The 56,245-nt window shown below is 71.5% G+C and carries 53 protein-coding genes and 2 pseudogenes (2 of these 55 only partly in view); 13 read left to right on the top strand and 42 right to left on the bottom strand.

Features of this window, described 5'->3' with window-relative positions; all coding sequences use genetic code 11:
- The 5 genes from QIY60_RS23960 to infC all read right to left on the bottom strand — a co-directional run.
- On the bottom strand, window positions 1–132 hold the beginning of the coding sequence (locus QIY60_RS23960; RefSeq protein WP_283144262.1) for an ATP-binding protein. Its footprint begins 993 nt before the window's first position; 132 of the gene's 1,125 nt are visible here — the first part of the coding sequence; it begins with the start codon at window positions 130–132; its stop codon lies beyond the left edge, outside the window.
- 82 nt (window positions 133–214) lie between these two features.
- Window positions 215–1,051 (bottom strand): RNA methyltransferase, encoded by an 837-nt coding sequence (locus tag QIY60_RS23955; RefSeq protein WP_283144261.1) that lies wholly within the window; start codon window positions 1,049–1,051, stop codon window positions 215–217.
- A gap of 220 nt (window positions 1,052–1,271) precedes the next feature.
- Window positions 1,272–1,658 (bottom strand): 50S ribosomal protein L20, encoded by a 387-nt coding sequence (rplT, locus tag QIY60_RS23950; protein ID WP_283144260.1) that lies wholly within the window; start codon window positions 1,656–1,658, stop codon window positions 1,272–1,274.
- Between the two features lie 105 nt (window positions 1,659–1,763).
- Window positions 1,764–1,958: a 50S ribosomal protein L35 gene (gene rpmI, locus QIY60_RS23945; protein ID WP_030754426.1), complete on the bottom strand. Its 195-nt coding sequence runs from the start codon at window positions 1,956–1,958 to the stop codon at window positions 1,764–1,766.
- A gap of 100 nt (window positions 1,959–2,058) precedes the next feature.
- Entirely contained in the window at window positions 2,059–2,730 is a 672-nt protein-coding gene (gene infC / locus QIY60_RS23940) for a translation initiation factor IF-3 (RefSeq protein ID WP_283146052.1), read from the bottom strand.
- A 341-nt stretch (window positions 2,731–3,071) separates the two neighbouring features.
- Here infC and QIY60_RS23935 point away from each other — a divergent pair, with 341 nt between their 5' ends.
- On the top strand, window positions 3,072–3,437 hold the full coding sequence (locus tag QIY60_RS23935; protein WP_101387473.1) for a DUF1844 domain-containing protein: 366 nt from the start codon (window positions 3,072–3,074) through the stop codon (window positions 3,435–3,437).
- 81 nt (window positions 3,438–3,518) lie between these two features.
- On the opposite strand, the gene QIY60_RS23930 is transcribed toward QIY60_RS23935, so the two are convergent.
- A complete protein-coding gene (locus QIY60_RS23930) occupies window positions 3,519–4,256 on the bottom strand; it encodes an SseB family protein (protein WP_190089619.1) in 738 nt (245 codons plus the stop codon).
- Between the two features lie 95 nt (window positions 4,257–4,351).
- Between QIY60_RS23930 and QIY60_RS23925 the strand changes: the two are divergent.
- Window positions 4,352–4,543 (top strand): annotated as a pseudogene (locus QIY60_RS23925) (hypothetical protein); the annotation flags it as partial.
- A 484-nt stretch (window positions 4,544–5,027) separates the two neighbouring features.
- On the opposite strand, the gene mycP reads toward QIY60_RS23925, so the two are convergent.
- Both mycP and QIY60_RS23915 read right to left on the bottom strand, forming a co-directional pair.
- The gene (mycP, locus tag QIY60_RS23920; protein WP_283144259.1) at window positions 5,028–6,212 is read right to left on the bottom strand and encodes a type VII secretion-associated serine protease mycosin; all 1,185 of its coding nucleotides are present in this window, start codon (window positions 6,210–6,212) and stop codon (window positions 5,028–5,030) included.
- The gene (locus QIY60_RS23915) at window positions 6,209–7,495 is read right to left on the bottom strand and encodes a hypothetical protein (RefSeq protein WP_283144258.1); all 1,287 of its coding nucleotides are present in this window, start codon (window positions 7,493–7,495) and stop codon (window positions 6,209–6,211) included. The genes mycP and QIY60_RS23915 overlap by 4 nt, the downstream gene beginning before the upstream one ends.
- A gap of 254 nt (window positions 7,496–7,749) precedes the next feature.
- On the opposite strand from QIY60_RS23915, the gene QIY60_RS23910 reads away from it, so the two are divergent.
- Window positions 7,750–8,952, top strand: a complete 1,203-nt coding sequence (locus QIY60_RS23910) for an amino acid deaminase/aldolase (protein ID WP_283144257.1) — start codon at window positions 7,750–7,752, stop codon at window positions 8,950–8,952.
- A gap of 15 nt (window positions 8,953–8,967) precedes the next feature.
- Here QIY60_RS23910 and QIY60_RS23905 read toward each other — a convergent pair whose 3' ends face one another.
- From QIY60_RS23905 to QIY60_RS23885, 5 genes are all read right to left on the bottom strand, one after another.
- Entirely contained in the window at window positions 8,968–9,909 is a 942-nt protein-coding gene (locus QIY60_RS23905; RefSeq protein ID WP_283144256.1) for a DUF2510 domain-containing protein, read from the bottom strand.
- Window positions 9,910–9,937: 28 nt separating this feature from the next.
- Window positions 9,938–11,212 (bottom strand): haloacid dehalogenase-like hydrolase, encoded by a 1,275-nt coding sequence (locus tag QIY60_RS23900; protein WP_283144255.1) that lies wholly within the window; start codon window positions 11,210–11,212, stop codon window positions 9,938–9,940.
- A gap of 102 nt (window positions 11,213–11,314) precedes the next feature.
- Window positions 11,315–12,100, bottom strand: a complete 786-nt coding sequence (locus QIY60_RS23895) for a 3-oxoacyl-ACP reductase (RefSeq protein WP_283144254.1) — start codon at window positions 12,098–12,100, stop codon at window positions 11,315–11,317.
- 6 nt (window positions 12,101–12,106) lie between these two features.
- A complete protein-coding gene (locus QIY60_RS23890) occupies window positions 12,107–13,486 on the bottom strand; it encodes an aldehyde dehydrogenase family protein (protein ID WP_283144253.1) in 1,380 nt (459 codons plus the stop codon).
- Between the two features lie 8 nt (window positions 13,487–13,494).
- Window positions 13,495–14,859, bottom strand: a complete 1,365-nt coding sequence (locus QIY60_RS23885; RefSeq protein WP_283144252.1) for a glutamine synthetase family protein — start codon at window positions 14,857–14,859, stop codon at window positions 13,495–13,497.
- Window positions 14,860–14,937: 78 nt separating this feature from the next.
- Between QIY60_RS23885 and QIY60_RS23880 the strand changes: the two genes are divergently transcribed.
- The 3 genes from QIY60_RS23880 to QIY60_RS23870 all read left to right on the top strand — a co-directional run bounded on the left by QIY60_RS23880 (window position 14,938) and on the right by QIY60_RS23870 (window position 18,051).
- Window positions 14,938–15,663, top strand: a complete 726-nt coding sequence (locus tag QIY60_RS23880) for an FCD domain-containing protein (protein ID WP_283144251.1) — start codon at window positions 14,938–14,940, stop codon at window positions 15,661–15,663.
- 197 nt (window positions 15,664–15,860) lie between these two features.
- Entirely contained in the window at window positions 15,861–17,315 is a 1,455-nt protein-coding gene (gene eat, locus QIY60_RS23875; protein ID WP_283144250.1) for an ethanolamine permease, read from the top strand.
- Window positions 17,316–17,346: 31 nt separating this feature from the next.
- On the top strand, window positions 17,347–18,051 hold the full coding sequence (locus tag QIY60_RS23870; RefSeq protein ID WP_283144249.1) for a gamma-glutamyl-gamma-aminobutyrate hydrolase family protein: 705 nt from the start codon (window positions 17,347–17,349) through the stop codon (window positions 18,049–18,051).
- Between the two features lie 78 nt (window positions 18,052–18,129).
- On the opposite strand, the gene QIY60_RS23865 is transcribed toward QIY60_RS23870, so the two are convergent.
- Window positions 18,130–19,071 (bottom strand): LysR family transcriptional regulator, encoded by a 942-nt coding sequence (locus tag QIY60_RS23865; protein WP_283144248.1) that lies wholly within the window; start codon window positions 19,069–19,071, stop codon window positions 18,130–18,132.
- A gap of 70 nt (window positions 19,072–19,141) precedes the next feature.
- Between QIY60_RS23865 and QIY60_RS23860 the strand changes: the two genes are divergently transcribed.
- Window positions 19,142–20,239: a TDT family transporter gene (locus QIY60_RS23860; protein WP_283144247.1), complete on the top strand. Its 1,098-nt coding sequence runs from the start codon at window positions 19,142–19,144 to the stop codon at window positions 20,237–20,239.
- Here QIY60_RS23860 and QIY60_RS23855 read toward each other — a convergent pair.
- The 4 genes from QIY60_RS23855 to QIY60_RS23840 form a co-directional block, all read right to left on the bottom strand.
- Window positions 20,208–20,948, bottom strand: a complete 741-nt coding sequence (locus QIY60_RS23855) for a helical backbone metal receptor (protein WP_283144246.1) — start codon at window positions 20,946–20,948, stop codon at window positions 20,208–20,210. The genes QIY60_RS23860 and QIY60_RS23855 overlap by 32 nt on opposite strands.
- On the bottom strand, window positions 20,948–21,499 hold the full coding sequence (locus tag QIY60_RS23850) for a helix-turn-helix transcriptional regulator (RefSeq protein ID WP_283144245.1): 552 nt from the start codon (window positions 21,497–21,499) through the stop codon (window positions 20,948–20,950). Before QIY60_RS23850 ends, QIY60_RS23855 begins: the two co-directional genes overlap by 1 nt.
- 213 nt (window positions 21,500–21,712) lie before the next feature.
- Entirely contained in the window at window positions 21,713–23,509 is a 1,797-nt protein-coding gene (locus QIY60_RS23845) for an ABC transporter permease/substrate binding protein (protein ID WP_283144244.1), read from the bottom strand.
- A complete protein-coding gene (locus tag QIY60_RS23840; protein WP_283144243.1) occupies window positions 23,502–24,602 on the bottom strand; it encodes a betaine/proline/choline family ABC transporter ATP-binding protein in 1,101 nt (366 codons plus the stop codon). Before QIY60_RS23840 ends, QIY60_RS23845 begins: the two co-directional genes overlap by 8 nt.
- Window positions 24,603–24,843: 241 nt before the next feature.
- Here QIY60_RS23840 and QIY60_RS23835 point away from each other — a divergent pair, with 241 nt between their 5' ends.
- A complete protein-coding gene (locus QIY60_RS23835; protein ID WP_283146051.1) occupies window positions 24,844–25,752 on the top strand; it encodes a 5'-3' exonuclease in 909 nt (302 codons plus the stop codon).
- A 144-nt stretch (window positions 25,753–25,896) separates the two neighbouring features.
- Window positions 25,897–26,739, top strand: a complete 843-nt coding sequence (locus QIY60_RS23830; protein WP_283144242.1) for a siderophore-interacting protein — start codon at window positions 25,897–25,899, stop codon at window positions 26,737–26,739.
- Between the two features lie 298 nt (window positions 26,740–27,037).
- Here QIY60_RS23830 and QIY60_RS23825 read toward each other — a convergent pair whose 3' ends face one another.
- From QIY60_RS23825 to QIY60_RS23775, 11 genes are all read right to left on the bottom strand, one after another.
- Window positions 27,038–29,872 (bottom strand): DEAD/DEAH box helicase, encoded by a 2,835-nt coding sequence (locus QIY60_RS23825; protein ID WP_283144241.1) that lies wholly within the window; start codon window positions 29,870–29,872, stop codon window positions 27,038–27,040.
- A gap of 145 nt (window positions 29,873–30,017) precedes the next feature.
- The gene (gene tatC, locus QIY60_RS23820) at window positions 30,018–30,968 is read right to left on the bottom strand and encodes a twin-arginine translocase subunit TatC (protein WP_283144240.1); all 951 of its coding nucleotides are present in this window, start codon (window positions 30,966–30,968) and stop codon (window positions 30,018–30,020) included.
- 62 nt (window positions 30,969–31,030) lie between these two features.
- Window positions 31,031–31,312, bottom strand: coding sequence for a Sec-independent protein translocase subunit TatA (tatA, locus tag QIY60_RS23815; RefSeq protein WP_101387495.1), 282 nt, complete (start codon window positions 31,310–31,312; stop codon window positions 31,031–31,033).
- A 210-nt stretch (window positions 31,313–31,522) separates the two neighbouring features.
- Window positions 31,523–31,720 carry a hypothetical protein gene (locus tag QIY60_RS23810; RefSeq protein WP_283144239.1) on the bottom strand — a complete coding sequence of 66 codons (198 nt, stop codon included), beginning with the start codon at window positions 31,718–31,720 and terminating at the stop codon, window positions 31,523–31,525.
- Between the two features lie 9 nt (window positions 31,721–31,729).
- Window positions 31,730–32,002: a hypothetical protein gene (locus tag QIY60_RS23805; protein WP_067154877.1), complete on the bottom strand. Its 273-nt coding sequence runs from the start codon at window positions 32,000–32,002 to the stop codon at window positions 31,730–31,732.
- Between the two features lie 6 nt (window positions 32,003–32,008).
- Window positions 32,009–32,995, bottom strand: coding sequence for a WYL domain-containing protein (locus QIY60_RS23800; protein ID WP_283144238.1), 987 nt, complete (start codon window positions 32,993–32,995; stop codon window positions 32,009–32,011).
- Between the two features lie 15 nt (window positions 32,996–33,010).
- Complete coding sequence (locus tag QIY60_RS23795; protein ID WP_283144237.1) at window positions 33,011–33,961, bottom strand: WYL domain-containing protein; 951 nt, start codon at window positions 33,959–33,961, stop codon at window positions 33,011–33,013.
- 137 nt (window positions 33,962–34,098) lie between these two features.
- A complete protein-coding gene (locus tag QIY60_RS23790) occupies window positions 34,099–34,470 on the bottom strand; it encodes an FKBP-type peptidyl-prolyl cis-trans isomerase (RefSeq protein ID WP_283144236.1) in 372 nt (123 codons plus the stop codon).
- 57 nt (window positions 34,471–34,527) lie between these two features.
- Window positions 34,528–35,478 carry an FKBP-type peptidyl-prolyl cis-trans isomerase gene (locus tag QIY60_RS23785; protein ID WP_283144235.1) on the bottom strand — a complete coding sequence of 317 codons (951 nt, stop codon included), beginning with the start codon at window positions 35,476–35,478 and terminating at the stop codon, window positions 34,528–34,530.
- Between the two features lie 126 nt (window positions 35,479–35,604).
- Window positions 35,605–36,966: a Pup--protein ligase gene (gene pafA / locus QIY60_RS23780; RefSeq protein WP_101387501.1), complete on the bottom strand. Its 1,362-nt coding sequence runs from the start codon at window positions 36,964–36,966 to the stop codon at window positions 35,605–35,607.
- A gap of 24 nt (window positions 36,967–36,990) precedes the next feature.
- Entirely contained in the window at window positions 36,991–38,235 is a 1,245-nt protein-coding gene (locus QIY60_RS23775; RefSeq protein WP_283144234.1) for an MFS transporter, read from the bottom strand.
- A gap of 121 nt (window positions 38,236–38,356) precedes the next feature.
- Between QIY60_RS23775 and QIY60_RS23770 the strand changes: the two genes are divergently transcribed.
- A complete protein-coding gene (locus QIY60_RS23770; protein ID WP_283144233.1) occupies window positions 38,357–39,361 on the top strand; it encodes a LacI family DNA-binding transcriptional regulator in 1,005 nt (334 codons plus the stop codon).
- Between the two features lie 82 nt (window positions 39,362–39,443).
- Here the strand turns inward: QIY60_RS23770 and prcA are convergent, their stop codons facing one another.
- The 6 genes and pseudogenes from prcA to arc form a co-directional block, all read right to left on the bottom strand.
- Window positions 39,444–40,193 (bottom strand): proteasome subunit alpha, encoded by a 750-nt coding sequence (gene prcA, locus QIY60_RS23765; RefSeq protein WP_283144232.1) that lies wholly within the window; start codon window positions 40,191–40,193, stop codon window positions 39,444–39,446.
- 57 nt (window positions 40,194–40,250) lie between these two features.
- The gene (gene prcB / locus QIY60_RS23760) at window positions 40,251–41,096 is read right to left on the bottom strand and encodes a proteasome subunit beta (RefSeq protein ID WP_190089644.1); all 846 of its coding nucleotides are present in this window, start codon (window positions 41,094–41,096) and stop codon (window positions 40,251–40,253) included.
- Window positions 41,048–41,233: pseudogene (locus tag QIY60_RS23755) on the bottom strand (endonuclease VII domain-containing protein); the annotation flags it as partial. The gene prcB and the pseudogene QIY60_RS23755, both read right to left, overlap by 49 nt.
- A gap of 95 nt (window positions 41,234–41,328) precedes the next feature.
- Window positions 41,329–41,547, bottom strand: a complete 219-nt coding sequence (locus QIY60_RS23750; protein ID WP_030608326.1) for a ubiquitin-like protein Pup — start codon at window positions 41,545–41,547, stop codon at window positions 41,329–41,331.
- Window positions 41,548–41,678: 131 nt separating this feature from the next.
- Window positions 41,679–43,190 carry a depupylase/deamidase Dop gene (gene dop, locus QIY60_RS23745; protein ID WP_349253944.1) on the bottom strand — a complete coding sequence of 504 codons (1,512 nt, stop codon included), beginning with the start codon at window positions 43,188–43,190 and terminating at the stop codon, window positions 41,679–41,681.
- A 246-nt stretch (window positions 43,191–43,436) separates the two neighbouring features.
- Window positions 43,437–45,203: a proteasome ATPase gene (gene arc / locus QIY60_RS23740; protein WP_101387506.1), complete on the bottom strand. Its 1,767-nt coding sequence runs from the start codon at window positions 45,201–45,203 to the stop codon at window positions 43,437–43,439.
- Window positions 45,204–45,480: 277 nt separating this feature from the next.
- Between arc and QIY60_RS23735 the strand changes: the two genes are divergently transcribed.
- On the top strand, window positions 45,481–45,759 hold the full coding sequence (locus QIY60_RS23735) for a ferredoxin (RefSeq protein WP_101387507.1): 279 nt from the start codon (window positions 45,481–45,483) through the stop codon (window positions 45,757–45,759).
- A gap of 37 nt (window positions 45,760–45,796) precedes the next feature.
- Here QIY60_RS23735 and QIY60_RS23730 read toward each other — a convergent pair whose 3' ends face one another.
- From QIY60_RS23730 to QIY60_RS23720, 3 genes are all read right to left on the bottom strand, one after another.
- Window positions 45,797–46,369 carry a hypothetical protein gene (locus QIY60_RS23730; RefSeq protein WP_283144231.1) on the bottom strand — a complete coding sequence of 191 codons (573 nt, stop codon included), beginning with the start codon at window positions 46,367–46,369 and terminating at the stop codon, window positions 45,797–45,799.
- Window positions 46,370–46,601: 232 nt separating this feature from the next.
- A complete protein-coding gene (locus QIY60_RS23725) occupies window positions 46,602–47,489 on the bottom strand; it encodes a tRNA (adenine-N1)-methyltransferase (RefSeq protein ID WP_067156039.1) in 888 nt (295 codons plus the stop codon).
- 68 nt (window positions 47,490–47,557) lie between these two features.
- Entirely contained in the window at window positions 47,558–48,808 is a 1,251-nt protein-coding gene (locus tag QIY60_RS23720) for a site-2 protease family protein (protein WP_283144230.1), read from the bottom strand.
- Window positions 48,809–48,911: 103 nt separating this feature from the next.
- Between QIY60_RS23720 and QIY60_RS23715 the strand changes: the two genes are divergently transcribed.
- Together QIY60_RS23715 and QIY60_RS23710 are read left to right on the top strand one after the other, a co-directional pair.
- Complete coding sequence (locus QIY60_RS23715; RefSeq protein ID WP_283144229.1) at window positions 48,912–49,769, top strand: RecB family exonuclease; 858 nt, start codon at window positions 48,912–48,914, stop codon at window positions 49,767–49,769.
- 317 nt (window positions 49,770–50,086) lie between these two features.
- Entirely contained in the window at window positions 50,087–50,758 is a 672-nt protein-coding gene (locus tag QIY60_RS23710; protein WP_053723497.1) for a response regulator transcription factor, read from the top strand.
- A 69-nt stretch (window positions 50,759–50,827) separates the two neighbouring features.
- Here QIY60_RS23710 and QIY60_RS23705 read toward each other — a convergent pair whose 3' ends face one another.
- The 4 genes from QIY60_RS23705 to metH all read right to left on the bottom strand — a co-directional run.
- Window positions 50,828–52,414 (bottom strand): ABC transporter substrate-binding protein, encoded by a 1,587-nt coding sequence (locus tag QIY60_RS23705; RefSeq protein ID WP_283144228.1) that lies wholly within the window; start codon window positions 52,412–52,414, stop codon window positions 50,828–50,830.
- A gap of 110 nt (window positions 52,415–52,524) precedes the next feature.
- The gene (locus QIY60_RS23700; RefSeq protein WP_283144227.1) at window positions 52,525–54,126 is read right to left on the bottom strand and encodes an ABC transporter substrate-binding protein; all 1,602 of its coding nucleotides are present in this window, start codon (window positions 54,124–54,126) and stop codon (window positions 52,525–52,527) included.
- Window positions 54,127–54,640: 514 nt separating this feature from the next.
- Window positions 54,641–55,342 carry an HAD family phosphatase gene (locus tag QIY60_RS23695; RefSeq protein ID WP_283144226.1) on the bottom strand — a complete coding sequence of 234 codons (702 nt, stop codon included), beginning with the start codon at window positions 55,340–55,342 and terminating at the stop codon, window positions 54,641–54,643.
- A 125-nt stretch (window positions 55,343–55,467) separates the two neighbouring features.
- Window positions 55,468–56,245, bottom strand: partial view of a methionine synthase gene (gene metH / locus QIY60_RS23690; protein WP_283144225.1) — the 3' portion only. 2,735 nt of this gene lie beyond the right edge of the window; 778 of the gene's 3,513 nt are visible here — the last part of the coding sequence; its start codon lies off the right edge, out of view; the stop codon is at window positions 55,468–55,470.

Genomic DNA, 56,245 nt, shown 5'->3' with positions numbered 1-56,245 from the left:
GATGACCCGGCCCTTCTCGTCGGCGACGACGAGACCGTCGGGCAGGTCCTCGGGGTCTATCCCCAGGGCGCCTGGGCCACCGGAAGGGCGCACCAGGGCATTCTCACCGATGGTCCTCACGCCGACAGCCATCCCCGTATCCCACCTCTCCGAAGCGCACAGTGGGCCCCCGAGCCCGTCACACTACTAGCTGGAGGTGACGGTGCGGACCCCCTCAGCGAGGAGTACGGGTGCGCTGGGCCCGCGCCGAGGCGTACAGGCACACCGCGGCGGCGGTCGCCAGGTTGAGGCTCTCGGCCTTGCCGTGGATCGGAACGCGCACCACGGCGTCCGCGAGCGCCCGGGTCTCCTCCGGCAGGCCCCAGGCCTCGTTGCCGAAGATCCAGGCGGTGGGGCCGCCCATGGTGCCCGCGTCGAGCTCGTCGTCGAGGTCGTCCTCACCGGCGCCGTCGGCGGCGAGGATGCGCACACCGGCGTCCCGCAGCCCCTGCACGGCCTGCTCCACCGGCACGCCGACGGCGACCGGCAGATGGAAGAGCGAACCGACCGAGGCGCGCACCGACTTGGGGTTGTACAGGTCGACGGAGGCGTCGGTCAGGACGACCGCGTCGGCTCCGGCGGCGTCCGCGCAGCGCAGTACGGTGCCGGCGTTGCCGGGGTCGCGGACGTGCGCGAGCACGGCGACGAGCTTGGGCCGCGCCTTGAGGATCTCCTCGAACGGCGAGTCCAGGAACCGGCAGACCCCGACGAGCCCCTGCGGGGTCACGGTCTGCGAGACCTCGGCGAGCACCTCGTCGTCCGCGTAGTGCACCCGGGCCCCGGCGTCGCGGGCGGCGGCCACGATGTCCGCGTACCGCTCCGCGGCCTCGGCGGTGGTGAACAGCTCGACGAGCGTCGCCTCCCCGCCGACCCGGTGCTCCACGGCCTCCCGCACGGCCTGCGGCCCCTCGGCGATGAACCGCCGCTCCTTCCCCCGGAAGTTACGCCGCGCGAGCCGCCTGGCGGCGGCGACGCGGGGGGAGCGCGGGGAGATCAGCTCGGGCGTGGACATGTGCGGTCTCTCTACGAGGGGGCGGGGCCAGGGGGCCGTGTGTGGGCTGATGGCGCAGTTCCCCGCGCCCCTGACCACCTAGGGGCGCGGGGAACTGCGCGAGCAACCCAGCAACGGTCCGCAGCCAAAAGCGGGGCCCGGGGGCCAAGGCCACCGGAACGCACGGACCCGCAGGCCATCGGCCTGCGGGTCCGGTCCGGCTCAACAAGCCGTCAGGCGCTTACGCGACAGCCTTCGGCGCGTTGACGTCGCTCGGCAGAGCCTTCTGCGCGACCTCGACGAGCGCGGCGAACGCGTTGGCGTCGTTGACCGCGAGCTCGGCCAGGATCTTGCGGTCCACCTCGATGTTGGCGGCCTTCAGACCCTGGATGAGGCGGTTGTACGTCATGCCGTTCTGGCGGGCAGCGGCGTTGATGCGCTGGATCCACAGCTGACGGAAGTCGCCCTTGCGCTTCTTGCGGTCGTTGTAGTTGTAGACCAGCGAGTGGGTGACCTGCTCCTTGGCCTTGCGGTACAGGCGCGAACGCTGACCGCGGTAGCCGGAGGCCGCCTCGAGGATCGCCCGGCGCTTCTTGTGGGCGTTGACTGCCCGCTTGACGCGTGCCACTTGTTAACTCCTTGTAGCGGGGCCGTGGTGCGTATTCACACGGCCCGAATTCGAATAGGTCCCGGTCTCGACGTCCCGCCTCCGGTCACCGGAGGCGGAGGGACGTCACTTGCCGAGAAGCTTCTTGATCTTCTTGGCGTCGCCCGGGGCCATCTCGGCGTTGCCGGTGAGGCGACGCGTCAGCTTGGACGACTTGTGCTCGAGCAGGTGGCGCTTGCCGGCACGCTCACGGAGCACCTTGCCGGAGCCGGTGATCTTGAAGCGCTTGCTGGCACCGCTGTGCGACTTGTTCTTCGGCATAGCGCCGTTATCTCCTCGTCAGTGGCGCTCCCAGCCGGTCCGGGGACCGGCGCACGGGAGCGTCATATGTATCGGTTGTCCTGGGCTGGCTGCCCGGGAATCAGGCCTCGGCAGGTTCCTCGGCCGACGCCTCGACGACGGGCTCCTCGACGGAGCCGTCCTCGGCGACGGGCTGACCCTGGCGCTCCGCCTTGCGGGCGGCCTGCGCCTCGCGGGCTTCGGCCATTGCCTCGGTCTTCTTCTTGTGCGGACCGAGGACCATGATCATGTTCCGGCCGTCCTGCTTCGGGTTCGACTCGACGAAACCGAGGTCCTGGACGTCCTCCGCGAGACGCTGCAGCAGTCGGTAGCCGAGCTCCGGCCGGGACTGCTCGCGACCACGGAACATGATCGTGATCTTGACCTTGTCGCCCTGCTTGAGGAACCGGACGACGTGACCCTTCTTGGTGTCATAGTCGTGCGGGTCGATCTTCGGCCGGAGCTTCATCTCCTTGATGACCGTGTGCGCCTGGTTCTTGCGCGCCTCACGGGCCTTCATGGCCGACTCGTACTTGAACTTCCCGTAGTCCATGAGCTTGCACACGGGCGGACGGGCGTTCGCCGCGACCTCGACCAGGTCCAGGTCGTACTCCTGTGCGAGCTCCAGGGCCTTGGCAAGCGGAACAATCCCGACCTGCTCGCCGCTGGGACCGACAAGTCGCACTTCGGGAACGCGAATCCGGTCGTTGATGCGGGGCTCGGCGCTGATGGATCCTCCTCGGTAGCACCACACGCCTGTCCGGCAGACAGCCGCGTATGTCTTCACTCGGACCAACCGTCGCGGCACATGAAAAATGCCCCGGACGGGACACAGGCGGGGCTCCATGAACAACCGGAGCACCGCCGCGGTCAACCGCGGGGCGCACATCGGACGGCTCCATCGTCCGTACGGAACGATGGCGGCCGTCTGACCGGATGACCCGCCGCCCCGGAGGGCAGTCAGGTGGGAGATCGGAGCCTCCACTTGTGGGCCGGGCACATGGGAGTGCCTGGCCGGTCGTTACACAAGGTTAGCAGCACACCGGCACGGGGGCCAATCGTGTGCACACCGCCGCAGCGCCTATCGTGTGGGGCATGAGTGAGACCTCCCCCCAGTCCTCCGGGACCACCGACTTCGACACCATGACCCGCGACATCGCGGAGGTCCCGGCCGTCGAGGTGATCGTCACGGTCGCCGTGAACCTGATGAGCGCCGCCGCGGTGAAGCTCGGACTGACGGAGGAGGGCGACGAGCACAAGGACCTGGACGAGGCCCGCAAGCTCGTGCACGCGCTGGCCGGCCTGCTCGACGCCAGCACCACCGAGATCAGCTCGTTCCACGCCGCCCCGCTGCGCGACGGCCTGAAGTCGCTCCAGCTCGCCTTCCGCGAGGCGTCGATCGTCCCCGACGAGCCGGGCCAGGGCCCGGGCGAGAAGTACACGGGCCCGGTGTACGGCTAGTCGCCGGTCCTCCATCCGTACGAAGTGAAGCGCCTCCGGACGAACCGGGGGCGCTTCTTCATGTCTCTCGCCCGCCCGGGCTCAGCGCGTGAACAGGGGCTCGTTGGGCTGCGGGGCCGCGGCCGGGAGCAGGGCCAGGTCGAGGCCCTGGACGAGCCGGGCGCGCAGCACCTCGTCGGCGGCGAGCAGCTCGACGACCCGGCGGGCGGCGTCGGCCGGCACCGCGCCCTCGGCCAGGACCAGGGCGAGCGTGCCGTCGGCGCTGCCGGGGCCGAGATGGGCGCGCAGGACGGCCGGCTCGGCGGCGACCGCCGTGCGCACGGCCTCGATGACCGCCGGGTCGTCGAGCGGGTCCGCGCTGGTGCGCCCCTCGGCCAGGGCGAGCAGCGCGCCGCCCTTCAGCTCGTACGCGACGGGCCCCGCCAGATCGAGGACGACCGTGTCGGCGCGCTCGTGCGCGGCGGCCTGGAGCGCCTGGTGCAGCGGTACGGCGACGGGCCGGGCCTCCGGGTCCCACAGCGCGAGCGAGGCGAGCGAGGTGAAGGCGGGCAGCGCCTTGCGGTCACCCGCGGTCAGCGTGGGCACGGCCATGTCGCTGGTCTTCTCGCGGCGAAGTCCGTTCTCGTCGGTCTCCACCTCGCCGAGCACGGCGACGACGGGGACGAGCAGGCGGGCGCCCTTGAGCGCGGCCAGGACGCGCGACTGGGCCGCGCCGCTCCCCCGGTCCTCGGCCCAGGCGGCGAGCGCCGCCGTGAGTTCGGGGTCGGCGGTGCCGTCGTCGTCGGAGAAACCGGGGTCCGGGATGTTCTTGAGCGCCACGGCACGAGCCTAACCGGGGCCCGCCCCGGCCCCCGCACCAGGGGAATCACCGGCCGGGGTACAGAGCTGACGACGAGGTGAGCGCGGAGGTGGGCGTGGATCTGGACGCGGTGGTGTCGGCGGCGGTGGCCGAGCGGGCCGGGGGTTCGCTGTCGGTGGGGGTGTACGACCTGGCGGGCGGCGGGGAGGCGGTGTACGGGGGCGAGGGGCGTACGTACGACACGGCGAGCGTCGTCAAGGTGGACATCCTCGCGGCCCTGCTGCTGCGGGCCCAGGACGCGGGCCGCGGGGCGTGGGGTGGCGGTGCTGGTGACGTGGGTGGAGTGATTTTTCCCCACCCCGCCCCTTCCCGGCTGTGACATTTGCGGCTCCGCCGCGTGGCCTCCGGCGGGCGGCCGGATCTCTGTTTGTCTGCGGACCGTGGGTGGCTGGTCGCGCAGTTCCCCGCGCCCCTAGGTGGTCAGGGGCGCGGGGAACTGCGCGAGCAACCCAGCACGGCCTGCAGACGAACGGGCTTACCCACCCACCCCGTGTCTCACCGGCGGGGTGCAGGGGCCGCAGGCCCCGCCCGGGAGACCACCCCAGCCCACCCCCACCCCTGGAGGGTTAAGGAAACAGGCAGGCTGCATCGGCCGCGTCACGACCGCCGACGGCCACGGCTACCTGGTGGCGGTCCTGTCGGACGGCCACGGGTCGCTGGAGGCGGGGGTGTCGGCGGTGGAAGCGGTGGCCCGGGCGGCGGTGGGGGCGGCGCGATGAGCCCGTACGGGCTCAGGCCCGTTCGACCGTGCGGCCGCCGCGCCACAGCGTCAGGGACGCGGTGAGCAGCAGGGCGCCCGCGGCCGCCGCGAGGGCGGCGAGCCAGTCGCCGCGGTGGTCGCTCTCCTTCTCCTTGTCGGGGCCCGCGCCGAAGTACGTACGGGCCTGGCCGGTCGCCGTGTTCGTCCGTACCTCGGGCTTGAGGCGGGCGCCCTCGGCGAGGGCGGCGGCCGGGTCGACGGTGCCGTAGCCGCGGGCGTCGTCGCGGCCGCCCCGGGGCGCGTTGCGGGCGGTGTCCGCGAGCAGGGTCTTGATCTGGGCCGGGGAGAGGCCGGGGTGGGCCGCGCGGACCAGGGCGACGGCGCCGGAGACGAAGGCGGAGGCCGCGCTGGTGCCCCAGCCCTCGTAGTACTTGCGGTCCGGGTCCGCTATCACCACGTCCACGCCGGGCGCGGAGACGGTGGCGTACCAGCGGCGGGTGGAGAAGGCGGCGTGCGTGCCGTACTTGTCGACGGCGGCGACGGCGATGACGCCCGGGTAGGCGGCGGGGTACGAGACGTGGTCGCCCTGTTCGCCGCCGTTGCCCGCGGAGGCGACGACGACGGCGCCCCGGGAGAGGGCGTACTGGATGGCGGCGTCCTCGGACGGCTCGGGGTGCGCGGAGGCGCTGTCGTCGCCGAGGGAGAGGTTGATGACGTCGGCGCCGTGGTCGGCGGCCCAGCGGATGCCCTCGGCGAGCGCGCCGCCGCGTGACTCGCGGGCCTTCTTGCGCGCCGGGTCGGAGGATTCGAGGATCACCCGGACCGGCAGGATCTTGGCCTCGGGGGCGATCCCGAGGACGCCGTCCTGGCTGCCGGGACCGTGTCCGTGGCCCGCGATGATCCCGGCCATGGCGGTGCCGTGCCGGGCCCAGTCGCGGCTGCCGCGGCCGGCCCCGAAGCCGACGAGGTCCTTGCCGGTGAGGACCTGTCCGGCGAGGTCGGGGTGGGTGGCGTCGACACCGGTGTCGAGCACGGCGACGGTGATGCCCTTGCCCTTGGTCGTCCGCCACGCCTGCTGGGTGTGCATGGCGGCGAGCTCCCACTGGCGGTCCCGGATGGCGTCCGCGTGCGCGGGGGCGGCGGGCAGGAGGAGCGCGAGCGAGGCCGCGGCGGCGAGGGCGGCGGCGCGGCGGGGGGTGGCCCGTGGCGTGGTCATGAGGGCTTCTTCGTTCCGGTGGCGGCGGTCTTGCGCAGGACCCGTTCCACCCGGTCCGCGATGCCCTTGGCGTCGTAGGTGAGCCCCGCTTCGACGGGTGCGTCCGTCGCGCCCTCGTCGAGGGCGCGGTCGGCGGGCTGGGGGGCGGTGACGGTACGGGCGTCGGCGAAGCCGGTGACGGAGTAGACGACGACGGGGGCGTCGTTGAGGACGCGTACGGTCCAGCTCGCCCGCTGCTTGTCGCCGAACCGGGCGGCGGGGGTGCCCTCGACGGCGTACGGGCGCGGCATCAGGTCGTCGCGGTCGCCGAGGGACTCGTCGCCGAACCGGGTGCGCAGCGCGGCCATCGCGTCGGCGTCGGCCTCGGTGAAGACGAGCCCGACGGTGGTGACGGCGGTGGAGGTGGCGTCGGTGTACGTGGCCCGCAACAGCCGTGCGCAGCCGACGGGTTGGAGCGCCTTGAGCAGCAGCGGGTCGAGGGCCCCGGCGCACCCGGCGTCGGGCGCGACCCCGACGCGGGTCCAGACGCGGTCGGCGCCGCCCGGCCCGGCGCCGCTCCCGTTGATGGTCGGCGGGAAGAGGGTGTCCACGGGGGTGTTGTGCCACATCTCCCGGGCGGCGGTGTAGCCGCCCCGGGCGTCCGCTCCCCCGGACCCCCCGCTCAGCCAGCTCCCGGCGGCGGCGCCCCCGAGCAGCCCGACCCCCAGCACCAGACAGACGGCGGCCGCGACGACCCGGCCCCGGCGACGGGCCGGGGGCGCGGCGACGGGTATGGGCGGCACGGGGTGCGGAACGGTCCCGGGGAACGGCGGCGCGGCGGTCCGGGGTGCGGGCACGGTGGGCTGCGGCGGCGCGGCGGACGGGGTCGCGGTGGGCTGCGGCGCCGTGACGGGCGCGGCCAGCGGCACGGCGGACGGGGGTGGCGTCGGCGGGGCCGGGGGCCGGGTCGGGGTGGGGTGCGGCGGGAAGGGCGGGCGCGCGGGCTGCGGGGACGTACGCGTCGGCGCGGCCGTGCGCCCGGCGTCGGCCGCCGGAGCCGTCGGGGGCTTCGCGGGTATGGGGGGCCGGGGCGGCAGGGCGGCGTCCAGGAGGCCGATGGCCGAACGGGGCGGCGCGTCGGCGCGGCGGGGCGCGGAGGCGGACGGTGGCCGGCCGGGTGCTTCGTCTGCGGGTCGGCGGGGGCTGGGTGCGCTGTTCCCCGCGCCCCTTGGGAGGACGGGGTTCACGGGGACGGAGGGCTCGCCCAAGGCGGGGAACGGCGGGGCGGACGTGGGTCCGGCCACGGCGTCGCGGTCCGGCTCCCCCTCCGCGGGGCGGCGCGCCGCGGCCGGGGGGCGTTGTGCGTCCGTGGTCAATGGCCCCCCTCGTACCCCTCGTGCGTGCGCTGCGGATCGGCTTGGCCGGCAGGGCCGTTCGTCGCCGCGTGGGCGCTACTTTACGGGCTGGGGCGAGGGAGCAGGGCGGTGGTCCGTGGTCGCGGCATCTGCACCGACTCGTCCCCCTACCACCGGGTAGGCCGTTCTGGCAGGCTCTGCGCATGACTCCCCGCGCCGCAGACCGGGCCCGGTACGACCGGGCCACCGCCCATCTCGACGCCCCGCTCGCGCTCGTGGACCTGGAGGCGTTCGACGCCAACGCCGACGACCTGGTCCGGCGCGCCCAGGGCAAGCCGATCCGGGTCGCCAGCAAGTCCGTGCGCTGCCGGGCGCTGCTCGAACGGGTGCTGGCCAGGGACGGGTTCGCCGGGATCATGTCGTTCACGCTGGCGGAGTCGATCTGGCTGGCCCGGGCCGGGTTCGAGGACGTCCTCCTCGCGTATCCGTCCGCCGACCGGGACCGCTTCGCGGAGCTCGCCGCCGACCCCAAGCTGGCGGCCGCCGTCACCGTCATGGTGGACGACCCGGCCCAGCTCGACCTCATCGACCGGGCCCGGGACCGCGACGACCTGCCCGTACGGATCTGTCTGGAACTGGACACCTCGCTCCAACTGCTCGGCGGGCGCGTGCGGATCGGCGCCCGCCGCTCCCCGCTGCGCGAGCCCGCGCAGCTCGCCGAGCTCGCCCGCACCGTCGCCCGCCGCCCGGGCTTCCGCCTGGTCGGGCTGATGGCGTACGAGGGGCACGTCGCCGGGGTCGGGGACGACATCGCGGGGCGGCCGGTGCGGTCGCGGGCGATCCGGCTGATGCAGGCCGCCGCGCGCAAGGAGCTCGCGGCCCGCCGGGCCGAGGTGGTGCGGGCGGTCCGGGCCGTCGCGCCCGACCTGGAGTTCGTCAACGGCGGCGGGACGGGGAGCGTGCAGCACACCGCGGCCGAGGACGCCGTCACGGAGATCGCCGCCGGTTCGGGGCTGTACGTGCCGCGGCTCTTCGACAACTACACGTCGTTCACCGGGCGTCCCGCCGCGCTCTTCGCCCTGCCCGTGGTGCGCCGCCCGGGCGTGGGCGTCGTCACCGTGCTCGGCGGCGGCTACCCCGCCTCCGGGGCGGCGGGCGTGGACCGGCTGCCCGTCCCGTACCTCCCCGAGGGGCTGCGCTACGACCCGCAGGAGGGCGCCGGGGAGGTGCAGACGCCGCTGCTCGGCACGGCCGCCGACGATCTGCTGATCGGGGACAAGGTGTGGTTCCGGCACGCCAAGGCCGGTGAACTGTGCGAGCGGTTCGACGAGTTGCAGCTGGTGGAGGGCGACCGCGTCACCGCCACCGTGCCCACGTACCGGGGCGAGGGGCGCACGTTCCTCTGAGGGCGCGGGCCTCGTTCACGGCGCCGGTGGCGCCACGCTGCTGCCGACCCCGCCGTTCTCCTGGCCCCCGAGGACCCGGATCCCGGCCGTGATCCGGTCGAGGACGGTGAGCGGCGGGGCGCCCTTCCCGGCGTCGAAGGCGAAGCGGATGATGATCATCGACTCGCTGCCGACGCTCGACGGGAAGGCCAGCGACTGTACGTAACCACCGGGCCCCGCCCCCGTCTTGACGCTCCAGCGCACCAGGTAGCCGGTGCGCTCGGCGACGACCACGGAACCGGACTTCACCTCGCGGTGCGAGGCGATCCCGCCGTACCGCTGGCGGCCGACGGCGTCCTTCTCGAAGGCGGCGTCGGCCGCGTCCGCGATGTCGTGCTTGGCGAGCGCCTCGGCGGTCTTGAGGTCGGTGCGGGTCGGTGTACGGGTGTTGACCCAGGCGTGGCGGCAGAACGCGCCCGCGTCGCCCGGGCAGTCGAAGGTGTCCCTGGTCTGCATGGTGGGCAGGCCGTCGATCCTGGACTCGGCCTTCTCCCAGCCCGGCAGGACCGGCAGGGTGATGCCGTTGAGCTGGTCGACCAGGAGGTTCGGGTCGTCGCTGGGCGAGGCCGGCGGCGAAGGGGCCGTGCTCTGCGCCTGCGAGGCGGTCGTCCGGGACGCGTCGGCGGGCGGCGCCGCGTCGGCCTCCGGTCCCCCGTCGTCCCCGTTCAGAACGATCACCCCGGCCACCAGCGCCGTGACGAGCACCGCGGCGGCCACGGCCACGGCGGCCACCGCGCCCCGGCCGCGCGGCCCGGGCTGCGGCGCGACGGGCCCCAGCGGAACGGTCGGCGGCGCGGGCGGCACCGCCGGCTGACCGGCGGCCCTGGTGTGCCCGGTCCAGGCGGTGCCGTCCCACCAGCGCTCCAGCACGGGCGTGCCCGGATCCGGGTACCAGCCGGGCGGTGTCGTCATGCTCATCGGGCCACCCTAGGGTCTGTCCGGCGGTTCAGCCGCCGTACACCGTGTCCTTCTGGTCGGGCACGACCGTGCCGTCGGTCCGGCGGACCGGGGCGGCGGTGCCGTCGTGGTCGGTGTACGCGGTGGTGGCGCACGGGTAGGCGGCGCTCTTCTGCCCCTTGGGCTGGATGAACATGGGGTTGACGATCCAGCGGCCGTCGCCGTTGTCGTACGCCCGGCACATCAGCTCGTTCTTGTTGCGGTTCAGGACGAGCCGCAGGCCGGTCGCGTCGCGCAGGAAGGAGACGTCCGTGTCGGAGTCGCCGGCCGCGAAGACCTGGCGCCGCGCGGCGGGCGACACCCGCTCGGCGGCGGCCCCGCGCACCCCGAAGACCTCCTGGTTGATCCAGCACCGCTTGCCGTCGATGTACGTGATCATCGCGTCCTCGCCGTCCGCGACCGTGCCGCAGCCCTTGAGGTGCGGGGTGAGCCGCCCGTGCGCGGTGACCGGCCGGATGCCGATGGTGTGGTCCGGCGCGATGCCGACGCCGCCCGCCCACTCGTCGACCACGGGCTCGGGCGACGCCGAGGTGATCCAGACGTCGAACCCGGCCTTCTGGAGGGTACGGATCAGATCGCGCTGCTGGTCGTAGTAGCGCACCCAGCCCGTCACCTCCGCCGTGCCGACCCGCTGCTCGGCTCCGAGCGGCGCGGCCAGGTTCTCGCTCCGGGCGGCCCGGGCGAAGGAGCGGACGTCGGCGGTGCGCCAGCCGCTCATCAGCTGGGCGAGCCAGGCGTACTGCGGCTCGGTCGCGCGCCGGTCCCAGCCCGCGAAGGCGGTGGCGCCCCCGGTCGTCCTCCCGTCCCCGTAGACCGTGCGTATCTCGTCGGCGCAGCGCGTGTCGGTGGCGGTGGGCAGGGTGGTGCCACCGGACGGGCAGGCGGCGGCGAGCGCGGTGGCCGCCTGGTCGGTGAGGTAACGGCTGGTGGTGTGCCAGTCGCCGTGCAGCGGGCGGCGGATCTTGGAGTGGCGCAGCATCCAGTACATCGTGGCGTCGCCGACGTCGTTCTTGACGACGGTGTTGTCCCAGTCGAAGACCGCGACGGGCTTGCGGCCCTTGGCCCGGGCCGCGCCGTGGCCACACGTGCCGTAGGTGTCGACGAGCTCCTGGAGACGGGCCTTGTTCTGCCCGTACCAGCCCTGCGTCACGGTGAGTTCGGGGCACGCGCCGGTCCGCGCCTGGGCGGTGGGGGCGGCGGCGAAGGCGCTGCCCGCGATCGCCAGGGCGGCGGCCGCGGCCTGCCAACGACGTGCACTCTGCATGAACACTCCTGTCACAAACGGAAGATCACCGGGGACGGTAGACAGAACAGCCGGGCGTCGTGCGACGCCCGGCTGTCAAAGTGGTGGACCAGAGGTGAACGCCTAGAGCGGCGTCACGTACGCGCCGGAGATACCGCCGTCCACCAGGAAGTCGGTGGCGTTGACGAACGAGGAGTCGTCGCTGGCCAGGAACGCCACGGCGGCGGCGATCTCGTCGGCCTCGGCGAACCGGCCGAGCGGGATGTGCACCAGACGCCGCGCGGCCCGCTCCGGGTCCTTGGCGAACAGCTCCTGGAGCAGCGGGGTGTTGACCGGCCCCGGGCAGAGCGCGTTGACGCGGATGCCCTCGCGGGCGAACTGCACGCCCAGCTCGCGCGACATGGCGAGGACGCCGCCCTTGGACGCGGTGTAGGAGATCTGCGAGGTCGCAGCCCCCATCCGGGCCACGAAGGACGCGGTGTTGATGATCGAGCCCCGGCGCTGCTCGCGCATGTACGGGATGGCCGCCTTGCAGCACAGGTACACGGAGGTCAGATTGACCTCCTGGACCCGCTTCCAGGCCTCCAGGCCGGTCTCCAGGATGGAGTCGTCGTCGGGGGGCGAGATGCCCGCGTTGTTGAAGGCGATGTCGACGCTGCCGTAGGTGTCGTACGCGGCCTTGAAGAGCGCGTCGACCTGCTCGGCGTCGGTGACGTCGACGCGCACGGCGAGCCCGCCGACCTCGTCCGCGGCCTTCTCGGCGGCCGCCTCGTCGATGTCGCCGCAGACCACGTGGGCGCCCTCGGAGGCGAGTCGGCGCGCGGTCGCCAGACCGATGCCGCTGCCGGCTCCGGTGATGACGGCGGTACGGCCGACCAGGCGGCGGCAGACGTTGTTCGCTTCGGTCATGGGTGCTCAGGCCTCCGTGCTGATGAAGACGTTCTTGGTTTCGGTGAAGGCGGCCAGCGCGTCCGGGCCGAGTTCACGGCCGAGGCCGGACTGCTTGTAGCCGCCGAAGGGGGTCCAGTAGCGCACGCTGGAGTGCGAGTTGACGGAGAGGTTGCCCGCCGCGACGGCGCCGGACACGCGCAGCGCGCGCCCCACGTCACGGGTCCAGATCGAGCCGGACAGGCCGTACTCGGTCGCGTTGGCCAGCCGTACGGCGTCGGCCTCGTCGTCGAAGGGCAGGACGACCGCGACCGGCCCGAAGACCTCCTCGACCGCCACGGGGGCGTCGGGCGCGGCGCCGGTGACGACCGTCGGCGCGAACCAGAAGCCGGGGCCCTCGGGGGCGGTGCCCCGGATGCCCGGCAGGTCCCCGGGGACGTAGGCGCGCACCCGCTCCAGCTGGGGCCGCGAGATCAGCGGGCCCATCTGGGTCTTCTCGTCGGCCGGGTCGCCCACCACGACGGACTCGATGCCGGGGGCGAGGAGCTCCAGGAAGCGGTCGTAGACCGGGCGCTGGACGAGGATGCGGGTGCGGGCGCAGCAGTCCTGGCCGCTGTTGTCGAGGAAGGACATGGGGGCGGCGGCCGCGGCGGCCTCGACGTCGGCGTCCGCGAAGACGATGTTGGCGCTCTTGCCGCCGAGTTCGAGGGTGACCCGCTTCACCCGCTGGGCGCACTTGGCCATGATCTGCTTGCCGACGCGGGTGGAGCCGGTGAACACGATCTTGGCGACGCCGGGGTGCTCGACCAGTGCGTCGCCCGCGACGGCGCCCGCGCCCGGCAGCACCTGGAAGAGGTGCTCGGGCAGGCCCGCCGCCAGGGCGAGTTCGGCCAGCCGCAGGGCGGTGAGCGGGGTGGTCTCGGCGGGCTTGAGGATCACCGCGTTGCCGGCCGCGAGCGCGGGGGCGGTGCCCCAGGCGGCGATCGGCATCGGGAAGTTCCACGGCGCGATGACGCCGACGACGCCGAGCGGCTCCAGGATCGTGATGTCGAGGCCGCCCGCGACCGGGATCTGACGCCCGGTCAGGCGCTCCACTCCCCCGGCCGCGTAGTCGAGCAGATCGCGGACGTTGCCCGCCTCCCAGCGGGCGTTGCCGACGGTGTGCCCGGCCTCGCGCACCTCCAGCCGGGCCAGCTCTTCGAGGTGTTCGTCGACGGCGACGGCGAAGCGGCGCAGCAGCCGGGCGCGGTCGGCGGGGGCGAGCGCCGCCCACGTGGTCTGCGCCCGCGCGGCCCGGGCGACCGCCGCGTCCACGTCCGCGGCGGTGGCGGCTGGGACGGTCGCGATGACCTCCTCCGTCGCCGGGTTGAGCACCTGGTGCTCGGTCAGGTCGTACGCATCGGACAACGGGGGCCTCACAGGCGTTCGAAGGAGCGGCGGAGCTCCCAGTCGGTCACCGCGGCGTCGAAGGCGTCCAGCTCGACGCGCGCCATGTTGCGGTAGTGCGCGACCACCTCGTCCCCGAAGGCGGCCTTGGCGATGGGGCTGTTCTCCCACAGCTCGGCGGCCTCGCGCAGGGTGGTCGGGACGTGCTCGTAGTCGCCGGTGTAGGCGTTGCCGGTACAGGCGTCCGGCAGCTCAAGGCGCTGCTCGACGCCGTACAGGCCCGCGGCGACCAGTCCGGCGACCGCGAGGTGCGGGTTGACGTCGCCGCCGGGCAGCCGGTTCTCGAACCGCAGCGAGCGGCCGTGGCCGACGACCCGCAGCGCGCAGGTGCGGTTGTCGTAGCCCCAGGCGACGGCGGTGGGCGCGAAGGAGCCGGGCTGGAAGCGCTTGTAGGAGTTGATGTTCGGCGCGTACAGCAGCGAGAAGTCCCGCAGCGCGGCCAGCTGGCCCGCGAGGAAGTGGCGCATCAGGTCCGACATGCCCTCGGGCCCGTCGCCCTGCATGACGTTGCGGCCCTCCTCGTCGGTGAGCGAGAGGTGGATGTGGCAGGAGTTGCCCTCGCGCTCGTTGTACTTCGCCATGAAGGTGAGCGAGACGCCCTCCTGGGAGGCGATCTCCTTGGCGCCGGTCTTATATACGGCGTGCTGGTCGCAGGTGACCAGGGCCTCGTCGTAGCGGAAGACGATCTCGTGCTGGCCCGGGTTGCACTCGCCCTTGGCGGACTCGACGGTCAGGCCCGCGGCCGCCATCTCGTTGCGGATGCGGCGCAGCAGCGGCTCGATCCGGCCGGTGCCGAGCACCGAGTAGTCGATGTTGTACTGGTTGGCCGGGGTCAGGCCCCGGTAGTCGGCGTCCCAGGCCTGCTCGTAGCTGTCCCGGAAGACGATGAACTCCAGCTCGGTGCCGACCTGGGCGGTCAGGCCGAGCTCGGCGAGCCGGTCGAGCTGGCGGCGCAGGATCTGGCGCGGGGCGGCGACGACGGGCGAGCCGTCGTTCCAGGCGAGGTCCGCGACGAGCAGCGCGGTGCCCTCGTTCCAGGGGACGCGGCGCAGGGTCGCGAGGTCGGGGTGCATGGCGAAGTCGCCGTACCCCCGCTCCCAGGACGACATCGCGTAGCCCTCGACGGTGTTCATCTCGGTGTCCACGGCGAGCAGGTAGTTGCAGCCCTCGGTGCCGTGGGCCGCGACCTCGTCGAGGAAGAATCGTGCGGCGAACCGCTTGCCCTGGAGCCGCCCTTGCATATCGGGGAACGCCAGGACCACAGTGTCGATCTCGCCGCTCTCCACGAGGGCGCGCAGCGCCTCGATGTCGAGCGGGGGTGTGCGGTCTGCCACGGGAAAAGCCTCCTTCGGTCAGCCGAGAGCCCATAAGGTATTGCCGAGAACCATTGCTTGGGAAGGGGGTGCGGCCAGATGTCGCAACCGGATTCCTCGGACCGGCTCGCGCCGGTGCTGCGGACCGTACGGGCCGGCAACGGCTTCGAGGAGGCGCTGGAGCAGATCCTCCAGGTCGTACGCCTGGGTCTGGTGCCCGGCGGCGAACGGCTGCCGTCGGAGCGGGAGTTGGCCGAGCGGCTCGGCATCAGCCGGGTGACGCTGCGCGAGGTCCTGAAGGTGCTGACCGACCAGGGACTGGTGGAGGCGCGGCGCGGCCGCTACGGCGGAACGTTCGTGCTGCCCAGGGCCCAGTCGCCCGGCGAGGACGAGCTGCGGCGCCGGGTCGCCGGGGTCGACGTGGAGGACGCGCTGCGCTTCCGCGAGGTCCTGGAGGTGGGCGCGGCCGGGCTGTGCGCGGCGCACGGGCTCACCTCCGAGCAGGCCGAGCGGCTGCGGGACGCGCTGGCCCGCACGCATGACGCGCCGCTGGCCGACTACCGGCGCCTGGACACCCTGCTGCACCTGACCCTCGCCGAGCTCTCCGGCTCACCGACGCTGACCGCGCAGTACGCCGCCGTGCGCGCGACCGTGAACGACCTGCTCGACTGCATCCCGCTGCTCGTACGGAACTTGGAGCACTCCCAGCGCCAGCACACCGCGTTGGTCGAGGCGGTGCTCGACGGGGACGCGGATGGGGCGCGGGAGATGATGCGGGAGCACTGTGCCGGTACGGCCGCGCTGCTGCGGGGCTTTTTGACGTGACTTCTTCGGCTGCGGACCGTGCTTGGTTGCTCGCGCAGTTCCCCGCGCCCCTATAGGGCGCCCGGTACCGCACCGCGCCCGCGCAAGATCGCGCGCCCCGTTTACCCCGACGTAACGCAAGGGGCTTGATTCCGGCCGTCAACACCGCAAAGGTATGGCCCCAGTCCATTGGCCCATCCCCCGTCGGGAGCCGCGTCATGACCATGGAGTCCACGGAATCCGCCAAACCCCGCGCCGCCGAACCGGCGGACGACTACCTGGAGCGACGCACGCTCCGCCGCGGCAGCGCCGGCTGGCTGCTGCTGACCGGCCTCGGCGTGGCGTACGTCGTCTCCGGCGACTACTCCGGCTGGAACTTCGGCCTCGCCGAGGGCGGCTTCGGCGGCCTCGCGATCGCCATGGCCCTGATGGGCCTGATGTACGTCTGCATGGTCTTCTCGCTCGCCGAGCTCTCCTCCGTCCTGCCCACGGCGGGCGGCGGCTACGGCTTCGCCCGGCGCGCGCTCGGCCCCTGGGGCGGGTTCCTGACCGGCACGGCCATCCTCATCGAGTACGTGCTGGCCCCCGCCGCGATCTCCATCTTCATCGGCGACTACGTGGAGTCCCTGGGCCTGTTCGGCCTCACCTCGGGCTGGCCGGTCTACCTCGCCTGCTTCGTCGTCTTCATCGGCATCCACCTGTGGGGCGTCGGCGAGGCGCTGCGGTTCAGCTTCGTCGTCACGGGCGTGGCGGTGGCGGCCCTGCTGGTCTTCGCGGTCGGCGCGTTCCTCGACTTCGACGCCTCCGAGCTCGACGACATCACCGTCCACAAGGACGCGTTCGGCGCGAGCTCCTGGCTGCCGATGGGCGTGATGGGCATCTGGGCGGCGTTCCCGTTCGGCATGTGGTTCTTCCTCGGCGTGGAGGGCGTGCCGCTGGCCGCCGAGGAGACCCGCGACCCGGCCCGTACGCTCCCCAAGGCGATCCGCTGGTCCATGGGCATCCTGGTGGTGCTCGCCCTGCTCACCTTCTTCGCCTCGGCGGGCGCGCGCGGCTCGGCCGCGATCCAGGACGCGGGCAACCCGCTGGTGGAGGCGCTCCAGCCGGACGGCGAGGCCACGGCGCTGAGCCGGATCGTCAACTACGCGGGCCTCGCGGGCCTGGTGGCGTCGTTCTTCTCGCTGATCTACGCGGGCTCGCGCCAGCTCTTCGCCCTGTCCCGGGCCGGCTATCTGCCCCGCTTCCTGTCCCTGACCAGCCGCCGCAAGGCGCCCTACCTGGGCCTGCTCGTGCCCGGCGCGATCGCCTTCTCGCTGGCGGCCGCGACCGGCGACGGGGCGCGGATGCTGAACGCCGCGGTCTTCGGCGCCACCGTCTCGTACGCACTGATGTCGCTTTCCCACATCGTGCTGCGCCGCCGCGAGCCGGACCTGGAGCGGCCGTACCGTACGCCGGGAGGAGCGCTGACCTCCTCGGTCGCGCTGGTCCTCGCGTGCGCGGCGCTGGTGGCCACGTTCCTGGTGGACGTGGTGGCGGCGCTGATCGCGCTGGGGGTGTACGCGGTCGCCGTCGGGTACTTCGGCCTCTACAGCCGCAAACACCTGGTCGCGCGGGCCCCCGAGGAGGAGTTCGCGGCGCTCGCGGCGGCGGAGGCCGAGCTGGAGCGCGAGTGACGGTCCGACTGCCGAAGGAGAGGGAGAACACGTGGGACGGCCACTGATCGGTGTCAGTACGTATTGGGAGAGCTCGGTGCGCTGGGGGGTGTGGGACTGGCCCGCCGCCCTGCTGCCCGCGTACTACCCGCGCCTGGTCAGGGCCGCGGGCGGGCTCACCGCGATGCTGCCGCCGGACGACCCGGAGACGGCCGCGGAGGTGGTGGCCCGGCTCGACGGCGTGGTCGTCGCGGGCGGCCCGGATGTGGAGCCGGTACGGTACGGGGCCGCCCGCGACGCCAGGACCGGGCCGCCCGCGCCGGAGCGGGACGCCTGGGAAACCGCCCTGATCGAGGCCGCCTTGGCGTCCGGGACCCCGCTGCTCGGCATCTGCCGGGGGATGCAGCTCCTGAACGTGGCGCTCGGCGGCACGCTCGTCCAGCACCTGGACGGGCACACCGGCGGCCACGGCGTGGTCGGCCGCCACACCGTGCGCCCGGTGCCCGGCACGCGCTACGCGGGCATCGAGCCGTACGAGGCGTCCGTGCCGACCTACCACCACCAGGCGGTGGACCGCCTCGCGGAGGGCCTGGTGGTGTCGGCCCGCGCCGAGGACGGCACCGCGGAGGCGGTCGAACTGCCGGGCGGGGCCTGGGTGCTGGGCGTCCAGTGGCACCCGGAGATGGGCGAGGACACCAAGGTGATGCGGGCGCTGGTGGCGGCGGCGGGGGCCCGGACTGCGGCGCCGGTGTCCTGAGCCGCGCGGCCGTACCGGCGTCGACTCCCCCGCCGCTCCGGCCCGGCCGCCGTGCGGGCCGCCCGCTCCCCGGGCCCCTCAGCCCGTCCCCGGCCCCGACCGTGTCAGCGACAGCAGGTCGCGGGCCGGGCCCGTGGGGCGGTGGGCCGTGCGCCAGACCGCGCGCAGGTCGCGGCGCAGCCGCAGGCCCTCCAGGGGGACGCGGACCAGACGGCGGCCCGCCAGCTCCTCCCCCAGGGCGAGTTCGCTCAGGACCGAGGGGCCCGCGCCGCTCACCACCGCCGCCTTCACGGCCGTGGTGGAGGCGAGCTCCAGGAGCGGCCGGGCCACCCCGCCCTCGGCCGCGAGCGCCGCGTCCAGGACCTGCCGGGTGCCCGAGCCCTCCTCGCGCAGGATCAGCGGGGTCGCGGCCAGTTCGGCCGCGCCGATCGGGGCGCGGCGCCGGGCCCACGGGTGGGAGGGCGCGGTGACCACCACCAGGCGGTCGTGGCCGATCACGGCCCCGTCGAGCCCGGCCGGTACCGTCAGGCCCTCCACGAACCCGAGGTCCGCCTCGTCGGAGAGCAGCCGCTCGGCCACGAACGCCGAGTTCCCGGCGAGCAACGAGACGGCGGTGCCCGGGCGTTCGCCGCGCAGCGCGATCAGCCAGCCGGGCAGCAGGTACTCGGCGATGGTCATGCTCGCGGCGACCCGCAGCCGCGAGTCGCGCCGCCCGCGCAGCGCCTGCGCGCCCGCGTCGAACGCCTCGGCCGCCTCGACCACCCGCCGCGCCCAGTCCGTCACCAGCGCGCCCTCGGCGGTCAGCTTGGACCCGCGCGGCGAGCGGTCGACGAGGGCGACGCCGAGGTGCCGCTCCATCGAGCGGATGCGGCTGCTCGCGGCGGGCTGGGTGATCCCCATGTCGCGCGCGGCGCGCCCGAGGCTGCCGTGCCGGGCGACCGCGATCAGCAGCTCCATCGCGCTCAGATCGGGCACCCGCCTCGACAGCGGACCGGTGTCCTCCGCACTGCTCATACTCATAAACCCAGCTTATGTCCTCATAGGAAGATCCGGTCTGGCGACCCCCTCCTACCGGCGCGAAGGTGGATACATGGTCACCGTCACCCACCCCCGCGCCCACGCGCTCGCCGCGCGCTTCGAACCCCTGCGGCACCTCGGTCCCAACTGGTACGCCACGGTCATGGGCACCGCGATCGTCGCCAACGCGGGCGCCGGGCTGCCGTTCCGCGTGCCGGGACTGCAGGCGGTGTGGGCCCTGTCGCTGGCCATGCTCACCGTCCTCGTCGCCGCCCGCGCCGCCCACTGGCGCCACCACCGCGACCAGGCCCGCGCCCACCTCCTGGACCCCGGCGTGGCCCCCTTCTACGGCTGTATGTCGATGGCGTTCCTGGCCGTCGGCATCGGCACCCTCACCGTCGGCAAGGACGTGATCGGCGAGGGCGCGGCGGTCCCGCTGGCCTGGGTGCTGTACGGCATAGGCACCGCGACCGGCCTCGTGGTCGCCGTGGGCATCCCCTACCTGATGGTGGTCCGCCACCAGGTCGCCCCCGGCACCGCCTCCCCGGTCTGGCTGCTGCCCGTGGTGGCCCCCATGGTCTCCGCCACCCTCGGCGCGCTCCTGGTCCCCCACCTCCCCGCCGGCCAGCCCCGTGAGGCGATGCTGCTCGGCTCGTACGCGATGTTCGGCATGAGCCTGCTCGCCGTCATGGTGCTGCTGCCCCTGGTCTTCGCCCGGCTGGTCCACCAGGGCCCGCTGCCCCTGGCCCTGACCCCCGCCCTGTTCCTGGTGCTCGGGCCCCTCGGCCAGTCCACCACCGCCGTCAACAAGCTCGCCGACGTGGCCCCCGGCTCGATCGACACCGCCTACGCGGGCGGTCTGAGCGCCTTCGCCGTCATCTACGGCGTCCCCGTGATGGGCTTCGCCCTGATGTGGCTGGCCCTGGCCACCGCCATGGTGGTGCGCGCGGTCCGCTCCGGGATGCCCTTCGCGATGACCTGGTGGGCGTTCACCTTCCCCGTCGGCACCTGTGTCACCGGCGCCGAGGGCCTGGCCCACCACACCGGCCTGGACGCCTTCACCTGGCTCGCCTGCGGCCTGTACGCACTGCTCGCCGCCGCCTGGCTGGTGGCGGGCGCCCACACCGTACGCGGCCTGGTCAGCGGCAAGCTGCTCGCAGCGCCCCGCTGAGCGCGGCGGGGGCCGCCGCGAGCGACGGCCCGTACCAGGTGAGCATGCGGCCGTCGACCAGCGCGGCCGGGAGGTGCGGGAACGCCTCCGGGCCGTCGTCGGCGGTGAAGCGGTAGGGCTCGTCGGGGAGGACCACCAGGTCCGCCCCGGCGGCCCTCAGCTCGTCCAGGGGGACGCGCGGATAGCGCTCGGCGTGCCCCGCGTACACATTGCGGACCCCGAGCCGGGCCAGCAGGTCGCCCGCGAAGGTGTCGCGGCCGAGCACCATCCAGGGGCGGCGCCACACGGGCACCACGGCGGCGACCGGCTCGGGCGGCGGCACCACGTGCTCCCAGGCCTCGCGCGCCTCCTCCAGCCAGCGGGGCCGGGCAAGGCCGCAGGCGTCCACCAGGACCCGGGCCAGCTCCGCGAACGCCTGGTCCAGGTCGCGGACCTCGGTGACCAGGACCTCCAGACCCGCCGCGCGCAGGGCGGCCAGGTCGGGCTCCCGGTTCTCCTCCTCGTTGGCGATCACCAGATCGGGGCGCAGCGCCGCGATCGCGTCCGTGTCGGGGTTCTTGGTGCCGCCGATCCGGGCCGCCGCGAGGCCCGGCGGGTGGGTGCACCAGTCGGTGGCGCCGACGACGAGCCCGGGGGCCGTGGCCGCCACCGCCTCGGTGAGCGAGGGCACCAGCGAGACCACCCGGGGACCGGCCGCGGGCGACACCATCAGTGGCGGGTCTCCTCGATCGCCTCGATGTGGTCGGCGACCGCGACGAGCAGGATCCGGGTGCCGGGCACGGCCGCGCGCCAGCGGTGGCGCACCCCGCCGGACAGGCACAGCGTGTCGCCGCGTTCAAGGCGGTAGGCCCGGCCCTCCGCCTCGACCTCGGCGGCGCCGTCGGCCACGTACATCAACTCGTCGTTGCGGTGCTGGAATTCGCGCGCGGTGTCGTGCTCGCCGGTGAACTCCATGGCGTGCAGCTGGTGGTGGCCGCGCAGCAGCTGGCGCACCCCGCCGCCGTCGCTGTCGTCGGCGCGGACGACCTCGACCGTACGCGCGGTGTCGGCGGCGTCGTACAGCTCGGGGACGGTGGTGCCCAGGGCGTCGGCCACGCGCGCGAGGGAGCGGGCGCTGGGGCGGGCCCGTTCGTTCTCGATCTGGCTCAGGAAGGGCACCGAGAGGCCGCTGCGCTGCGCGACCGCGGCGAGCGTCAGCCCCAGCTCGCGGCGGAGCCGCCGCACCGCGACTCCCACCCGAAGAGTTTCCTTGTCGTCCATCTCTCCGGCTCCCTCCCCGTCACCTGGACCACTGCGGCCGCCGCACCTGCATGCACCCTACGCAGCTTCGGCGCCCGGGGGCACCATCACGTGGAAGAAGAGTGCCCGCACGGCGTGCTGGGCATTCCTGCACGGATGGGGCCCCGCCGGTGTCCGGCGGGGCCCCATCCGTGCGCGGGCGGCTGAAATCCATCGCCCGTTGTGCCTACCCGGCTACGCGCCGACGGGCGTCCACTTGTCCGCGAGGCCCGGGTTGTCGTCCAGCCAGGCGCGGACGGCCTGCTGCTCCTTGCCCTTGCCGGTCGACTGGATCTTCGCTTCGAGACCGGTGAGCTGCTGCTCGGTCATCTTGAAGTTCTTCAGCCAGGCGCCGACCTTCGGGTTGTCGCCCGAGAAGCCCTTGCGGGCCAGCGTGTGCACGCCGTCGCCCTTGCCCCAGGTGCCCTTGGGGTCGGTGAGCTTCTTCAGGTCGTACGTGCTGTACGCCCAGTGCGGCGACCAGAGCGTGACGACGACGGGCTCCTTCTTGGCGTACGCGCGCTTGAGCTCGGCGAGCATGGACGGCGTGGAGCCGTCGACGACCTTGTACTCGCCGTCCAGGCCGTACTCCTTGAGGACCTTGTCCTTGAGCAGGCCCATCATTCCGGCGCTCGGCTCGATGCCGATGATCCTGCCCTTGAACTGGCCGGACTTGCCCTTGAGGTCCTCCAGCGAGTCGATGCCCTTCATGTACGAGGGCACGCTCAGCTCCAGCGAGGTGGGGCCGTACCAGGAGCCCAGGTCCTCCAGCTTGTCGTGGTACTTCTGCCAGTACGTGGCGTGGGTGACCGGGAGCCAGGAGTCCGTCTCGAAGTCGATCTGGCCGCCCGCCATACCGGTGTAGAGCGCGCCCGCCTCGTACTGCTTGGTGTCGACCTTGTAGCCGCGCCGCTCCAGCAGTTCCTTCCAGAGGAAGGTGGAGGCGATGCCCTCGTCCCAGGGGATGTAGCCCAGGGAGACCTTCTTGCCCTTGCCGACGTTCTCGGCGCCGGAGGCGGTGGCCGTGGACGAGGAGCCGAACATGCCCATGCCGCCGGCCACGAGCGCGAGGACGACCACGCCGACGACCGCGACGGCGGGCTGCGGGCGGTGGTTCCAGAGCTTGGCGCCGGACGTCTTGGCCCGGGCGAGGGCACGGCGGCCGACCGGCGAGACCTGGCGGCCGAGGGCGCCGGTCATCCGGTCGAGGTACATGGCGAGGATGACGATGGAGACGCCCGCCTCGAAGCCCAGGCCGATGTCGACGTTGCCGATGGCCCGGTAGACCGCGCCGCCGAGCCCGCCGCCGCCGACCATGCCCGCGATGACGACCATGGACAGGCCCAGCATGATGACCTGGTTGACGCCCGCCATGATGGTGGGCAGCGCCAGCGGGAGCTGGACCCGGAGCAGCGTGTTGCGCGGGGTGGTGCCGAACGCTTCGGCCGCCTCGACGAGCTCGGGGTCGACCTGGCGGATGCCGAGCTCCGTCATGCGCACGCCCGGGGGCAGCGAGAAGACGATGGTGGCGATGATGCCGGGGACCACGCCGACGCCGAAGAAGATGATGCCGGGGATCAGATAGACCATGGCGGGCATGGTCTGCATGAAGTCGAGGACCGGGCGGCTGATCGCGCTCACGGCCTTGGACCGGGACGACCAGATGCCCAGCGGCACCGCGAGGACCAGCGTGACGACGGTCGCCACGAGGACCAGCGACAGCGTCGACATGGCCTCGTCCCACAGCTCGATCGAGTCGATCAGCGCGAACCCGCCGAAGGCGAGCACACCGGCGACCAGGCCGCGCAGCCACCAGGCGACGACGGCGAGGATGCCCGCGAAGAGCAGCGGGTGGGGCGCGGACAGGACGGCGTCGATGCCGTCGTACATGCCGTTGACGACCTTGGTGATGGCGTCGAACAGCCAGGAGAGGTGGTTCTGGAGGAAGGTGACGGCGCTGTCCACCCACTCGCCGAGAGGGAGCCTAGGCATTCGCCACCTCCTGCATCGAGCAGGCGACCGGGCCGCGCCGGTCGTCCCCGAGGAAGGCGATCAGCCGCTCCTGCGGTACGACGCCGAGCAGCGAGCCGTCGGTGTCCTTGACGGCCACGGGGTGCGGCACGCGCGCGGCGACGGCGCACAGGTCCGCGACGCTGGTGTCGGCGCTCACGCTCTCGCAGTCGCAGTCCCCTGCGTCGGGGCGGTGCGGTTCGGTCATCACGGACAGGGCGGTGAGCACGCGGGAGCGGTCGACGTCCTGGATGAACGAGGCGACGTAGTCGTTGGCGGGCGTCAGGAGGATGTCCTCGGCGCTGCCGAGCTGGACGATCCGCCCGTCGCGCATCACGGCGATGGAGTCGCCGAGCCGCATGGCCTCGTTGAGGTCGTGGGTGATGAACACGATGGTCTTCTTCAGGCGCTTCTGGAGTTCGAGGAGCTGGTCCTGCATGTCGCGCCGGATCAGCGGGTCGAGCGCGCTGAACGACTCGTCCATGAGGAGCAGGTCGGCGTCGGTGGCGAGCGCCCGGGCCAGGCCCACGCGCTGCTGCATGCCGCCGGAGAGCTCGTCCGGCCAGGAGTCGCCCCAGCCCGCGAGCCCGGTGAGCTCCAGGGCCTCGGCGGCGCGCTTCTCGCGCTCGGCGCGCGGCACGCCCTGGACCTCCAGGCCGTACGCGGCGTTCTCCAGGACGCTGCGGTGCGGGAAGAGCGCGAAGTGCTGGAACACCATGCTGATCTTGGTGGAGCGGACGGCGCGCAGCTCGCGCGGGCTCAGACCGGTCAGGTCCTGCCCGCCGTAGAGCACCCGTCCGGAGGTGGGCTCCAGGAGCCCGTTGAGCATCCGCAGCAGCGTGGACTTTCCGGACCCGGACAGACCCATGACGACGAAGATCTCGCCGGGCTCGACCGTGAACGACGCGTCGATCACCGCCGCGGTCGTCCCGTCGGCCCGCAGCTCGTCGCGGTCGGCGCCGCCTTCGAGCTTGCGCACCGCGTCGTCGGGTCGTCTGCCGAACACTTTGTAGAGCTGCTCGGCTTGCAGCGTGGACACATAAACCTCACGGATAGGACGGAGAACGGCCCGCATCCCCCGCGGGCGGGCCGTGGAGCGGCGCGGATTCGGTCCGTCGCCCTGTTGTATGCGGTGCCGTAGTCGTTGAAACCGATACGAGGGTCCGCTCCGGCGCCGCGCCTGCCCGGCTTCACCCGGAGCAAACGCGAAGGTGACCCAGTTCACTGCCACGCACAGTGACTCGGCGGGGGGTGGCTGTCGGTGCGCGGTGACTGTCAGTGGCGTGCGGCATCATCGGGGTGTGACGCGACGCCTGATGCTCCTCGACACCGCTTCCCTGTACTTCCGGGCCTATTTCGGGGTCCCCGACACGGTCCGGGCCCCGGACGGCACCCCGGTCAACGCCGTGCGCGGCCTGCTCGACTTCATCACCCGCCTGGTCCAGGACCACCACCCGGACGAGCTGGTCGCCTGCATGGACGCGGACTGGCGCCCGCACTGGCGCGTCGAGCTGATCCCGTCGTACAAGGCGCACCGGGTCGCGGTGGAGACGGCCGACGGCGTCCCGGACGAGGAGGAGGTCCCGGACACGCTGGCCCCGCAGGTCCCGGTGATCGAAGCGGTCCTGGACGCGCTGGGCATCGCCCGGGTCGGGGTCGCGGGGTACGAGGCGGACGACGTGATCGGCACCCTGGCCGCCGCGGCCCCCGGCCCGGTGGACATCGTCACGGGCGACCGCGACCTGTTCCAGCTGGTCGACGACGGGCGCGGCGTGCGCGTCCTCTACCCGCGCAAGGGCGTCGGCGACTGCGACGCGATCGACGAGGACCTGATCCGTACGAAGTACGGGGTACGGGCCGATCAGTACGCGGACTTCGCGGCCCTGCGCGGCGACGCCAGCGACGGCCTGCCGGGCGTGAAGGGCATCGGCGAGAAGACGGCCGCGCAGCTGATCACGGAGTACGGCGATCTGGCCGGCGTGCGCGCGGCGGCCGACGACCGCACCTCCCGCCTCACCCCCGCCAAGCGCCGGGGCATCGTGGAGGCCGCCGCGTATCTGGACGTGGCCCCGAAGGTGGTCCGGGTGGCCCTCGACGTGCCGCTGCCCGCGTTCGACCCGGCGCTCCCGGCCGAGGCGCTGCACCCGGAGACGGTGGACGAACTGGCGCAGCGGTGGGGTCTGGGAAGCTCGCTGACCCGGCTGCTCGCGACGCTGGGGCGGTAGAGCCTGTCCGGGGGTCCGGGGGTCCGGGGGCCGGTAAAGGGGTGAGCCCAGAGGGCCGGGATGCTAACTTAGGCAAACCTAAGAAGAGCAGACGGTTCAGCGCGCCGGGCAGACGGGTCCGGCACACATCAGGGGAGAAACGCTGTGGCAGAACGACCCGCCCGCAAGGGGGCACGGGCCCATGAGACGCGCGTGGTGCGCACGGAGTGGATCACTCCGCACATGGTCCGGCTGGTCCTGGGGGGCGCGGCGGCGAGCGGCTTCGCCGTCGGCGAGTACACCGACCACTATGTGAAGCTGCTCTTCCCGGCGCCCGGGGTGACCTACCCCGAGCCGTTCGACCTGGAGCGCGTGCGCACCGAGTTCCCGCGCGACCAGTGGCCGAGCAACCGGACGTACACGGTCCGGGCGTGGGACGCCGAGCGGGACGAGCTGACCATCGACTTCGTGGTCCACGGCGACGAGGGCCTGGCCGGACCGTGGGCCGCCCGCGCCCAGGTCGGCGACGTCATCCGGCTCTCCGGCCCCGGCGGCGGCTACGCCCCGGACCCGGCCGCCGACTGGCACCTCCTGGTGGGCGACGAGAGCGCCCTCCCGGCGATCGCCGCCGCGCTCGAGCGGATGCCCGAGGGCGCGGTGGTCCATGCCTTCGTGGAGGTCACGGGCCCGGAGGAGGAGCAGAAGGTCCTCGCTCCCGACGGGGTCGAGGTGACCTGGCTGCACCGCGGCGACGCCCCGGCGGGCGACCCGCTGATCGCGGCGGTACGGGAGCTGGCGTTCCCCGAGGGCGACGTCCACGCCTTCGTCCACGGCGAGGCGGCCTTCGTCAAGGAACTCCGCCGCCATCTGCGCCTGGACCGCGAGATCCCCCGCGACCGCCTCTCCATCTCCGGCTACTGGCGCCTCGGCCAGAGCGACGAGGCCTGGCGCGCGGTCAAGCGCGAGTGGAACGAGCAGGTGGAACGGGAGCAGGAGACGGCGGCGTAACGCGAAGGGGGCGCCTCCCGGCACCCTCTTCCGTGCTCCGCCGCCGACCCCCGTTTGTCTGCGGACCGTGCTGCGTTGCTCGCGCGGTTCCCCGCGCCCCCAGGTACTCAGGGGCGCGGGGAACCGCGCGACCTCCGCCACAACCTCCCTCAGCACGCCCCCGGGCTCCGCCCCAACCCCCTCAGGGGCGCGGGGAACTGCGCGACAAGCCCCCACCGGCCCGCAGACGAGACGAAGGGAGCGGGGCCCAGGGGCCGCAGGCCCCGGGAAGCCACGCCCGCCCCCGGGGAGGGAGACCTCAGCCCACAGAGCTGTACGCCACCACGCCCCGCAACAACGCATCCACCGCCTTACGGGCATTCTTGGCGACCGTGCTGCTGGCCGACGAGCCCGGGGCCGCCGCCGCGATCTGGCCGAGCACGTCGATGACCTGCTTGCACCAGCGGACGAAGTCGCCCGCGGGCATCTCCGCCTCGCGCAGCACCTCGTCCAGGCCCTGGCCGGACGCCCACTGGAAGGCCGCCCAGGCGAAGCCGAGGTCGGGCTCGCGCTGGCCGACGCCCTCCGCCTGGTTGATCTTGTGGTCCTCCTCCAGCGCGTCGAGCCGGCCCCAGATGCGGACCATCTCGCCGAGCGCCGCCTTGGCCGCGCCCGAGGGCAGTTTGGGCGCCACCGCGTCGTCGGCCTGGCGCGCCTCGTACACCAACGCCGAGACGCACGCGGCCAGTTCGGCCGGACTCAGGCCCTCCCAGACGCCCGCGCGCAGGCACTCGCTGGCCAGCAGGTCCAGCTCGCCGTAGAGCCGGGCGAGGCGGCGGCCGTGCTCGGTGACCTCGTCGTCGCGCAGATAGTCCAGCTCGGTCAGGAGCGCCACGATCCGGTCGAAGGTGCGGGCGATCGTGTTCGTCCGCCCCTCGATGCGGCGCTCCAGCTGCTGGGTGTCCCGCTTGAGCCGGTAGTACCGCTCGGCCCAGCGCGCGTGGTCCTCGCGCTCGTCGCAGCCGTGGCACGGGTGGGCGCGCAGCTCGGCGCGGAGCCGGGCGATCTCGCGGTCGTCGGCGGCCTCGGCGCGGCCCCTGCGGTGCCGATCGGGCACGATGTGGCCCGCCTTGGTGCGCAGCGCGGAGGCGAGGTCGCGACGGGACTGGGGCGAGCGCGCGTTGAAGGACTTGGGGATCCTCATCCGCTCGATCGCCTCGACCGGGACCGGGAAGTCGATCGCGGCGAGCCGCTTGACCTGCCGCTCGGCGGTCAGCACCAGCGGGCGCGGCCCGTCGTGCTGGTCGAAGCCGCGGTGGCCGTTGGAGCGCCCGGCCGGGATGCCCGGGTCGAGCACCAGCGCGAGCCCGGCGAACTTCCCGGTCGGCACGTGGATCACGTCGCCGGGCTTGAGCTTCTCCAGGGAGGCGGCCGCGGCGGCCCGCCGCTGGCTGGCGCCCTGCTTGGCGAGCTCCGTCTCGCGGTCCTTGAGGTCGCGGCGCAGTCGCGCGTACTCCTCGAAGTCCCCCAAGTGGCAGCTCATGCCCTCCTGGTAGCCCTCCAGGCCCTCCTCGTTGCGCTGCACCTGGCGGGAGATGCCGACGACGGACTTGTCCGCCTGGAACTGCGCGAAGGAGGTTTCCAGGAGCTCGCGCGAGCGGTGCCGGCCGAACTGCTCGACCAGGTTCACGGCCATGTTGTACGACGGCTTGAAGCTGGAGCGCAGCGGATACGTACGCGTACCCGCGAGGCCCGCCAGCGCGCCCGGGTCCATGCCGCGCTGCCAGAGCACCACGGCGTGGCCCTCGACGTCGATGCCGCGGCGCCCGGCGCGGCCGGTCAGCTGGGTGTACTCACCGGGGGTGATGTCGGCGTGCTGTTCGCCGTTCCACTTCACCAGCTTCTCCAGGATCACCGTCCTGGCGGGCATGTTGATGCCCAGGGCGAGCGTCTCGGTGGCGAAGACCGCCTTCACCAGGCCGCGGACGAACAGCTCCTCCACGACCTCCTTGAAGGTCGGCAGCATGCCCGCGTGGTGGGCCGCGATGCCCCGCTCCAGGCCCTCCAGCCACTCGTAGTACCCCAGGACGTGCAGGTCCTCGCCGGGGATGGAGGCGGTGCGCTCCTCGACGATCTCGCGCACCTTGTGGCGCGCCTCCTCGTCGTTGAGGCGCAGGCCCGCGTACATGCACTGCTGGACGGCGGCCTCGCAGCCGGCCCGGCTGAAGATGAACGTGATGGCGGGCAACAGGCCCTCGGCGTCGAGCCGTTCGATGACCTCGGGGCGACCCGGCGTCCAGATCCTGGAGCGCTGGCGGCGCTCGCGCTCGCGGTCGGCCTCGCGGACCATCTTGCCGCGTCTGCGGTCGCGCGGGTTGTACGTCTTCTGGTTCTCCATCCGGGCCATGCGCAGCAGGTCCGGGTTGACCTCGCGGCGGGCGCCGCCGCGGCCGCCGTGGTCGGTGGACTCCTCGAAGAGGTCGTACATCCGCCGTCCGGCCAGCACGTGCTGCCACAGCGGGACCGGGCGGTCCTCGGAGACGATCACTTCGGTGTCGCCGCGCACGGTGTCCAGCCAGTCGCCGAACTCCTCCGCGTTGGAGACGGTCGCCGACAGTGACACCAGCGTCACCGACTCGGGCAGGTGGATGATCACCTCTTCCCAGACGGCGCCCCGGAAGCGGTCGGAGAGGTAGTGCACCTCGTCCATGACCACGTAACCGAGGCCGAGGAGCGACTGGGAGCCCGCGTAGAGCATGTTGCGGAGCACCTCGGTGGTCATCACGACCACCGGCGCCTCGGAGTTGACGCTGTTGTCACCGGTGAGCAGGCCGACCTTGTCCGCGCCGTAGCGTCTGACCAGGTCGGCGTACTTCTGGTTGGAGAGCGCCTTGATCGGCGTGGTGTAGAAGCACTTGCGGCCCTGTTCGAGGGCCAGGTGCACGGCGAACTCGCCGACGATCGTCTTGCCGGAGCCGGTCGGGGCGGCCACGAGCACACCCTTGCCGGCTTCGAGTGCCTGGCACGCCTCGATCTGGAAGGGGTCCAGAGCGAAGTCGTACAGGTCGCGGAAGGGTGCGAGCGCGGTGGCCTGCTCGGCGGCGCGGAGCCGGGCAGCTGCGTACGCTTCGGCTGGTGAGAGGTCCTCTGTCATCTTGTCTTCGAGCCTACCCGCCGCCTCTGACAGAGGTCGCGATCTTTATCGGGACGTGGGGCCGGGGACGGAGCGCGGGGCGGCTGGGAACGCGGAAGCGGCCGGGTGCGCGCCGTGCGCGCCCCGGCCGCTTCACGGCGTGGGATCAGGTGACGTCGTCGTAGCCGTTGACCCGGGAGCGGCCGCCGTCGGCCTGCTCGGGCAGGGACGGGGTGGTGACCGGCTCGATCTCGCCGATGTCCGCGGGCGTGAGATCCAGGTCGGAGGCCTCGTCGTCGGCGGGCTTGGCTTCCTCGCGCTGGCGGCGGCGCTTGTCGTTGAGCATGGCGACGCTGACGGCGATGAAGTAGAGCAGCACGATCGGGGTCGCGAGCGACAGCATCGACACCGGGTCGACGGTCGGCGTCGCGAAGGCCGCGAAGACCGTGACACCCATGATCATGCCGCGCCACCAGCCGAGCATCCGGCGACCGGTGACCACTCCGCCGAAGTTGAGCATGATCAGGAAGAGCGGCAGCTCGAAGGAGAGACCGAAGACGACGATCATCCGCAGCACGAGGTCGATGAGCTCGTTCAGCGGGAGCAGGTTCAGTGCGCCGTCGGGGGTGAACTCCAGGAGCACCTTCGCCGCGGCGGGCAGCACGTGGTACGAGAACCAGCCGCCGGCGACGAAGAGCGGGAAGCCCGCCGCGACGAAGCCCAGGGAGTACTTCTTCTCGTTCTTGTGCAGGCCGGGGGCGACGAACGCCCAGAGCTGGTAGAGCCAGACCGGGCTGGCCCCCACGACGCCCGCCACCAGGGACGTCTTGATCATCAAGGTGAACGGCGACATGAGGCCGGACATCGTGACTTGGCCGCAGTGGTCCTTGCCGTCCTTCTGGGACAGCGAGTCGAAGGCTTCCTTGCAGCCGACCGACTCCCTGATCGGCTTGATGATCAGGTCGACGATGTCCTTGTAGTAGAACGCCGCCACCACGGCGCAGACAAGGATCGCGATGACCGCCTTGGCGAGCCGGTTGCGCAGCTCACGGAGATGGTCCGAGAGGGGCATCCGCCCCTCCGGGTCCTTCTGCTGATTGCGGGCAGACTTCAGCAACCCACGTCCTCATCTCGTGCGGCAGGGCGCCTTGGTGATCAGCGCCTGCTTCGGCCCAGGTGTCAGCGGGTGGAGTCGGTCGGCTCGGTGACGGGACGCGAGCTGCTGACGTCGCCGGGGGCCGACTGGATGGTGCGCTGCGCCGGCGGCTGCTCGCCCGGGTGCGGCGGGTCGGCGGGGGCGGTCTGCTGGCCCTCGGCCTTCATCGCCTTCGCCTCGCTCTTGAGGATCCGCGCGGACTTGCCGAGCGAGCGCGCCATGTCCGGAAGCTTCTTCGCGCCGAACAGCAGGACGATGACGACGAGGATGAGAATGATCTCGGGGGCGCCGAGCCTTCCGAACATAAGCTTTTACCTTCTCACCGAGGCGACGTGGGTGGGGCTGCGTGGTCCCGGCCGGACTGGTGTCCGACCGGTTGCGTGCAGCGATCGTAACGCGCAGGGGTGAACACCGGGCAATCCCCGTGCGTACTCCCCGGCACGGCCCACCGCCTCGCTTCGTGGTCCGCGCTCTGAAGCGTACCTAAAGGGACGGACACACAGGAGTCCCCGCCGTCACCGCAAGGCGTCCCCGGTGGCCGAGAGTTCGACGGCGGCCCGTTCGAGCTCCTCGGCGGCGTTGTTGATCTTCCTTGTGGTGTCGGCCACTTGGCGGCCGAGCCGCTGCGCCTCGACGAACACCTTGATCGCGAGGACACCGAGGACGGAGATTCCGAGGAATCCGAGGGCGATGGCGGTCATCGGCCAGAACATGAGCGGACCCTAGACGCTGGAGTGGAGGCGGAGGGTGCGGACCCCTCCGCCGGTGAGGAGTTCGACGATGCGCTCACCGGCCGGCTTGCGCACGGCGGAGCCGCACTCGGGGCAGGTGAAGGAGTAGAAGGTGGTACGGCGGCTGGCGCCGATGGCGAGGCGCAGCGCCCCCGCGGCCAGTTCGAAGCGGGCGCGGCAGTCGGGGCAGGCGGCCTTGAAGAGCACCGACTGGACCGCGGCCACCTGGCGAGAAATACCGGGCATCACCGACATATTCCGCATATCTCCTCAGCTCTGTCCGTCGTGCGCGCTCTGCTCTTCGTACGCCGCGAGCGCCGCAAGGGCCGCGCTGCGGGCACTTTCGGCCAGCTCGTCGGGGGCCACGATCCGGCCGTCGCGGCCGAGGCGCAGCGCGAGGCGGCGCAGCGAGGTCGGGTCCGGAGTGCGCAGGGTGATCCGCAGGCCCCCGTCCGCCAGCTCCTCGGCGCTGTCGTGCGGGTAGTACTCGGCGACCCAGCGCCCGCCCGGCCCCACCTCGACGATCACCTCCGGGTCCTCGGCGGCGGGCTGCACCAGTCCCTCCGAGAGGTCCCGCAGCTCCAGCTCCGGCGGCGCGGCCGGCTCGTCGAGCAGCCGGATTTCGGCCACCCGGTCGAGGCGGAAGGTGCGCCGCGCCTCCGAGAGGCGGCACCACGCCTCCATATAGGTGTGGCCGACGGCGAAGAGCCGGATCGGGTCGACCTCGCGCTCGGTGAGCTCGTCGCGCGCGGGCGAGTAGTAGCGCACCCACAGCCGCCGCCGCTCCGAGATCGCCCGGTCGACGTCCGCGAAGACCCCGCCCTCCGACTCGAAGGTCACCGAGAGCCGGGAGCTGGCGCCCGCCGCCTCCCCGGCCGCCGCCTCCAGCTTGGCGGTGGCGCGCAGCAGCGCCTGGCGGTCGCCCTCGCGCAGACCCGGCAGCGTCGCCACCGCGCGGGCCGCGACCAGGAGCGCGGTCGCCTCGTCGGCGGCGATCCGCAGCGGCTCGGCCGCCTCGGCGCCCAGGGCGCCGGGATTGCGCCACCAGATGCGATCGCCGTCGGTGTCGATGTCGAGCAGGTCGCCGCCGCGGAAGCTGGTCCCGCACATGGGCAGTACGTCGAGGTCCGAGATCAGCTCGTCCTCGGTGATCCCGAAGGCGCGGGCGACGTCGGCGACGTGCGCCCCGGGCCGCTCGCGCAGATAGGTGACGAGGGAGAGCATCCGCCGCGTCTGGTCGATGGCATTGGCAGCCATGGTCGTCCGGTCCCCTCAGCCCTTGGCCACGGCGCGCAGCCGGTCCACCACGTCGGCCCGCAGGTCCGCGGGCTCCAGCACGACCACGTCGGGGCCGAACTCCACGAGCCAGGCGTCGAGCCCGTGCCCGTACGGAATCTCCAACTCGTCCCACCCGTCGCCGAGTTCCCGCGTCGAGGTGGCCCGCGAGCGCAGCGGATAGCCGGACCCGGCGCGCAGCCTGATCCGCGCGGAGCGGGTGGCGGTCTCCCCCGCCCAGCTCTCCACGGTCGCGCGCACGGTGACCACGTCGGGCACCGGCGCGGTGAAGGCCCCGGCCCGCGAGCGCACCTTGCCGGTGATCCGGGAGAGCCGGAAGACCCGCTCGGCGCCCCGGTCGCGGTCCCAGCCCGCCAGGTACCAGTGGCCGCGCCAGCACTCCAGGGTCCACGGCTCGACGTGTCGGGTGCCGGGGCGGGCGGCGGTGGCCTTGCGGTACTCGAAGACGACCGGGCGGCGGTCGCGGCACGCCAGCATCAATGGCTCGAAAGCGGCCTCGTGCACCGGGATGCGTGGCTCGATCGCGCTGTGCTCATACGGATTGTCTGCTTCCGGCATTCCGGCGGCGCGCAGCTTCTGCAGTGCGCCGCTGGCCGCGCCCGCGAGCCGGGCCTGCTGCCAGACCCGGGCGGCGAGCCCCAGGGCCGCGGCCTCCTCGGCGTCCAGCTGGACCGGCGGCAGCCGGTTGGAGTCACGGCGGGCCAGATAGCCCGTCTCGCCGTCCAGGTTCTCCACCGTCTCGATGACCAGGCCGAGTTCGCGCAGATCGTCCTTGTCGCGCTCGAACATCCGGTTGAAGGCGTCGTCGGATCCCGCCTCCAGATAGGCCTCGATGGAACCCCGCAGCTCGCGCTTGCTGAGCGGACGGCGCGTCCCCAGCAGACACAGCGCCAGGTTCATCAGCCGCTCGGCCTTGGCAATCGCCATCGACGCCCTTCGCCTCTCCTCGTCATGGGGGAGCGGCTCCGCTGCTCCCGACCGTTGACCGTACCGCCCCCGGGTCTCGCGGCAAAAGCCGAGGGCCCGTGCCAGGCGGCACGGGCCCTCGGTGTGATCGGGTGTGATCAGACAGCGACCAGGTCGCAGACGAAGATAAGCGTCTCACCCGGCGCGATCCGGCCACCGGCGCCACGGTCGCCGTAGGCGAGGTGCGCGGGGATGACCAGCTGGCGGCGGCCGCCGACCTTCATGCCCTGGATGCCCTTGTCCCAGCCCTGGATGACCTGACCGGCACCGAGCTGGAACTCCAGCGGGTTGCCGCGGTTCCAGGACGCGTCGAACTCCTCGCCGGTGGAGAAGGCCACGCCCACGTAGTGGACCTTCACGTAGTCGCCGGCCTTGGCGACGGCGCCGTCGCCCTCCCAGATCTCCTTGATCTCAAGGTCCGCCGGCGGGTTGCCACCGGGGAAGTCGATCTCGGGCTTCTCGATGCTCACTGAACTGCTCCTCTTGAATACGTGCAGGGCAACCCGGACAGTCTTACATCTTCACCGTCACATCTTGGCCAGGATGTCGATCGAGAAGACCATGGTCGAGTTGGCCGGGATGCCCGACTGCTCCTTGTCGCCCAGGCCCTGGTCCGGCGGGACGACGACCAGGACGCGGCTGCCGACCTTCTTGCCGATCAGACCGGCCTTGAGGCCCTTGAGGGTCAGGTTCGGCAGCGCGAAGGTCTGCGTCTTGCCCTGGTCGTAGGTGCTGTCGAACTTCTTGCTGTCCTTCCACAGGAAGCCCTCGTACGCCAGGACCACGCTGTCGGTGTCCTTCACCACGTCGCCGTCGCCCTCCAGCACGTAGTCGGAGACCAGCTTCTTGGGGGCGTCGGTCTTGGGGATGGTCAGCGTCGGCGCCTTGCCGTCGGTGTTGGTGCCCACCTTCGGCAGGTCCTTGTCGTCCTGCGCGACCTCCTTGCCCTTGGCGGAGGCCGGGATGGTGGTCGCCTTCACGATGTCCACGACGAAGACCAGCGTGGCGTTGGGCTTGATGTCGCCCTGGCCCTGCGCGCCGTACCCCAGCTCCGGCGGGATGCCCAGCTCGACGCGGCTGCCGACCTTCTGGCCCTCCAGGCCCTGGTCCCAGCCCTTGATGACCTGACCGGCCCCGAGGGTCAGGGTGAACGGCTCCTTGCGGTCGAAGCTGTTGTCGAACGGCTTGTCCGAGTCCCAGGCCTGGCCGAGGTAGTTCACGGACACGGCGTCGTTCTTCTTGAGCGCCGCGCCCTTGCCCTCGCTGATGACGTTCACCTTGAGGGCCTTGGGCGGATTGCCCTCGCCCTTGGCGAGGGTCGGCTTCTCCCCGAACTTGGCGCCCGCGGTGATGGCGGGCAGGCCGTTCTTCATCGAGGCGGAGTCGGAGGTGGAGTCGGAGCCCTTGTCGTCGCTTCCGCAGGCGGCTGTGGCGATCAGCAGCAGCGGGACGGCGAGCAGGCCGGCAAGTCGGCGCACGTGTTCCTCAGATCTCAGACGGCACGGTAGTTTGCCCGCCACTCTAAGGCGTACGACGGGCCCCGTACGAGGAACGTACGGGGCCCGTGTCCAGGTCGCCGGTCACAACCGGTCACCCATCGGCGATCACATACCGGCGATCAATTTCTCCACCCGGTCGTCCACGGAACGGAACGGGTCCTTGCACAGCACGGTGCGCTGCGCCTGGTCGTTGAGCTTGAGGTGCACCCAGTCGACGGTGAAGTCCCGCCGCTGCTCCTGGGCGCGGCGGATGAAATCGCCGCGCAGCCGCGCCCGAGTGGTCTGCGGGGGCACCGACTTGCCCTCGAAGATCTTCAGGTCGTTGCAGATCCGGGCCGCCTGGCCCTTGCGCTCCAGCAGGTAGTACAGCCCCCGCTGGCGGTGGATGTCGTGGTACGCCAGGTCTATCTGGGCGACCCGGGGGTGCGACATGGTCATGTTGTTCTTCGCCCGGTACCGCTCGATCAGCTGGTACTTCATGACCCAGTCGATCTCGGTGCCGATCCGGTCCAGGTCCTCGGCCTCGATCGCGTCCAGCGTGCGGCCCCACAGCTCCAGGACCTGGTCGACGGTGCCGGTGCGGATGCCCCGGCGCTCCACGAAGTCCACGGCCTTCTCGTAGTACTCCCGCTGGACCTCCAGGGCGGAGGCCTCGCGGCCGCTGGCCAGGCGCACCTTGCGCTGGCCGGTGATGTCGTGCGAGACCTCGCGGATGGCCCGGATCGGGTTCTCCAGGGTCAGGTCGCGCATCACCGTGCCCGCCTCGATCATGCGCAGCACCAGGTCGGTGGCGCCGACCTTGAGCAGCATGGTCGTCTCGGACATGTTGGAGTCGCCGACGATCACGTGCAGGCGCCGGTAGCGCTCGGCGTCCGCGTGCGGCTCGTCCCTGGTGTTGATGATCGGGCGCGAGCGGGTCGTCGCGGAGCTGACGCCCTCCCAGATGTGCTCGGCGCGCTGGCTGACGCAGTAGACCGCGCCGCGCGGGGTCTGGAGGACCTTGCCCGCCCCGCACAGGAGCTGACGGGTGACCAGGAACGGGATGAGGATGTCCGCAAGGCGGGAGAACTCGCCGTGCCGGGCGACGAGATAGTTCTCGTGGCACCCGTAGGAGTTTCCCGCGGAATCGGTGTTGTTCTTGAAGAGATAGACGTCGCCCGCGATTCCCTCCTCGTGCAGGCGGCGTTCGGCGTCGACGAGCAGGCCTTCGAGAATGCGCTCGCCGGCCTTGTCGTGGGTGACCAGTTCGGTCACGTTGTCGCATTCGGGAGTTGCGTATTCCGGATGCGAACCCACGTCGAGGTAGAGGCGGGCGCCGTTCCGCAGGAAGACATTGCTGCTGCGGCCCCATGACACAACACGGCGGAAGAGGTAGCGCGCCACTTCGTCAGGTGACAGTCGGCGCTGTCCCCTGAACGTGCACGTGACGCCGTACTCGTTCTCCAGCCCGAAAATGCGGCGGTCCATGACTGAACATTACGCCCGATGCCCTCAGCTGAAACCGGGTTCGACAGCACGGGTTGGATCATTTTGGTCAACTCCCATGACACTTTCCGTACGCCCGGGAGCTGCGAGGACCCGTCGGGTGGCGAGCAGCACCAGGAGCGCGGCCGCCCCGCCGCCGCCCGCGACGGCGAAGCTCGCCGCGCTGCCGCCGAGTTCGACGGCGGGCCCGGCGACGGCCGTGCCGAGCGCGGTGCCGACCCCGAACGCGGTCACCAGCCAGGAGAACGCCTCGGTCACGGTGCCGCGCGGGGCGTGCCGGTCGACCACGATGAACGCGCAGGCGATGCACGGCGCGAGGAAGAGCCCGGAGACCACGGCGAGCCCCACCATGGGCACGACACCGGGGACGAGCATCAGCGGCAGATAGCCGACCGCGAGCAGCGCGACGAGCGAAACCAGCCGTTTTTCGGGAGTTCCGGCCCACTGGCGCGCCCCGTACACCAGACCGCCGAGCAGCGCCCCGAGGCCGTTGGCGGCCATCAGCCAGCCGTAGACCGCGTCCCGGCCGTGGTCGTCGGCGTAGGCCGACGCCGCCACTATGATCGCGCCCAGCGCGAGGCCGACGAAGAAGAAGGCGCCAAGGAGCGCGAGCAGGCCCGTGGAGCGCAGTGCGCCCAGCCAGTGCGCCTCGCGCGGGGCGGAGCGCCAGGCGCGCGAGGGCTCCGAGAGGACCACGGAGAGCGCGCCGAGCACCCCGAGCGCGTTGATCGCGACCAGGGCGGTGGCGGGCGACCACAGGGCGATGCCGAGGGTGACCAGGAGCGGGCCGACCGTGAACATCACCTCCTGGGCTATCGCGTCCATCGCGTACGCCGTGTGCACCTGGTCCTGGCGGGTCAGGACGCTGGGCCACAGCGCCCGCAGCCCGCCCTCCAGCGGCGGCGTGCAGAACCCGGCGACCACCATCGCCGCGTACGCCACCGCGACCGGCTCGATGCCGCTGAACGCGAGGACGGCCATGCCCAGCGCGCTGGCCACCGAAGCCGGGAGCATCACCCGGGGCTGCCCGTACAGGTCCACGGCGCGGCCGAGGAGCGGCTGACCGGCCGCGGTGGCCAGGCCGTACACCGCGGTGAGCGCGCCCGCCAGCGAGTAGCTGCCGCCCTCCGCGCGGACGAACAGGACCACGGCGATGGCCGCGGTGGCGTTCGGCAGCCGCCCGGTCAGCGTGCCCACCAGCAGTCGCGCGGCGTGCCGCGTCCGGAGGATCTCCAGATATCCCGCCGCCATGTCGCCCCTCGGTCGCGTTAGTTTTACGTATAACGTTCGACGTCATACGTACCATGTCGACAACCCCCGGGTCCACCCCGGAGCAAGGGCAGCCAACCGCCACACCCCGCCGGAGGACCCCGTGAAGACCCAGCCGACCAGCCGGGACGTCGCCCGCGCGGCCGGGGTCTCCCAGGCCACGGTCTCCCTCGTGCTCGGCGACAAGTGGCGCGGCCGCGTCTCCGAGAAGACCGCCGCCCTGGTCCGCGACGCCGCCCGCGAGCTCGGCTACCGGCCCAACCTCGCCGCCCGCAGCCTCCGCCTGGGCCGCACCCGCACCGCCCTGCTGGTCGTCCCCGCCCTCACCAACGAGTTCTTCGCCCGCGTCTACACCGGCGCCGCCCGCGTAGCCGCCGAACACGGCTTCGGTGTGGTCCTCTACCCCTCCCCCGACGGCGTCGGCCCCGCCCGCGACCCCTTCGACTCGGCCAGCGCCGCCCTCGACGGCGTCATCGCCTCCTCCATGGCCGCCGACGCCCTCGCCGGGATCCGGGGCACCGACCTGCCCCTCGTGATGCTCGACAGCGACCCCGCCGAGGCCGGCCCCGCCGCCCGCGTCAACCTCGACATCGCCGACGGCATACGGCAGGTGACGGACCATCTGCTCGGCCTCGGCCACCGCAGATTCGCCCACCTCGCCTCGGCCGTGGACTCCTGGACCTTCCACGTGCGCGGCCGCGCCCTGGAGGAGGCACTGCGCCGGGCACCCGGCGCCGAGGTCCTGACCGTGCCCTCCGCGCTCACCGTCGACGCCGCCCGCCGGGCCGCCGAGCACGCCCTCACCCGCCCCGGCCCCCGTCCCACCGCGCTCGTCTGCGACGACGACATCCTGGCGGCGGGAGCCTGCAAGGCCGCCCGGCGGCTCGGACTGCGCATCCCCGACGACGTCTCGGTGGCCGGGTTCGACGACCTCGCCCTCGCCACCGCCCTCGAACCCGAACTCACCACCGTCCAGCTGCCCGCCGAGCAGGTGGGCGAGCGCGGTATGGCCGCACTGCTCGCCGTCCTGGACGGCCGCGAGCCCGAGGCGGGCGACCTGCCCGTCGCCCTGGTCGTCCGCGGCTCCACGGCCCCGCCCGCGGTCTGACCCGGTCCGGAAGCGGAAAGGCCCGTGCCCCGCCGTGAGGAACGGCGGGGCACGGGCCTGTACGTCGAGCGGGCCGAAGCCTCTACTCGTCGTCGTTGTCCGACGGCACCTCGGTCGGCTCGGCGCTCGCCTCTTCCGTCTGCAGGAGACGGGTCAGCTGACGCCCGACGATCCGCTTGAACTTGCGCTGCTGCGGCCGCGTCCGGTCGAGGACCGCGACCTCCAGACGCTCCGCGGGGATCTCCCGCTCGGCGCCGTTGGTCTGGTTCGACAGCGCCTGCACGGCCAGCTTCAGCGCCTCCGCCAGCGACATGCCGTCCTGGTGGCGCTGGTCGAGGAAGGTGCTGATCTGCTCCGCGTTGCCGCCGACCGCGACCGAGCCGTGCTCGTCCACGATCGAGCCGTCGTGCGGCAGCCGGTAGATCTGGTCCTCCTCCGGGGTCGCCCCGACCTCGGCGACCACCAGCTCCACCTCGTACGGCTTCTCGCCGACGCTGGAGAAGATGGTGCCCAGCGTCTGCGCGTACACGTTCGCCAGGCCGCGGGCCGTCACATCGTCGCGGTCGTAGGTGTATCCCCGCAGATCCGCGTAGCGCACTCCGCCGATGCGGAGGTTCTCGTACTCGTTGTACTTGCCGGCGGCCGCGAAGCCGATCCGGTCGTAGATCTCGCTGAACTTGTGCAGCGCGCGGGACGGGTTCTCGCCGACGAAGACGATGCCGTCGGCGTACTGCAGCACGACGAGGCTGCGGCCGCGCGCGATGCCCTTGCGGGCGTACTCGGCGCGGTCGGCCATGGCCTGCTGGGGTGAGACATAGAACGGCGTCGACACCGGCTATCCGTCCCTTTCTGTCAGTGGCGGGGTCATCTCTGCGGCCTCCGAACGGCCTCAGAGCAGCGCGGCACGCGGGCCGTCGGGCTGCTCCAGACGCCGCTCCAGGATCGAGCGGGCGATCTCGGAGGACTCCGCCTCGGTCAGTCGCCTGAAGCCCTCGTCGCTGATGACGGTGACGATCGGATAGATCCGGCGGGCGACATCGGGACCGCCGGTCGCCGAGTCGTCGTCCGCCGCGTCGTAGAGCGCCTGGACGACCAGGGTGGTGGCCTGCTGCTCGGTCAGGTCCTCGCGGTACAGCTTCTTCATCGAGCCTCGGGCGAAGATCGAACCGGAGCCGGTGGCCGCGTAGCCGTGCTCCTCGGAGCGGCCGCCGGTGACGTCGTACGAGAAGATGCGGCCCTTCTCGCGGTCCACGTCGTACCCCGCGAAGAGCGGGACCACGGCCAGGCCCTGCATGGCCATGCCGAGGTTGCCGCGGATCATGGTGGAGAGCCGGTTGGCCTTGCCCTCCAGGGAGAGGGTGGCGCCCTCGACCTTCTCGAAGTGCTCCAGCTCCAGCTGGAAGAGCTTGACCATCTCCACGGCGAGGCCCGCGGTACCGGCGATGCCCACCGCCGAGTACTCGTCCGCCGGGAAGACCTTCTCGATGTCGCGCTGGGCGATCATGTTGCCCATCGTCGCCCGCCGGTCACCGGCGAGCACCACGCCGCCGGGGAACGTCGCCGCCACGATGGTCGTGCCGTGCGGCGCCTCCACGTGCCCCTGCACGGGCGGCAGGACCCGCTTGCCGGGCAGCATCTCGGGCGAGTGCTCGGACAGGAAGTCCATGAACGAGGACGAGCCCGGCGTCAGGAAGGCAGCTGGTAGACGCCCTGTGCCACGAGTGTTGGCTTCCACGAGGTTCCCTCCAGGTAGGCGGCAGCCCGACGAACAGTGTCGGGATCGTCTCCCAACTTGCCGATGGCCGAATTGCAGTTGAAGCACAGTACGCCACGGACCTTACCCGTCTCGTGGCGGTGATCCACATGAACGGCGAGGGCGGAAGGGCGGGTTGGGCACGCCGGGCGCCGCCCCGTCGGAGGGAGCCGTCGCTCCCTCACCCACACCCCTCGCCGTTCACATCCGTGGACTACTGTCCACCCTTCTGAACGAAGGAGCGCACGAAGTCCTCCGCGTTCTCCTCCAGGACATCGTCGATCTCGTCCAGCACCGAGTCGACGTCGTCCGAGAGCTTCTCGTGGCGCTCCTTGAGGTCCTCCGAAGCCTGCGCGTCCTGGGCCTGCTCCTCGACCTCCTCGGTGGAACGCGTGGCCTTCTGCTGTCCGCCGCCGGTGTCCTTGGTCGCCATCTACCTCACCCCGCTCGGTTCGATGTCCTTGATCAGACCCTACAAGCAGGGCCTGACATCGGCCCCGCACTTGATGGAACGTGCGGGGCCTACCTCTGTGTTTCCCACGCCGCCGACTTTTCAGCCCCGGGTCAGCCGCCCGAGAGCACCCGGACCAGATCCTCGGCCGTCCGGCAGCGGTCGAGCAGCTCCTTCACGTGATTACGCGTTCCGCGAAGCGGTTCCAGGGTTGGCACGCGCTGGAGCGAATCGCGGCCCGGCAGATCGAAGATCACCGAGTCCCAGGAGGCCGCGGCGACGTCGTCCGCGTACTGCTCCAGGCAGCGGCCGCGGAAGTACGCCCTGGTGTCCTCCGGGGGCTTCGTCCGGGCCTGGGCGACCGCGGGCTCGTCGAGGAGCCGCTTCATCCTGCCGCGGGCCGCCAGGCGGTTGTAGAGGCCCTTCTCGGCCCGTACGTCGGCGTACTGGAGGTCCACCAGGTGCAGCCGGGCCGCGTCCCAGCCGAGGCCGTCGCGCCGCCGGTAGCCCTCCATGAGCTCCCGCTTGGCGATCCAGTCGAGCTCGCCGGCCAGGCTCATCGGGTCGTTCTCCAGCCGGTTGAGCACGTCCTCCCAGCGCCCGAGGACGTCCTTGGTCTGGTCGTCCGCGTCGACCCCGAACCGCTCCTCCACGTACTTGCGGGCGAGCTCGAAGTACTCCATCTGGAGTTGTACGGCCGTGAGGGTGCGGCCGCTGCGCAGGGTGACGAGGTGGCGCAGGTCGGGGTCGTGGGAGACCTGGTGGAGGGTGCGCACCGGCTGGTCGACGGCGAGGTCGACGTTGATGAAGCCGTCCTCGATCATGGAGAGGACAAGGGCCGTCGTACCGAGCTTGAGGTACGTGGAGATCTCGGAGAGGTTGGCGTCGCCGATGATGACGTGCAGCCGTCGGTACTTCTCCGCGTCCGCGTGCGGCTCGTCGCGCGTGTTGATGATGGGGCGCTTGAGGGTGGTCTCCAGACCGACCTCGACCTCGAAGTAGTCGGCGCGCTGGCTGATCTGGAAGCCGTGTTCGTGGCCGTCCTGGCCGATGCCGACGCGGCCCGCTCCCGTGATGACCTGGCGGGAGACGAAGAACGGGGTGAGGTGGCGCACGATGTCGCTGAACGGGGTCTCCCGCTTCATCAGGTAGTTCTCGTGCGTGCCGTAGGAGGCGCCCTTGTTGTCGGTGTTGTTCTTGTAGAGGTGGATCGGCTGGGCGCCGGGGAGCTGCGCCGCGCGTTCGGCCGCCTCGGCCATGATGCGCTCGCCCGCCTTGTCCCAGAGCACCGCGTCGCGCGGGTTGGTGACTTCGGGCGAGCTGTACTCGGGGTGGGCGTGGTCGACGTAGAGCCGTGCCCCGTTGGTGAGGATGACGTTGGCGAGGCCGATGTCCTCGTCGGTGAGCTGGCTGGAGTCGGCGGCCTCGCGGGCGAGGTCGAAGCCGCGGGCGTCCCGCAGCGGGTTCTCCTCCTCGAAGTCCCAGCGGGCGCGGCGCGCCCGGTGCATCGCCGCGGCGTACGCGTTGACGATCTGGGACGAGGTGAGCATGGCATTGGCATTGGGGTGGCCGGGGACGGAGATGCCGTACTCCGTCTCGATGCCCATTACTCGCCGTACGGTCATGCGGCCCTCCTTGCCCGGCGGCGCTCCCCTCCGGGAGCGGCGCTCAAGTACCGCTGTTTCTCCGGTGCGTGTGCGGTGCCCGTCCCCGCACTGCGCGACTCGGCGGTACGGAAGAGCCTAGAACGCCTTTGCGCTGGTGGGGAGATCAATTCCGTCATTGCTCTTGGTCTGTCTGTGGCCTGATTTCGGCCGGAAAAGCAGTCGGCTGCGGATGCCCCGGTCGGGCACCCGCAGCCGCCCTGTGTGCTACAGGTACTGACCGGTGTTGGCCACGGTGTCGATGGAGCGTCCGGTGTCCGCGCCCTGCTTTCCGGTGACGAGGGTACGGATGAACACGATCCGTTCGCCCTTCTTTCCGGAGATGCGGGCCCAGTCGTCGGGGTTGGTGGTGTTGGGCAGGTCCTCGTTCTCCTTGAACTCGTCCACGCAGGCCTGGAGGAGGTGGGAGACGCGGATGCCCTTCTGGTTGTGGTCGAGGAAGGCCTTGATGGCCATCTTCTTGGCCCGGTCCACGATGTTCTGGATCATGGCGCCGGAGTTGAAGTCCTTGAAGTACAGGACTTCCTTGTCGCCGTTGGCGTACGTGACTTCCAGGAAGCGGTTCTCCTCGGATTCCGCGTACATCTGCTCGACGACGGACTGGATCATCGCGTGTGCCGCGGCGTCCTTGGAACCGCTGTGTTCGGACAGGTCGTCCGAGTGCAGCGGCAGGGACGCCGTGAGGTACTTGGCGAAGATGTCCTTGGCGGCCTCCGCGTCCGGACGCTCGATCTTGATCTTGACGTCGAGCCGGCCGGGCCGCAGGATCGCGGGGTCGATCATGTCCTCGCGGTTGGAGGCGCCGATGACGATGACGTTCTCCAGGCCTTCCACACCGTCGATCTCGGCGAGCAGCTGGGGGACGATGGTGTTCTCCACGTCCGAGCTGACGCCGGATCCGCGGGTGCGGAAGAGGGACTCCATCTCGTCGAAGAAGACGATGACGGGGGTGCCCTCGCTGGCCTTCTCACGGGCTCGCTGGAAGACGAGACGGATGTGCCGCTCGGTCTCTCCCACGTACTTGTTGAGGAGTTCGGGGCCCTTGATGTTGAGGAAGTAGCTCTTCCCCGCGGGCTGACCGGTGACCTCGGCGACCTTCTTGGCGAGCGAGTTGGCGACGGCCTTGGCGATGAGCGTCTTGCCGCAGCCGGGCGGGCCGTAGAGCAGGATGCCCTTGGGCGGCCGCAGTTCGTGCTCCTTGAAGAGGTCCGGGTAGAGGTACGGGAGCTCGACCGCGTCGCGGATCATCTCGATCTGGCCGCCGAGTCCGCCGATCTTGTCGTAGTCGACGTCCGGGACCTCTTCGAGGACCAGTTCCTCGACCTCGCTCTTGGGAACCACTTCGTACACGTAGCCGGAGCGGGGTTCGAGCAGCAGGGCGTCGCCGGGGCGGATGGTGATGTCCAGGAGCGGCTCGGCGAGCCTCACCACCCTTTCCTCGTCGGTGTGCCCGACCACCAGGGCGCGCTCGCCGTCCTCCAGGATCTCCTTGAGGGTGACGATGTCCCCGGCGCGCTCGAACTCCATGGCCTCGACCACGTTGAGCGCTTCGTTGAGCATGACTTCCTGGCCGCGCCGGAGCTCGTCGAGCTCGACGCTCGGGCTGACGTTCACCCGGAGCTTGCGGCCCCCGGTGAAGATGTCGGCGGTGCCGTCCTCGTTGGACTGCAGGAAGACACCGAAGCCGGCCGGCGGCTGTGCGAGCCGGTCGACCTCCTCCTTGAGGGCCACGATCTGGTCCCGGGCCTCGCGGAGCGTATTGGCGAGCCGCTCGTTCTGCGCGGACACGCCCGCCAGGTTGGTCTGCAGCTCGACGATCCGCTCTTCGAGAATCCTCGTATGACGCGGAGAGTCGGCGAGCTTGCGTCGCAGGACGGCGATTTCCTGCTCTAGATAGGCAACCTGGCCGGCTGGGTCCTCAGACCCCCGCCCGGGCCGGATGCCGCGGTTGATGTCGTCGTCGTGGGCTGCCACGGTCCTCACCTCCTCCAAGGGGAGCTGGACGCTTCCTGACCCTACCTGGGCGGGTGGTGATTGAAACCCCTAGATCACAAAGACTGCGGGGTGTGTCCGATCTTCACCCTTGCGCTCTCCCTCACGCCAGGGGAATACCCACCCATCAACATCGGAAAGCGGGCGGTTGTATCGTCGAGTCGGTCAACACCCGTCAGGACTGGTACCGATTGCTCGGCCACCTTGGCCGGTGTGACACCCCGTACGAACACAGCACCGCGCACGAACGGCAGGCGACATGAACGACGCTCTTGAAGTCTGGATCGACCAGGAGCTCTGCACCGGCGACGGCATCTGTGTCCAGTACGCGCCCGAGGTCTTCGAGCTGGACATCGACGGTCTGGCGTATGTGAAGAGCGCCGAGGACGAGCTGCTGCAGTCGCCGGGCGCCGTGACGCCGGTCCCGCTGCCGCTGCTCCAGGACGTCGTCGACTCGGTGAAGGACTGCCCGGGCGACTGCATTCACGTACGACGGGTTTCGGACAGCGTCGAGGTCTACGGGCCGGACGCCGACTGAGACGGTACGTGACGAAGTCCGTACGCTGAGTGACGGATCACACACCCAGCGCCTGGGACTGGGCGCTCCGGACGAACTTCCCGCCCTGCCAGCGCCACTTGGCGTCGCGCTCCTCGTCGGGGCAGCAGCGCGGCACGTCCGGTGAGGAGTAGCCGAGCAGGGTGGCCGTGACGGCTCCCTCCCGGACCGCGAGGTTGGAGACGCTGAGCCTTTCCCCCGGGTCGGCCAGCGTCGCCACCAGGCGCGGCGGGGCGCCCTTCACGGCGGACCGGGTCAGGACGTAGATCCCGCTCGGCGGGGTGCCCGAGCCGGCCCGGCAGTGGACGACGGCCACCGTCTCGGGGCTGCCGTCGCCGTCGAGGTCGCCCTCGGCGTGGGAGGCGACCTGGGTGCCCACCGTGCCGCACTGGAGCGGGTAGGAGACGGCCGCCGCGTCGGGGGCCGGAGCCGCTGCCGCGCGGGCCCCCGCGGCCCCTTGGGAGGCCTTGGCGGCGTCGGGCTGCAGCCAGCCGGCCAGCGCCACGACACCGGCCATCGCGGCGGCCGTGGCCAGCCAGTGCACCGGGCGGGCGTGGGTGTGCGCGAGCTCGGGGACGGCGGCAGTCTGCACGCGGGAGGTCTCCTGTGAGGGGCGGTGCGGGTGGTGGGAGTGGCCAGCATCGTGCCACACGTCACAGTCGGGCGGAACAGCGGGGTCCGGAGGTTGTGCGCCCCCTTGGCGCCCCGCGCCCATCAACGTCTGTCCGTATGTCCAAATGTCCAACGGAAAAGCGCCGCCGCCGAGTTCCCGGGAGTCTCCGGGAACTCGGCGGCGGCGCCGGTGCGTTGAGCTGACGGGCTCGTCAGTCCTTGTTGGGGCCCTCGTAGTCGTCGCCGTACGCGCCCTTGGCGGGGCGGCGGCGGCGCAGCGGAGGCTCCACGCCGTCCGCGAGGCGGCGGGCGGTGACGAGGAAGCCGGTGTGGCCGATCATCCGGTGGTCGGGGCGGACGGCGAGGCCCTCCACGTGCCAGTTGCGGATCATCGACTCCCACGGCTGCGGCTCGGCGAAGCAGCCGATCTCGCGGATGGCCTCGACGGTGCGCGAGAGCTGGGTGGTGGTGGCCACGTAGCAGCAGAGGATGCCGCCGGGCACCAGCGCCTTGGAGACGGCGTCCAGGCACTCCCAGGGGGCGAGCATGTCGAGGATGACGCGGTCGACGTCGGTGTCCGACAGGTTGTCCTGGAGGTCGCCGACGGTGAGCTGCCAGGCGGGGTGCGGCTCGCCGAAGTAGCGCTCCACGTTCTGCTGGGCGATCTCGGCGAAGTCCGCGCGGCGCTCGTAGGAGTGGAGCATGCCGTGGTCGCCGATGGCGCGCAGCAGGAAGGCGCTGAGCGAGCCGGAGCCCACGCCCGCCTCGACGACGCGCGCGCCGGCGAAGATGTCGGCGAAGGCCAGGATCTGCCCCGCGTCCTTGGGGTAGACCACGGCGGCGCCGCGGGGCATGGACAGGACGTAGTCGGGGAGCAGCGGGCGCAGCGCGAGGTACGCGACGTTCCCGGTGGTACGGACAACACTGCCCTCGGGAGCGCCGATCAGCTCGTCGTGCGGGAAGGAACCCTTGTGGGTGTGGAAGTTCTTCCCGGCTTCGAGCGTGAACGTGTAGTGGCGTCCCTTGGGGTCGGTGAGCTGGACCTGGTCCCCGACCTTGAAGGGCCCGCGACGGCGGGCGGCACCGGTCGGTTCGGACATACGAACAGGGTACCGGCCCTGTTGACCCGGGAACGCCACGGCCTGCGCCCCTGGGGCCGTGGGCGGGGTTACGGGGTGGGCCGGGCCATCGCCGCCACGAAGGCCTTCTCGACGTCGGCCGCCGAGAGCACTCCGTAGATCTCCCCGGTCTCCTCGACCACCAGGTACTCGGTGGCGGGGGTGGCGCGGAGCTTGTCCAGTAGCGGTTCGCCGGCCAGCTCGGCCGGGACGCGCATGCCGTCGGTGAGGTCCTGGGCGAGCCCGCTGACCGCGACCCAGGGGCGGCGGTGCTCCGGCACGCCGACGATGGCGGCCTCCCGGACCAGGCCGGTGGGGTCGCCGTGGCCGTCGACGACGACCAGGGCGCGCGCCCCGGCCTCGTTGGCCCGGCGCAGCGCCTCGGAGAGCGGGGTGGCCGACTCGACGGGGACGGCCCGGCGGGTGAGGTTGCGGGCGCGCAGCTCCGGCAGGTGCTCGCGCAGCCGGGCCATGCGCAGGCTGTTGCCCGCGCCGGTCCAGATGATCGCGGCGAGGATCGCGGCGAGCAGCGCGTCGGTGACGGTGTCCATGCCGTCGACCTCTTCCGGCGCGTTGCCGAGGGCGCCGGTCTGGGTGAGCAGCGGGAGGCCGATGAGGACGGTGACGGCGAGGGCGCGGCCGACCCAGGCGGCGGCGACGGTGCCGCTCATGGGCTTGCCGGTGATCTTCCACACCACGGCGCGGAGCATCCGGCCGCCGTCCAGCGGCAGACCGGGCAGCAGGTTGAAGCCCGCCACGATCAGGTTGGAGATCATCAGCCCGGCGAGCAGGACGCCGGGGACGGTGCCGGGCTCGACGGCCTGCATCCCGACGTAGAACAGCCCGGACAGGACCAGGGAGAGCAGCGGGCCGACGAAGGCGAGCACGAACTCGCGGCCCGGGGTCTCGGTCTCCTTCTCGATCTCGGAGACCCCGCCGAAGAACTGGAGCTGGATGCGGCGCACGGGGAGCTTGAAGCGCAGCGCGGCGACCGTGTGGGCCAGCTCGTGGACCAGCACCGAGGCGTAGAAGGCGACCGCGAAGAAGAGCGAGACGAGGTAGCGGGCGGCCCCGAGCTCGGGCAGCACGCGGTCGAGCTGGCCGCCGAAGACCCAGGTGATCAGGGCGGCGACCAGGAACCAGCTGGGTGCGACGTAGACCGGCACGCCGAAGGGACGCCCCATGAGGATTCCGCCGCCCGGCTCACGTCCACGGGGCGACTTGCCGTTGTCGGGCGCGGCGCCGGGACCGTCGTCCCCCGCGCCGGACTGCGGCCTTTTGCTGTCGCCGCTCTCGTCCACGGTGTCCCTTCGTCGGTGCTTCTGTCACGATCATGCAGTGTGAGGGGGCTCGTCGTCGATGGTATTCCGCTCGCTGTCAGTGGCGGGTCGTAGGGTCTGTGTCATGGATACGAGCACCGGAGGGGCCGCGGCGGCCCAGCGCCCCGTGTCGTTGTCGCCGTCGCGGGCGAACGACTTCATGCAGTGCCCCTTGCTGTACCGGTTCCGGGTGATCGACAAGCTCCCCGAGAAGCCGAGCGAGGCGGCGACGCGCGGCACGCTGGTGCACGCGGTGCTTGAGCGCCTCTTCGACGACCCGGCGGCGGAGCGGACCGCTCCGCGCGCGAAGGCGATGATCCCCGGCCAGTGGGACCGGCTCCTGGAGTCGAAGCCGGAGCTGACGGAGCTGTTCGCCGAGGACGCCGACGGCGAGCGGCTGGCCAAGTGGCTGGCGGAGGCCGAGCGGCTGGTGGAGCGGTGGTTCTCGCTGGAGGATCCGACGCTTCTGGAGCCGGTGGAGCGGGAGTTCTTCGTCGAGACGGAGCTGGAGTCGGGGCTGCGGCTGCGCGGGGTGATCGACCGGGTCGACGTGGCGCCGACCGGCGAGGTCCGGATCGTCGACTACAAGACGGGCAAGGCCCCGCGTCCGGAGTACGCGGAGGGCGCGCTGTTCCAGATGAAGTTCTACGCGCTGGTGGTGTGGCGGCTGAAGAACGTGCTGCCGCGCCGGCTCCAGCTGGTGTACCTGGGCAGCGGCGACGTGCTGACGTACGACCCGGTGGAGGCGGATCTGCACCAGGTGGAGCGGAAGCTGCACGCTCTGTGGGAGGCGATCCGGCTGGCCACCGAGACGGGCGACTGGCGGCCGCGGCCGACCAAGCTGTGCGGCTGGTGCGACCATCAGGCGGTCTGTCCGGAATTCGGGGGGACTCCCCCGGCTTATCCGCTTCCTTTGATCCCGGCCGGGGAATCTGCAAGCTGAGGTACGACGACCCGGCCGGGGGTCCGGGGGTTGCCCCCCGGGTGAGCACAGCCGCTTCCTTTGATCCCGGCGGGGGAATCTGCAAGCTGAGGTACGACGACCCGGCCGGGGGTCCGGGGGTTCCCCCCCCCCGGGTGAGCACAGCCGCTTCCTTTGATCCCGGCCGGGGATTCCGCAGGCTGAGGTGCGACGGCCCGGCCGGGGTCCGGGGGTCGCCCCCGGGCAGGCACAGCCCGCTCCAGGTGCTCCCAGCCGGGGTGACGCAGGATGAGCAGGGCAGAATGGACCCGGTCCAGCAATCCTGATGAGGAGTTCCCGTGGCTATCCGCGTCCTACTGGTCGACGACCAGCCGCTGCTGCGCACCGGTTTCCGGATGATCCTGGAGGCCGAGCAGGACATCGCGGTGGTGGGCGAGGCCGGCGACGGCCTCCAGGCCCTCGACCAGGTGCGGGCGCTCCAGCCCGATGTGGTGCTGATGGACATCCGGATGCCCCGGATGGACGGTGTGGAGGCGACCCGGCAGATCAGCGGCCCGGGCAAGGACGGCCCGGCGAAGGTGCTGGTGCTGACCACGTTCGACCTCGACGAGTACGTGGTGGAGGCGCTCAAGGCGGGGGCCAGCGGCTTCCTGCTGAAGGACGCGCCCGCCAATGAGCTGGTCCAGGCGATCCGGGTGGTCGCGGCGGGCGAGGCGATGCTCGCCCCGTCGATCACCCGCCGTCTGCTCGACAAGTACGCGGACCACCTGCCCTCGGGCGAGGAGCCGGTCCCGGACACGCTGCACACGCTCACCGACCGCGAGGTCGAGGTGCTGAAGCTGGTGGCCCGCGGGCTCTCCAACGCGGAGATCGCCGCGGATCTGTTCGTCAGCGAGACGACGGTGAAGACGCACGTCGGCCATGTGCTGACGAAGCTGGGGCTGCGCGACCGGGTCCAGGCGGCGGTGTACGCGTACGAGAGCGGACTGGTCCGGCCGGGAGCGCAGTAAGCGCGGAAGAAGGGGGGTGGGGGGGCTCGGCCCCCGCACCCCCCTTTTTTTCAGGGTTCGCGCCCCCGCCTAGTTCTTGCTGATCTCCCAGAACCGGAACACCGTCGACGAGTCGAGGGTCCACTCGAGGCCCGCCACGCCCTCGCGGGCCATCGCGTACTGCTTGCCCTGCCACAGCGGCAGGATCGGCAGGTCGTTGGCGACGATGTCCTGGAGGCGGGAGAACTCCGCCTCGGTGGCCGAGCGGTCCTCCGTGGCGGCCGTCGACGGGAGGACCTCGCCCGTGATCGCCTTGTTGTCGTAATGGTTGGACAGCACGTTGTCCTTGCCGAAGAACGGCGAGGTGAAGTTGTCCGGATCCGGGTAGTCGGGGATCCAGCCCTTCACGTACACGCCGTACTTGCCGGCCTCGATGTCCTTCTCGTACTGCTTGAACTCGACGGACTTCACATCGGCCTCGAACAGCCCGCTCGCGTTGAGCTGCTTGGCGATGGCCCGCATCTCGTCGTCGGTGCCCGGCCCGTAGCGGATCGGCGTGGACCACAGGGTGAGCTTCACCTTGCCGGTGAGGCCGGCCTTGTGCAGGACCTGCTTGGCCTTCGCGGGCTGCGGGCTGCCGCCGTACATGTCGAACAGCGAGGTGCTGTGCGCGGTGATGCCGGACGGGACGATCGAATAGAGCGGTGTCGCGGTCGACTTGTAGACGTCGCGCACCAGCGCCTCGCGGTCGACGAGGTAGGCGATGGCCTTGCGGACGGCGGGCTTGCCGGCGACCGGGTCGTTCATGTTGAAGACCAGGTGCTGGACCTCGGCGCTGGTGCCCTCGACGACCTTGACGCCCTTCTTGTCCACCACGCTGGTGGCCTGGAGGTCGGCGATGTCCTTGGCGGTGAGACCGCGGTAGGCGAGGTCGACGTCGCCGTTCTTCAGCGCGTCCGCCAGCTCCTTCTGCCGGCCGTGGAACAGCTTCATGGTCATGCCGGAGTTCTTGACCTTGGCAGTGCCCTTGTAGCTGGAGTTGACCGAGAAGCTCGCCTGCTTCTCGCCGAACGCGTCGAGCTTGTAGACGCCCGAGCCGACCGCCTTGCCGTCGGTGCGCAGCTTGTTCGCCGGGTACGTCTCGTGGTCGACGATCGAGCCGGCACCGGAGGCGATCTTGCTGGGGAAGGTGGCGTCCGGCACCTTGAGGTGGAAGACGACGGTCTGCTTGTCCGGGGTGTCGATCTTGCCCAGGGTGGAGAGCAGCGGCGCGGGCCCGTTGGCGTCGTTGATCTTCAGCACCCGCTGGAACGAGAACTTGACGTCCTCGGAGGTCAGCGCGTGGCCGTTGGTGAACTTCAGGCCGGAGCGCAGGGTGCAGCGGAAGACCTGGGAGCCGCCCTTGTCGAACGAGCAGCGCTCGGCCGCCTCGGGCTGCGGGGTGGTGCTTCCCTTGGGGAAGCTGAGCAGCGACTGGAAGACGTTGTTGAACAGCAGCCAGGAGCCCGGGTCGTAGCCGGAGGCCGGGTCGGTGGCCAGGATGTCGTCCGACATTCCCATGACCACCGACTCGCCGTTCCCGGACGAGGATCCGTCCTCCGAGCCGCAGCCGCTGAGGAGACCGGCCGCCAGCCCCGCGGCGAGCGGGCCCGTCAGCCATCGGTTCCGTATCTTCACGTGCAAGTGCCTCACAGTCTTTGCTCGGCCGCACTCCCGGGGGTTGCCCCGGGAGTGCGGCCTCACTGAAATTGCTTGCCGGCACGTGATGATCGCGGCCGGGTCCTGCGTTACTTCACGCCGCGGCCCAGCTCCCAGAGCTGGAGGTCGGCCGAGGAGTTGAGCGCCCACTCGGTGCCCGTGATCTCGCTGCGGGCGGCGACGTACTGCTTGCCCTGCCACAGCGGGAGCACGGGGACGTCGTTGGCGACGATGTCCTGGATCTTCTCGAACGGCTTGGCGGCCTGGTTGCGGTCGGCCGCCACGCGGGATTCGGGGATCAGGGTGTTGCGCACCTCGACGTTGGAGTACGGCGAGTTGAGGAAGTTGTCGCGGCCGAGGAAGGGCGCGACGTAGTTGTCCGGGTCCGGGAAGTCGGGGAACCAGCCGAGGCCGTAGACGGCGTACTCGCCGGCCTTCTGGGCCGGGCGGTACTTGGGCCAGTCGGTCGCCTTGAGCGTGGTGGCGAACAGACCGGTGGAGTTCAGCTGGTCCCGCAGGATCGAGAACTCCTTGGCGGTGCCCGGGCCGTAGTGGTCGCCCGTGTAGTTCAGCGTGAGCTTCACCGGGGTGGAGACACCGGCGGCCCGCAGGATGTTCGCGGCCTTCTGCTTGCTCGGCTCGCCGTACTTGTTGAAGAACGAGTTGGTGTGCCCGGCGATCGAGGTCGGGATGAGCGAGTAGAGCGGCTCGGCGGTCGCCCCGTACACCTTGGAGGCCAGCGCGCCGCGGTCGACGACCGCGGCCATCGCCTGGCGGACGGCCTTGTTCTTCACCGACGGGTCGTTGGTGTTGAAGCCCAGGTAGCGGATTTCCAGGCCGGGCATCTCGACCAGGTTGACGTCCTTGGGCGGGGTGACCGAGTACTTCTGGATCTGCTCCGGCGACATGGAGCGGGTCATCATGTCGATCTTGCCGGATTCGAGCTCGGCGCCCATGGAGTCGGCGTCGGCGAACGGGCGCAGCTCGACCTTGTCGTTGTTGACCTTCAAGTCCCCCTTGTAGTTGGGGTTCTTGCTGAACACGGCCTTGACGACCTTGTCGCCCTTGTACTCGGCCTTGAGGGTGTACGGGCCGGAGCCGTCCACCTCGAAGCCGCCGCGCAGCTTCTTCGGCTGGTACTTGTCCTTCTGCACGATCGCGGCGGCGGGCGTCGCGAGCTTGTACGGGAAGGTGGCGTCCGGGGTCTTCAGATGGAAGACGATCTCGTCGTCGCCCTTGGTCTCCATCGTGTCGATGTTCTCGAGGAGCGCGATGGGGCCGTTGTCGTCCTTGATGTTCAGGACGCGCTGGATGGAGTAGTGGACGTCGGCGGCGGTCAGCTTGGAGCCGTCGGCGAACTTCATGTCGCTGCGCAGCTTGCAGCGGTAGCTCTCGTTCTCCTTGTCGGTGAACGAGCAGCTGGAGGCCGCGTCCGGGACGGGCTCGCCGCCGCCGCGCGGGACGTGGACCAGCATCTGCACGGTCTGGCGCAGCACGTTCCAGGCGCCGGTGTCGTACGCGTAGGCCGGGTCGAAGGGAGCGGGCGCGTCCTTGGTGACCACGAACTGGTCCGTGGTGCCCACGACGATGGCCTTGCCGCCGCCACCCCCACTTCCTGCCCCGCCGCACGCGGCGAGTACGGGGGCGAGCAGGCCCACTACGGCCGGCAGCACCAAAGTCTTGCGGTTCATCCTGGACGTTCTCCCTATGTGTCCGGCACTGGGGTACAGCGATGTACGCATCACTCCGCCGCGGCCGCCCGGTCGGGGCGGGGGCGATCGGGCCGGTACGTACGATCGGACCTGCGCGCCCGGCGGCTGGGTGGGTGCCGGGGCAGTTGAGGGTGCGGCGAAGTTCTCGCGACGAGATTAGTGGGCGGGCCGGGAAAGCCCGTACTGGGCCTGCTCCATTCACACGCCACGCAGTGGCCGGAAATAGCGGCCCGCCGATATCGCGGCGGCGGAATCTTTCGTACAGGAGATCATCAAACAGGACACAAGGGCACCTCCGGAGGCCCCGGAGATGCCCTTGACGCGGGTCACTGACGGCAGATCAGGTGACGAACGTCACCCCCTTGACACGCATTGACCCGTCGTGAATTCAACCGTGGTCGTGCTGTCGCGACGCCCTTGCGGGGTCACGGAAAAGGCACGGCCGGATGCGATGAGTTTGCGCCGCATTCAGGAGGCACGCTGTGTGAAGGGATCAGTTCATCCGCGTGATCAGGGTGCGCAGAAAAGCCAGGTCGACTTGTTCGAGGGAATCGACGACGACCCGGCCCGAGGCGGGCTCGATGGGCGCGACGGACGGCACCGCCACCACCCGGCACCCGGCCGCCTCGGCGGCCGCCACGCCGGTCGCGGTGTCCTCGACGACCGCGCATCTGGTGGGGTCCGCACCGAGCCCGGCGGCCGCGAACAGATACGGCTCGGGGTGCGGCTTGGTGCGCCCGACCTCGTCCCCGGCGACGGTGAGCGCGAAGTTGCGGGCGCCCAGCGAGTGCAGGACCCGGTCGATGATCCGCCGGTGCGAGGCCGAGACCAGGGCGGTCGGCACCGAGTGCTCGGCGAGCTCGCCGAGCAGCCGGGCGGCTCCCGGCATCAGCGGCACCCCGCGGCTGATGCGCGCCTCGAAGCGGTCGTTGAGCAGCACCGTGAGCTCGGGGACGGTGATGTCGGCGCCCGTGGCCTCGATGAGGAACCCGGCGCTGCGGCTCATGGGCCCGCCCACCACGACGTCGCGCCAGCTCTCCTGGAGCGGATGGCCGAGGGCGGCGAAGACCTCCACCTCGGCGTCCCACCAGAACCCTTCGGTGTCGACCAGTGTGCCGTCCATGTCGAGGAAGACGGCCTGGAGCGCGGAGCCTTCGGCCGTACGGGTTTCGGGCGCGGGAACCGTGGTGGTCATCCGGGCACACCTCCTGGAGGGACGAGAAGGCCGGTTCCCAGGGTGGGAACCGGCCTGCACTGGACCGACAAGTGTACGTCTCGGCGGTCGGAAACGCTCGTGATAAACCTCGCGGCGACCAGCGCCTACCGTGCGTTGAAGTACTTCGCCTCCGGGTGGTGGATGACGATCGCGTCCGTGGACTGCTCCGGGTGGAGCTGGAACTCCTCGGAGAGGTGGACGCCGATCCGCTCCGGCTGCAGCAGCTCGGCGATCTTCGCGCGGTCCTCCAGGTCGGGGCAGGCCCCGTAACCCAGCGAGAAGCGCGCGCCGCGGTACTTGAGCGCGAACATGTCCTCCACCTCGGACGGGTCCTCGCCCGCGAAGCCGAGCTCGCTGCGCACGCGCGCGTGCCAGTACTCGGCCAGCGCCTCGGCCAACTGCACGGACAGGCCGTGCAGTTCGAGGTAGTCGCGGTAGGAGTTGGCCTCGAACAGCTCGGCCGTGGCCTCGCCGATCTTCGAGCCGACCGTGACCACCTGGAGCCCGACGACGTCGGTCTCGCCGGACTCCTCCGGGCGGAAGAAGTCCGCCAGGCACAGCCGGCGGCCGCGGCGCTGGCGCGGGAAGGTGAAGCGGGTCCGCTCCGAGCCGTCCTCGTTCAGGATGATCAGGTCGTCGCCCTTGGAGACGCACGGGAAGTAGCCGTGGACGACGGCCGCCTCCAGCAGGTTCCTGGTGTGCAGCTGCTCCAGCCAGCCGCGCAGCCGCGGGCGGCCCTCGGTCTCCACCAGCTCCTCGTAGCTCGGCCCGTCGCCGGCCCGGTTCTGCTTGAGGCCCCACTGGCCCTTGAAGAGCGCGCCCTCGTCGAGCCAGGACGCGTACTCCTTGAGGCCGATGCCCTTGATCACCCGGGTGCCCCAG

It is taken from the genome of Streptomyces sp. BPTC-684 (assembly GCF_030028635.1).
Taxonomy (GTDB): Bacteria; Actinomycetota; Actinomycetes; order Streptomycetales; family Streptomycetaceae; genus Streptomyces; species Streptomyces noboritoensis.
The sequence above is the reverse complement of the archived record's forward strand: the minus strand, read 5'-3'. Positions and strand labels throughout refer to the sequence as shown.

Coding starts and splice junctions, on each gene's coding strand:
- QIY60_RS23910 (WP_283144257.1), top strand. CDS start 7,750: ATGACTCCCCGCGCCGCAGACCGGGCCCGGTACGACCGGGCCACCGCC.
- QIY60_RS23935 (WP_101387473.1), top strand. CDS start 3,072: ATGAGTGAGACCTCCCCCCAGTCCTCCGGGACCACCGACTTCGACACC.
- eat (WP_283144250.1), top strand. CDS start 15,861: ATGACCATGGAGTCCACGGAATCCGCCAAACCCCGCGCCGCCGAACCG.
- QIY60_RS23725 (WP_067156039.1), bottom strand. CDS start 47,489: ATGTCCGAACCGACCGGTGCCGCCCGCCGTCGCGGGCCCTTCAAGGTC.
- mycP (WP_283144259.1), bottom strand. CDS start 6,212: ATGACCACGCCACGGGCCACCCCCCGCCGCGCCGCCGCCCTCGCCGCC.
- QIY60_RS23750 (WP_030608326.1), bottom strand. CDS start 41,547: ATGGCGACCAAGGACACCGGCGGCGGACAGCAGAAGGCCACGCGTTCC.
- QIY60_RS23865 (WP_283144248.1), bottom strand. CDS start 19,071: ATGAGTATGAGCAGTGCGGAGGACACCGGTCCGCTGTCGAGGCGGGTG.
- QIY60_RS23845 (WP_283144244.1), bottom strand. CDS start 23,509: ATGCCTAGGCTCCCTCTCGGCGAGTGGGTGGACAGCGCCGTCACCTTC.
- QIY60_RS23855 (WP_283144246.1), bottom strand. CDS start 20,948: ATGGTGTCGCCCGCGGCCGGTCCCCGGGTGGTCTCGCTGGTGCCCTCG.
- QIY60_RS23850 (WP_283144245.1), bottom strand. CDS start 21,499: ATGGACGACAAGGAAACTCTTCGGGTGGGAGTCGCGGTGCGGCGGCTC.
- QIY60_RS23825 (WP_283144241.1), bottom strand. CDS start 29,872: ATGACAGAGGACCTCTCACCAGCCGAAGCGTACGCAGCTGCCCGGCTC.
- QIY60_RS23800 (WP_283144238.1), bottom strand. CDS start 32,995: ATGGCTGCCAATGCCATCGACCAGACGCGGCGGATGCTCTCCCTCGTC.
- QIY60_RS23810 (WP_283144239.1), bottom strand. CDS start 31,720: ATGTTCTGGCCGATGACCGCCATCGCCCTCGGATTCCTCGGAATCTCC.
- QIY60_RS23735 (WP_101387507.1), top strand. CDS start 45,481: ATGAACGACGCTCTTGAAGTCTGGATCGACCAGGAGCTCTGCACCGGC.
- QIY60_RS23805 (WP_067154877.1), bottom strand. CDS start 32,002: ATGCGGAATATGTCGGTGATGCCCGGTATTTCTCGCCAGGTGGCCGCG.
- pafA (WP_101387501.1), bottom strand. CDS start 36,966: ATGGACCGCCGCATTTTCGGGCTGGAGAACGAGTACGGCGTCACGTGC.
- QIY60_RS23880 (WP_283144251.1), top strand. CDS start 14,938: ATGTCGCAACCGGATTCCTCGGACCGGCTCGCGCCGGTGCTGCGGACC.
- QIY60_RS23900 (WP_283144255.1), bottom strand. CDS start 11,212: ATGCAGAGTGCACGTCGTTGGCAGGCCGCGGCCGCCGCCCTGGCGATC.
- QIY60_RS23895 (WP_283144254.1), bottom strand. CDS start 12,100: ATGACCGAAGCGAACAACGTCTGCCGCCGCCTGGTCGGCCGTACCGCC.
- QIY60_RS23835 (WP_283146051.1), top strand. CDS start 24,844: ATGCTCCTCGACACCGCTTCCCTGTACTTCCGGGCCTATTTCGGGGTC.
- rpmI (WP_030754426.1), bottom strand. CDS start 1,958: ATGCCGAAGAACAAGTCGCACAGCGGTGCCAGCAAGCGCTTCAAGATC.
- QIY60_RS23695 (WP_283144226.1), bottom strand. CDS start 55,342: ATGACCACCACGGTTCCCGCGCCCGAAACCCGTACGGCCGAAGGCTCC.
- QIY60_RS23860 (WP_283144247.1), top strand. CDS start 19,142: ATGGTCACCGTCACCCACCCCCGCGCCCACGCGCTCGCCGCGCGCTTC.
- tatA (WP_101387495.1), bottom strand. CDS start 31,312: ATGTTCGGAAGGCTCGGCGCCCCCGAGATCATTCTCATCCTCGTCGTC.
- dop (WP_349253944.1), bottom strand. CDS start 43,190: ATGACCGTACGGCGAGTAATGGGCATCGAGACGGAGTACGGCATCTCC.
- QIY60_RS23955 (WP_283144261.1), bottom strand. CDS start 1,051: ATGTCCACGCCCGAGCTGATCTCCCCGCGCTCCCCCCGCGTCGCCGCC.
- QIY60_RS23775 (WP_283144234.1), bottom strand. CDS start 38,235: ATGGCGGCGGGATATCTGGAGATCCTCCGGACGCGGCACGCCGCGCGA.
- QIY60_RS23715 (WP_283144229.1), top strand. CDS start 48,912: ATGGATACGAGCACCGGAGGGGCCGCGGCGGCCCAGCGCCCCGTGTCG.
- QIY60_RS23700 (WP_283144227.1), bottom strand. CDS start 54,126: ATGAACCGCAAGACTTTGGTGCTGCCGGCCGTAGTGGGCCTGCTCGCC.
- QIY60_RS23795 (WP_283144237.1), bottom strand. CDS start 33,961: ATGGCGATTGCCAAGGCCGAGCGGCTGATGAACCTGGCGCTGTGTCTG.
- QIY60_RS23840 (WP_283144243.1), bottom strand. CDS start 24,602: ATGCGGGCCGTTCTCCGTCCTATCCGTGAGGTTTATGTGTCCACGCTG.
- QIY60_RS23905 (WP_283144256.1), bottom strand. CDS start 9,909: ATGAGCATGACGACACCGCCCGGCTGGTACCCGGATCCGGGCACGCCC.